Below are 54,416 nucleotides of genomic sequence, written 5' to 3' on the forward strand. Positions count from 1 at the left end.
ACCGTATCCGTTCCATGCAGTTTGCACGATTCCCTCATTCAATTGCTAAAATTGAAAAATATACTTTACGCCAAAAGATTTAAAAAACATCTGGTGGAGAAATTGTATTTAAAACGGCAGAAATTTCCAGAATTAATATCCGTAGAAGAAATAAACAACATCAGGAACCTAAAAGATTTTGATGATATTTATACCAGTAAGGCTCATGGGTTCAAAGATGCTTTGGATTATTATGCACAATGCAGCAGTCTTCAGTTTTTACCCCGGATAAAAATTCCAACCTTGATTATCAATGCCCTGGACGACTCATTTTTAGGTCGGGATTGCTATCCGATAGAAGAGGCAAAGAATAACCCACTTCTTTTTCTAGATATGCCGAAGCATGGCGGACATGTAGGCTTCTTTGGTCCACAAAACATATCTTATTCTGAAAAAATTGGTTTAAAATTTATAAAGGAATTCTTTTGATCCGTGCTATTTCATATATTAGCGCCTCTAATCTAAACAACATGCGAAAAATATTTGCCATAATTGGAATTTGCGCCCTGCTAGTGAGCTGCGGCGAAAAAAAAGAAGAGAAAAAAGAAGGGGGTTTTGAAATGAACCGTGCCAAAAAGGAGGTGAAAGTAGAAACTGAATCTGAAACTGTCCCTGTTGATTTGAATAACAAAGGGGTTGGACCTATAACCTCCGTAGAATTTGCAGAAGAAATAGATTCCGAATTAGCTGCTGCGGGGGAAGCAAAATACAACACTATTTGTACAGCTTGCCATATGGCCAACCAACGTATGATAGGACCTGCTTTAGCAGGTGTTTATGACCGCAGAAGTCCGGAATGGGTGATGAATATGATACTAAATCCGGATGTTATGATTAAAGAAGATCCTATTGCTCAAGCCTTATTAAAAGAGTACAATAATGCCATCATGCTCAATCAAAACTTAAGCGAAGAAGATGCCCGGGCCGTTGCAGAGTACTTACGCACCCTTTAAAACAGGATTAAGAAAAGTATTAAGTGCTGTTTTCACGTAATAAATTGACGTGTACGGCACTTTTTCTTTTTAAAGAATTAAATCATTGGAGTAGTATTTACTTTCTTATTGGTAATGAACACTCACGGAGGAAAGGCTTTCCCTCATTATATCTTTTAAAAGCAATAATAAAATTTTAGTTTCGTAAGACAAATTGGAAATATGAAATATTTAGTTCGACAAAAAATAGCTCTGAAATTATTGATTACACTTCTTTTGATAACAAGTCTCACAGGTTACGGGCAAAGTAAAAACTTTATTGATCAACCTTATTTAGAGACTACGGCAAGAGTAGATACCTTAGTTATACCAGACCGTATTTATTTGTCAATTCTAATTACAGAAGCAGATACTAAAGGAAAGACTTCGGTTGAAAAATTAGAAAATAAAATGGCCGACAAACTAAAAACACTGGGCATTGATATTGAGAAACAACTTACCCTTACTGATTTGGGGAGTAATTTTAAAAAGTATTTTCTAAGGAAGGTTGATGTCCAAAAAGATAAAGAATATTCATTAGTAGTGTATGACGCTATAACGGCTGGTAGAGTAATACAGGGTCTTGAAACTATTGGGGTCTCAAATGTAAGTTTGACAAAAACCGAATACTCAAGTCTGGAAAAGCTCAAAATTGACCTAAGACAAAGAGCTGTAAGGGCAGCAAAAATCCAGGCAGAAGCAATGCTTATCCCTCTAGATCAAAAGCTTGGACAGGCTCTTTTTATATCTGATCTAAACACAGGGGTCCAAAATAGGATGGCAGAAAGAATGGTTAGGGTACAAATGTCTAAAGAAGCAGATATAGATCAACCCATTGAAATTGAATTTGAAAAAATAAAAATAGAAAGTACTGTGAATGTAAAATTCGCAATTCAGTAAGTGTCAGACCTTATCTATTGCCAGCTTATAAGTAGGGTCCTCCAGGACATTTACATCAATTATGGCATCTGCATTCGTTAGCAAGCGCCTGCAATCTTCACTTAAATGCCTTAAATGTACCTTCTTCCCAACTTTGTGATAGCGTTCCGTTATTTTGTTTAACGCTTCAATGGCAGACATATCTACTACCCTGCTTTCCTTAAAGTCTATGATAACCTCATCCGGGTCCTCAAGTACATCGAACTTTTCATTAAACAAAGTCACAGATCCAAAAAATAGCGGTCCATAGATCTCATAGTGCTTAATTCCATTCTCGTCAATAGATTTTCTTGCGCGTATCCTCTTAGCATTGTCCCAGGCAAATACAAGGGCAGAGATAATTACACCAACCAAAACAGCCAGCGCCAGATTATGAAGAAAAACGGTAACCAGGGTAACTAATATCATTACAAGGACATCAGATTTTGGCATTCTTCTAAAAGTGCGCAAACTAGCCCACTCAAATGTTCCAAGTGCTACCATAATCATTAATCCTGTAAGTGCAGCCATAGGCACTTTTTCAATCAAATCAGCACCAAACATAATAAAGACAAGGAGCATCACCGAAGCCACAATACCTGATAATCTAGCCCTTGCACCATTGGAAGTGTTGATTAAACTTTGTCCTATCATGGCACAACCACCCATCCCGGAAAAGAGTCCGGAAAGTATGTTTGCTGTTCCCTGGGCAACTGCTTCTTTATTACCGCGCCCGCGTGTTTCTGTAATTTCGTCAATAATATTCAGGGTCAATAAACTCTCTATTAGACCAACCCCTGCAACTATAGCTGCATAAGGAAAAATGATCTGCAGGGTTTCTAAAGTAAAAGGCAGTTCCGGGATATGAAAGGGCGGAAAACCTCCCTGAATAGAAGCAATATCGCCAATTGTTTTTGTATCAATATCAAATGCAAGAACGAGCCCAAAAACAGCCAGGATAGCAATCAAGGAAGCAGGAACTGCTTTACTCAGTTTAGGTAATCCCCAAATTACCAGCATGGTGATTAGAACTAATCCTAAAAAAATAAACAAGGTGCTACCAGATAACCAAAAGCCATCTGACGTTTTGAACTGGTCTAACTGTGACATAAAAATAATGATAGCCAGACCGTTTACAAATCCAAATATAACAGGATGGGGCACAAGGCGCATCAATTTGCCTAAACGAAGAAATCCAGCTGCCAACTGCAGTATTCCGGCCAATATCACCGCGGCAAACACGTATTCCACACCATAATCCATGGCAAGTGAAACTATGACCACTGCTACGGCCCCTGTTGCTCCGGAAATCATTCCAGGTCTACCTCCCAGAATAGAAGTAACCAGCCCCATAACAAAAGCCGCATATAATCCAGTTAAAGGGGATAAGCCCGCTATAAGAGCGAATGCTATGGCCTCTGGAACCAAAGCTAACGCAACAGTTAATCCAGATAGGACTTCAGTTTTGTAATTTACTTTTTGTGAAAAATCAAATAGATTTAAGTACTTCTTCAAACCCTGTGTATTTTAAGGGGGCAAAAATAGGACTTATTAACTGTTAAAAGCCTTATTTGGCAAGAATTATGGATTTCATAAATTACCAGTGATTCAGCCCTAATAATTTCTTTCCAAGATCAGATAATTTAGCAGTGTCGTACCTGATCTGCTCCCAATTTCTTGGATCACCAGGAAATGCATAACCCTCAGGAGCTATTCTGTTCTTCCAGGAATTAATGCGCCATTGTCTTAATTCTTCATTTTCTTCCTCTGCAGGCATCATAGAAATGTATTGAGCAATCCTAACTTTATCCGCAGATTTGTTAGGTCTGATCCCATGTGGCTGTGTACTATTAAAAATTAGAAGATCACCAATTTCTAATTTCACTTTTACAATTTTATCCTCTAATTCTGAAATGTCTGGTTGAAAGTGATCTCTATCCTCAGGTTGAGTAAGCTTCCAACTATCATAATTCCGGTACAACCATGGAATGCATTGAAAACCTCCCATATTCTCATCCGTTTGATCTGCAAGTGCCAATACTCCCTGCACATTCTGCGGTTTAGTTTCAGGGTCATAATCCCAGTGAATAAATCCCTTCCTTTCAAATCCCGGCCTTTGAGGAAAGTTAAGGTTTGCCCTATCAATTGTAACCCATAATTTTTCGGTACCCCAAACGTCAACAAAAGCATCATACACACGTTGCATTTGCCTGTTATTCCATAGGTGCTGGTTATTGTAAACCTCAACCATCCCTGTTCCTGTTAGTTCTTTCATTTGCATTTCAGCCCTTGGTGGAGCATACCATGTTTTACTATCCTTAGGATCCTTTTCATCAAATTCCCACAAAAAATCTGCTGTTGTCTTTGCCTGGGCTACAGGGACCGCATTTTTAATTACTATATAGCCATTATGCTTCCAAAATTCCCAGTCCTTTTCGCTAAGAACCCTTAAAGGAACATTATTAGACCGATCATTTAATTCTATTTTGCTACTTGTTGCTGTTGAGGGGTTTCCAGGAATATCCTTATGGGCCTTATTGGCCATTTCCAGTTTGGATGCTGCTTTTTCCATAATAATTCAGTATTGTGATTAAAAGATAGTCAAATCTAAATAGATCAAATGGTGATATCCACCTTGATTTTGATCAAAATTTGAATTATATTGATATTTTTTGTCATTATTACTGCCTATAATAACAATTTTGTTAAATTTTTGATTTGAAAATTCAATTAGAACAAATAAATCCGGATGCTAAAAGCTCCTTCCGATTACTACACAATCCCAGGTTGAATGATTTATTCTATTGGCATTTTCATCCGGAATATGAACTGGTGTATATAGAAGGTGCTAATGGAACGAGGCATGTAGGAGACCATATCTCTCAATATGAGCATAGTGATCTGGTGTTAATAGGGTCAAATATACCTCATTTAAATTTCGATTATGGTATACAGACCGATTACAAAAAAGAGGTTTTACATGTTAGTTCAGCATTCAAGAACAAAATATTTAATGAAATCCCGGAGCTATCAGATGTATTTGAACTTTTTGAAAAATCACAACATGGAATAGCCTTCACGGGAAATACCAAAGTAACTATTGGCTCGAGGCTGAAAAAACTTCATGTTTTGAGTCCTTTTACACAGTTTCTGGAAGTATTGCATATATTCTCAATTTTAGCTGCCACTAAAGAATATGTGTTGTTGCATGAATATCCGGTAATAAACAAATACAGTCAAAAACAACAGGACCGTTTAAAAAACATCTATGCCTTTATAGATGAAAACTACCAAAGAAAAATAGAGCTTAAAGAAATGGCTGCGCTTTGCAATTTGAGTAAAGAGGCTTTTTGCAGATATTTTAAGGGTGCCACGGGTAGTCCTTTTACCTCCTTTTTAAACCAATATCGCATAAGCCAGGCAAAGCGTTTGCTTTTGAAAGGAAAAAATATCAGTGAGACTTGTTACGACTGTGGTTATGAAAGTCTTTCCTATTTCAATCGTGCATTTAAAAAAATTACAGCAGAAAATCCTTCTGATTTTAAAAAAAGATACCTCAAAAGATAACTATAATCAGTACCCAAATTCCGGGAAATTTACTTTTACACTTAACCTCCTAAATAGCTTTTCTTTACTAGTAGTAACCAACATTATTGATAACACAAAAAAACCGCCCTGAATTTTAATCCGGGGCGGTTTCTAACTAAATAACCAACCAAAAATAATTTTTCATTAGCATACCTTTCTCTACTATCATAAATAACGCATAATCCAAAGTTTTCATTGTACAGAAACAGGTAAACCAGTGTTAAAGTTTTGAGCATTTCATCGTTTTCTAAATTGAACGTTTGATAGTCTCTGTTAAAATATATTTACATGCAAATTGTTATAAACTCATGATTATCAATTAAGTAAGCCGTTACTTTTTTTAGTTACATTTGATGGTCTAATTTAATTTGATGGAAAAAGAATTAAAAATTGCAGTTCTGGGTGGTGGAAGCTGGGCAACAGCCATTGTAAAAATGCTCACAGAAAACCAGGATAAAGTAATCTGGTATATGCGCAATGAGGATGCTTTAGAGTATATAAAAGCCAATAAACACAACCCAAATTATCTTACTTCTGTTGAGTTTCAACTGAAACAGTTAGTCCTTACGAATAATATGGACGAGGCGGTTTCTATGGCCAATCTGTTGATTTTTGCAATTCCATCTGCTTTTTTAGAGAGTGAACTCAAAAAACTTACTATCCCTTTAAGGGATAAAATTATATTCTCAGCTATCAAAGGAATTGTTCCGGAAACAGGCTTAATTGTTGGTGAGCATTTTCATAAAAAATATGATATTCCAATTGAAAATATTGGGGTGATTACTGGTCCCTGTCATGCTGAGGAAGTAGCTTTAGAGCGCCTGTCCTATTTAACAATTGCCTGCGCAGATACTGCAAAGGCCAGGATGCTCGCTGAACATTTGAACAGCCATTATATTAAAACCAAGATTTCTGATGATATCATAGGAACCGAATATGCTGCAATGCTTAAAAATATTTACGCGTTAGCAGCAGGAATAGCTCACGGATTAGGATATGGCGATAATTTCCAAGCTGTTTTAATGAGCAATGCCATCCGCGAAATGAAGCGTTATATTTTCAGGGTTCACAAGATGAAACGGAATATTAACAATTCTGCCTATTTAGGAGATTTACTTGTCACAGGTTATTCAACTTTTAGCCGCAACAGGATGTTCGGAAATATGATTGGCAAAGGGTATAGAGTAAAAAGTGCTATGATGGAAATGAAAATGATAGCAGAAGGTTATTATGCAACCGAAAGTGCTTATAAATTAAAATCAACATTTAAAAAGAAAGTTAAGACGCCAATTATTGATGCAGTATATGATATACTTTATAACCAGAAGAGCGCCAAAGTAACTTTCAACGCACTTACAGATAAATTAGATTGAGCCTGAAATTTTTTTATTAGCTTCTAAATGAATATTTTAGAAATATTTTGGCGCCATGTTATTTCTAAATATTTTGAAATGAATCTAAAATATATCATTCTTTTAATAGCGGTATCTGTCATTTTTTTAACCATGGCTTTCACTTCTGATGGAAGCTCTCAATCTCCGGAAATAACAAAAAAAATAAATTCCTTCATTGCTTATTCGCAAGAAATTCCAGGAAGTGAAATTACGGTTAAAATGAACCCTATTAAAGGAGGTGAATTTTTCATGGGGAGCAATAGCCATAAAGAAGATGAAAAACCTCGGCATAAGGTTTTGGTAAATGATTTCTGGATGAGTGTATTTGAAATAACATGGGATCAATATGAACTTTTTTTAGAGAGACAAATCGATACTTTTGGATTGAGTGATTTAGGTACTGAAGTTACCATAGATATTGATGCCATATCTTCCGCAACAACCCCCTATGTAGATATGAGTCACGGCATGGGTAAAAAAGGATATCCCGTTGTAAATATCACCCAATATGCGGCAATAACATTTTGCAAATGGCTTAGCGCAAAAACAGGAAATTTCTATAGACTGCCTACAGAAGCAGAATGGGAATATGCGGCCAGGGCGGGTAGTACTTCCTCCTATTATTTTGGTGATGACCCCCTAGAATTAAATATTTATGCCTGGTACGAATACAATAGTGAAGGCAAATATCAGCAAGTAGGTGCTAAGCAACCTAATAAATATGGCCTTTATGATATGCACGGAAATGTTGCTGAATGGACCATGGACCAATACGCTGCTGATACATATGCCAATAGATCAGGAAAAACCACAGACAATCCATGGGTGAAACCTACAAAACTATATCCAAGATCTGTTCGAGGGGGCTCCTGGATGGATTCCGCTACAGAGCTCAGATCATCTGCCCGGAAAGGCTCCTCAGCAGAATGGAAAAGAATTGACCCTCAGATTCCCAAAAGCCGCTGGTGGTTTACCAATGCCCCAAATATTGGCTTTAGAGTTATTCGCCCGAAAGAAACCCCTCCAAAGGAAGAAATTGAGGCTTATTGGCTTACCGCAATTGATGATTATTAAAAACTTTAAAAATGGAAAATAAAAAGCAAGTCCTTACCCGTAGAAATTTTTGCAAAAACACTGCCCTGGCAGCAGGTGGAATATTAGCTGTTCCTTTAGAGGTCGCAGCTTCAGCACATGTCCTTGGGGACGATGCCATTAAAATTGCACTGGTTGGGTGCGGTGGCAGAGGTACCGGCGCCGCAGCGCAAGCCTTGAGTACTAAAGAAAATGTAAAATTGGTCGCGATGGCCGATGCATTTCAGGATCGATTGGATAACTGTTATGAAATTTTATCCAAAAAATTTATTGATACAGATAAAATTGCGGTTAAAGATGAAGATAAACACCAGGGTTTTGATGCCTATAAAGCAGCTATTGATAAAGCAGACGTGGTAATACTAACTACTACACCTGGTTTCAGGCCTATTCATTTTGAGTATGCAATAAGTAAAAATAAGCATGTTTTTATGGAGAAACCAGTAGCTACGGATGCACCAGGAATACGCAGCGTTTTGGAAACTGCCAAAATTGCTAAAATGAAAAAACTGAATGTTGTGGTTGGACTGCAACGACATTATCAAAGGAATTATTTAGCATGCCTTGAGGAGATAAGAGCGGATAAAATTGGCCAGATCGTTTCAGGACAGGTGTATTGGAATAGTTCCGGGGTATGGGTGAAAGAGCGTCAGGAAAACCAAACAGAAATGGAATATCAAATGCGGAATTGGTATTATTTTAACTGGTTATGTGGTGATCATATCGTAGAACAACACATTCACAATATAGATGTTGCTAATTGGTTTATTGGGGAGTTCCCCATACATGCGCAGGGGATGGGTGGCAGAGAAGTGAGAAAAGGAAAAGAATTCGGCCAGATATTTGACCACCATTTTGTGGAATTCACTTATCCCTCCGGTGCGGTCATTTCCAGTCAGTGCAGACATCAAAAAGGTTGTTTAGACAATGTATCCGAAAGTTTTATGGGTACTAAGGGAAAAATTTACACCGATTCACAGAATAAAGGCATTATTACCGGCTATGATGGTAGTACCATTTATGAACATCAGGGGAATAATGATCCGAATCCCTATCAGACAGAACATGATGCCTTGTTCGCTTCTATTAAAGCTGGAGGAGTTATAAGTGATGCGGAACATGCTGCAAAAACAACTATGACAGCAATTCTTGGGAGAATGGCCACCTATTCAGGGCAGTTAATCACTTTTGAAGATGCTTTGAACAAAGGAAGGAGTCTAATGCCTGAAACATATAGTTGGGATACTGTGCCTCCCGTAATACCCGATGAGAATGGCTTTTATCCAATTCCAGTACCCGGAGTGACTGAAGTATTAGAAAAAGGTTCCGGAGTAATGGAAAAATAGCATTAACCCCTGTCCAAAGAAAAAACAGAATGCTCGTGTAGTTCTTGCATCATTTTTTCTTTCCAGGCCTGGATTTGTGAATCATCCAATTTAAAAATTGACTTGAATTCACCCAGAATCGGATCCAATAGAAATGGTATGCTCTCAATATCGAAATATAAGCGACCCGTCCTGCGGATAAAAAAGTCCATGGGAGTAGTTATCATCTCATAATTAATTCCGTAATGAAGTTCGGCTTTGGCCATTTTTATGTAGGGATCTTTATCTTTCTGAATTGAATAATCCTCCAAAATTACCTCGGTTTGCTTGCCATAAGTAGTTACCAGATACCAGGCATCATATTCTGTAAAACCATCTGCTCCGATTCGTTGAAATATTTCTGAAATGTACTTTTTGACGTGTTTGGATTTTTTGAAATCATTGCCACACAGAGGAATCTGAACCGTTGTACATTCCGCCAGCTCAATTCCTTCTTCCTCTTCCATTTTTTTGGATAAGAGGTTTACAACTCTTTCTGCCATCTTTCGATACCCGGTAAGTTTGCCTCCAGCCATACTTATTAGACCAGTATCTGAAATAAATATCTCATCCTTACGGGATAATTCAGAAGTAGATTTTCCCTCTTCATGGATTAAGGGGCGCAAACCAGCCCAGGAAGAGATAATATCGTCCAATTCCAATTGAATTTTAGGAAACATATTATTAACTGCGGAAATTAAATAAAGAGCGTCTGCCAAATCCAGTTTAACATTGTCTTTATCCTGATCATAGTTAGTATCTGTTGTACCCACATAAGTTATTTTACCCCGGGGGATTGCAAAAATCATCCGTCCGTCAGGAACGTCAAAATAAACAGATTGTTTTACGGGTAATTTTGTATGTGGAAATACCAAATGAACTCCTTTTGTAAGATGAAGGCGTTTTCCCTTTTTTGAGTTATTTAAACTTCGCAATTCATCTACCCAAGGGCCGGCAGCACTTATCACATATTTTGATTTAATAGTAAATTCATGACCGGATATAAAGTCCTTAAAATGTAACCCTGAAATAATATTGTCAGTATAATCAAAAGCCGAGACCTCTGCATAATTCAATGCAATCGCACCGTATGAAAGACTAGTCTTTATATTTTCAATTGTAAGCCTTGAGTCGTCTGTGCGATATTCAGCATAATAACCCGCGCCTTTTAATTTTTTCTTTGGCAATAAGGGCTCCAGTTCTAATGCTTCTTTTTTTTCAAGCATTTTACGCTTGTCATCGCCTGATACCTGTGCCAAAATATCATAGACCTTTAACCCAATAGATGTAAGCCATTTTCCATAAGACCCGCCATCAATTAAAGGAAGTAACATTTTTTCGGGAAGTACCAGGTGTGGCGCGAGTTTGTGTACTATGGCCCGTTCAGATCCAACCTCTTTAACTAACCAAAAATCAAATTGCTTAAGATATCGAAGGCCTCCATGAATTAACTTAGTAGATTTACTACTAGTCCCTGATGCAAAATCCCCCTTTTCTAGCAGAGCCACTTTTAGTCCCCTTGCAGCTGCGTCAAGGGCAATACCCCCTCCTGTAATTCCACCTCCAATTATTACAAGATCGAATTTGGTTTTGGTTAGGTTTTGAATGATTTTATTACGGTCCAGGTTTGAAAATGGTACGTTCTCCTTCATGTTTTGCAATTAAAGGTATCTAATTATTTATGCCCAATTACAAATGTAAAGGTTTATACCCCCAATACAAATGCAAAGTTTTTAAGCAAATGTTATCTTTAATTTACCGTTGAAATATTGAGCAAAAACATGATAGCTTGTTTTAAGATGAGGCAGTAAATTCATATTCCCTTTCAACAAGGCAGATTCTTATTTTGTACCATTTATACCATTCTTTTTTTCCAAATTCCTGTGCAGCCAGGTGTTTGAGATTTGATTTCCATCCTGAAATAGATTCCAGGCTTTCCCAATAGCTTACAGATATCCCAAGGTCCCCTGTTGCACTATCAAATCCCAAATAACCAGATTGCTTTTTGGCCAGTTCTTCCATTTGTTTGGACATTAAGCCATATCCTTTATCCCCGGAAGTCCTGGTGCTGGTAAAGATTACGGCATAATAAGGTTTTATCATGACGGTTTATAAAATAAAAGCTCGTTCTACAAAATAATTCACTATTGCCTCTTTCATTAATACAGATTGCTCTCCAGCTTTTAAAGGCGGAAGTGTCTCCTTGACACTATAATGTGGCCAACCTTCCTCATCAAAAAACTCAAACTCATAGTAGCCATAGGGTTCCAATAGTCTGCAAATGGCAATATGCATCAGATTAACTTTCTCGTCCTTTTTATACTCCCTGTGATATTGACCCAACTCCTGGATGCCAATAAGGTATATTATCCCATCTAAATCCATTGGATCTCCATCGGAAAACCTGGCAGATAATTTCTTAATGAGTTCTTCCCACCTATCTTTTAATTGACTATCTCTACTCATTTTTAGTATCAAAAAAGATTTAAAATTTAAAATTAAACCTGAACCCTTCTTTTGAAAAATCAAAGGTACAAATCAATATTCTATATTTGTGCAAACGAATTTTCGTGAATCTTCTGGATATTATTTTGGGTTTATTACTGGCATATGGCCTTTATAAAGGTCTGAAAAATGGCCTCTTTGTTGAAATCGCCTCACTCGCCGCTGTTATTATTGGGCTTTATGGTGCAATTCAATTTTCTTACTTAACGGGGAGCTACCTTTCTCAAAACATGGACTGGGATGAAAATTACATTAAATTGACGGCGTTCATTATTACTTTTCTGGCTATTGTCATTTTGGTGAATATGGCTGGAAAAATACTTACTAAAATTGCAGATTTTGCTATGCTTGGGTTACTCAATAAACTTGCAGGTGGTTTATTTGGTGTATTAAAAACTGCTGTTATCCTTGGTACGCTTTTGTATTTTTTTGAAAGTGCAAGTTGGTCATTTAATTTAATTGAAAATACTACGGTTGCAGAATCTATTCTTTATAAACCCGTCAGAGATATTGGTGCTCTGGTTTTTGGAAACGTAATTGAAGTATTTAATGACTGATAATTGGTGAAAAGTGCAGTTCATCGAAAAAAAAGGGTTTTTCATACGCCTTTTTCATAATTTCTTTAATATTACCAAGGTGATCTTTTTAATAAGATCCCAGAGAACACCCCACTCTTCCTTTACCCTACTTTCAAATAGAACACTATATGAAAATGAGATTGCCAATAGCTGTCTCGGTTTTATTTGTATTGTTGGCTGGATCTTGTAGCAATGAGTCCATTGAAAATACAAATATTCCGAGTTCTGAAAATGCCGTTGTGGTGGAACAGGAACTTTTGGGTATAGTGAATGACCATAGAATCAGCTTAGGTTATTCATCATTACTTTATAGCAAAGTTGCCTATGATTATGCCAATACCCATACCGATTATATGATTGCCAAAGGCAGTTTAAGTCATGACAACTTTAGCTCAAGAGCCTCCAGAATTTCCAGTGAAGTTAATGCTGAATATGTAGCCGAAAATGTTGCCAAAGATTATCCAGATGCTGCCGCAGCTTTAGAGAATTGGCTTGAAAGTCCTAATCATCGTAAAACAATTGAAGGCGAATTTACACACACAGCCGTAAGCGTAAAAAAAGACTCCAGTGGTAAATTCTATTTTACTCAGTTGTTCTACCGATAATCTACTCCGGAAAATTTTCTTTTCTTACATTTGATAGGGAATATTACTTTTAGTATTTCCCTATAACATTCCTTAATAATTAGAAAACAATGGCAATAATACCACCATTTAATCTTTACAAGTGGATTGAAGAAAACAGAGACTCACTAAAACCTCCGGTTGGAAATAAGAATTTATATAAAGATGCCGGTGACTATATAGTCATGATCGTTGCTGGCCCAAATGCACGAAAAGACTATCACTACAATGAAACAGAGGAACTTTTTTTTCAATTAGAAGGGCATATAGAAATACATGTACAGGAAGACAGACAAAAAAAAACTATGATACTGGGGCCTGGCGATATGTATCTACATCCTGCAAAAGTCCCACATTCTCCTGTTAGGCATGCAGACTCCATTGGCCTGGTAATAGAGCGAAAAAGGGACCATATGCAAATAAAGGACGGCCTTCTTTGGTTTTGCGATAATTGCAACCATAAACTTTACGAAACTTATTTTACACTTCACGATATTGAAAAGGACTTTTTCCCACATTTTTCCTATTTCTACGGTTCTGAAGAGTTAAGGACCTGTGATAATTGCGGAACAGTGATGCCTGTTGATGCCAGGTTTACTGCTATAGAAGAAAGATAAACAATGAAACTTACGATTACTATTTTTATCGGAATTGTCGCAGCACTACACCTTTATTTTCTTTGGTTCGAAATGTTTGCCTGGACTACCAGGGGTAAAAAGATCTTTAAAAAATTTCCTAAGGACATGTTTGAACCAACAAAATCTCTGGCAGCAAACCAGGGCCTGTATAACGGATTTTTAGCTGCTGGCCTTATTTGGACTTTTTTTATTCAGGATATCTTTTGGAATATAAATATTTCTATATTTTTTCTGAGCTGTGTGGCAATTGCGGGCATTTATGGGGCCCTAACTGCAGATAAAAAAATATTCATTGTACAAGCACTACCTGCCTTAATTGCACTGCTTCTAATCTTTATTAATCAGGCCTAAGATTCCATAACTTTCGGATTACATAATCACTATTATTCGTAGCTTTGTCAGAATCTAACAAATTACCTTTTAAAAGTTATAAAATGACACTAGTAGCCGTGGATTTTGGAATTGACCAAGCATTAGAAAAATTAGGAATAAAGGAAATCAATAATGGCACTTCAACCGGTTCCGACTATTTTTCCTCAGGGGAAATTATCGCATCATATTCCCCGGTAGATGGTGCTTTAATTGGTAAAGTTAAAAGCACGTCCCAAAACGATTATGAAAAAGTTATAGATACTGCCTCTAAAGCCTTTCATCTTTGGCGATTAAAACCCGCTCCTCAAAGAGGCGAAATTGTCCGCCAGTTTGGAGATAAACTACGCCAATTAAAGGAGCCCTTAGGTAAGTTAGTTTCATATGAAATGGGGAAGTCTTATCAGGAGGGTTTAGGCGAAGTACAGGAAATGATAGATATATGTGATTTTGCTGTAGGGCTCTCTCGGCAATTACATGGACTGACCATGCATTCAGAAAGACCAGGACATAGAATGTACGAACAATACCATTCTTTGGGAATTGTAGGAATAATTTCGGCTTTTAATTTCCCTGTCGCTGTCTGGGCGTGGAATACAGCACTTGCATGGATTTGCGGCGATGTTTGTGTTTGGAAGCCTTCAGAAAAAACGCCACTTTGCGGTATAGCTTGTCAAAATATAGCCGCTGAGGTGTTCAAAGCAAATGGACTTCCCGAAGGTATTTCCTGTTTGATAAATGGGGATTATAGAGTTGGTGAAATGATGACAAATGACACTAGAGTTCCTTTAATTTCCGCAACAGGTTCTATTCGCATGGGTAAAATTGTTGCCCAGGCGGTTGCCGCCAGATTAGGGAAATCTCTCCTTGAATTAGGTGGTAATAATGCGATTATTGTTACCCCGGATGCAGATATAAAAATGACAGTTATCGGAGCCGTATTCGGAGCGGTTGGTACAGCAGGACAACGGTGCACCTCTACAAGAAGACTTATCATACATGAATCTATTTACAACCAGGTAAAAGATTCATTAGTTACTGCCTATAAGCAATTGCGTATTGGAAACCCGCTGGATGAGAATAATCATGTAGGTCCCTTAATAGATAAAGATGCCGTAGCAATGTATAAAAAGGCCCTTGAGCAAGTAGTAGCCGAAGGTGGAAACCTGATCGTGGAAGGCGGTGTTTTAGAGGGGGAAGGTTACGAAAGTGGTTGTTATGTATATCCGGCAATTGCCGAGGCGAATAACAACTATGAAATAGTACAACATGAAACTTTTGCACCTATTCTTTATTTGGTAAAATATTCAGGTGATGTAGAAAATGCGATAAAAATTCAAAATGGCGTTGTTCAGGGACTTTCCTCGGCCATTATGACCAATAATTTAAGGGAAGCTGAGAATTTTCTTTCAGTCGCCGGCAGTGATTGTGGTATAGCCAATGTAAATATTGGTACCTCGGGCGCCGAGATTGGTGGCGCTTTTGGAGGAGAAAAGGAGACAGGAGGTGGACGTGAAAGTGGTTCTGATGCGTGGAAAGTTTATATGCGAAGACAGACAAATACGATTAACTATACTACTGAATTACCTTTGGCCCAGGGGATAAAATTCGATCTTTAAACCTAATACCTGCAGAAACTTTGAGACAGCGGCATTTCTTGTGAAATGAAAAAGCTAAAGTTTCTGCAGGTATTTTTAATAAAACACCGAACTTTTTGTGTTTAATATCGCGGGGTGTAATTAAAAGAATTATATTCCGATCTTATTGAATTTGGCTACTTAATCTTTCGGCTATCCTGGAACATAGTTTGAATTCGAGGTAATTGTATCATGCAGCAGAAAGTGAAACCTTCCTTAATTTGTTTTTTTAAGTTTCTCATTTCCATCGGATACGATAATTTATCTTTAAAAAACAAATTCTTAGTAAGGGACCATCAAAATCATGTTTCGCTTGCAGTTAAAAATATACAATTGGAAGATGGAGTTGTATGTTTTCAATAATTTAAAAAAACCGCTGTTATTTATGGAAGAAATAACAACGGGATTCTTTAACTAACTCAAAGTATTAAGAAGCAGTAGACCCTATTTCAATACCGGATCTTTGTCGGGAGAAATAGCAGTGCAGCTTAATTTTTAACAAATGTCCTAAATGGTGGTTTATTTCAGTTAGAGAAAGTTATAAATGGATCAAAAAAATGTGTAATTGGTAGTTATTAAGGTATGTCATGTATTTATTCCTGTCCATTAGGAGCATCTTAATCATTATTAGAGGGTTAACCAGGTCACTCAAGGTATAAAGCCTTTCAATTTTAACAAAATTTAAGATTTTTTTAATACATTGTATACAGAATAACAAATAGTCAATTACTGATGACGAAAAAGACTGCGAACCTCCTTGGGATTATAATTACCATATTAGCAGGGATTTATTTTTTTATTATGTACTGCAGTGAATGTGGATTATAGGATGACCTTGCCGCCTTAAAAAGTGTCTATTCTTTTATTGCTTTAAAAGGCAATAGATTTTGAAAAGCCAATGATACTAGCAGGGAAGACTTATTGTATAAGAACTAATTAAATAATATCAACTTATGAATTTTGAAAGTATAAACATTTGGTGTTGGCTCATCCCTCTTCTTGTAGGGGTTCTTTGTACTATTTTTGGATATTTATTGGGTAAAGGTAGTAATACAGGCATTGACCATTCTTCAGAACTAAATTCACTCAAAGATTTAAATGCAAAATTAGAAGCAGATCTTGCTGCCTGTAATAAAAAAATGACTGCTGAAAGTTCAGCAGTCATTTCTTCTGAAATTGCGTTTAATAAAAGTGCCGCTAAGGCGGCTTTTGGTAAAAATATAAAACCAGATGATCTGAAGGTGGTGGAAGGAATAGGTCCCAAAATTGAAGGCCTTTTTCACAATTATGATATTAAGACCTGGAAGGACTTGTCTAAAACTTCTGTTTCCAAGTGTCAGGAAGTATTGGATTCAGGAGGTGATCGTTACAAAGTTCACGATCCGGCATCCTGGCCAATGCAAGCAAAAATGTGTTATGAAGGTAAATGGAAAGAATTATACAAATGGCAGGTAGAACATAAACGTGGTAAACTATAATAAAAGAGACCGGATTAAATCCGGTCTCTTTTATTATAGCATTCCGTTGGCCTCAACCCATTTAAATCGGAATTGATCCTCACTTAATTTCATTCTTTCGGCGATTCGCTCTAAACGATCTGGCATTCCCAAAAGGTAGTCCCTGGCTTTTTGGGCCTCATCTGAAAGGCTTCTAAGTGTCTCCAGATCCCAATACTGGTTCAATTTATTAAAGATGTCAATATAATCCTGCGAAGTATAAACCCCCAACCTTTGTGCGCAGTTGGAAAAATTTTCAAATGCAAGTCCGATACCCTCTCCGGATTCCCTTAAAAAATGAGCCGGCATTACAATTTTTCTCTTCATCATATCTGCATATGCAAGCATCATACCATTGGGATCTTGTCCAAATATGGTCTTTACGAATTCTCTATAGGCCAAATGATGACGCATTTCATCGCCCGCAATTATGCTGCACATTTTACTTAGAAGTATATTTCCTTTTTTCTTGGCCATCTGACCTACCCTTTTATGCGAAATATTGGTAGCTAATTCCTGAAACGAAGTGTATACAAAATTCTTATACGGGTCTCTGTCTGTCCCTATGTCAAACCCATCATTAAGCAAGTACTGAGTTGAGATCTCCACTTCTCTCATATTTACTCTTCCTGAGAGGTAAAGAAATTTGTTAAGTACATCACCATGCCTGTTTTCTTCTGCTGTCCATGCTCTCACCCATTTGGACCATCCACTGGGTTCTTCAGTGTGTTGATTAATTCCCTCAACATCCATTAACCAGGATTCATAAGTTGGCAAGGCTTCTTCCGTAATTGTATCGGCAACCATGGTTACCCAAAAATCATATCCCAATTCTTTAGATTCCTCTCGGATCTGTTCAACCTCATCAAAAAACTTTTCGCTACGTGAATCCGGAAGAAAATCTGACGGCTGCCATATCTCATCAATAGGAATCAAAAAAGAATCCATAAACCCGGCAACCTTAGGTTCTATTGCCTGCATCACCTCCAGCCTTATATTTTTAGTGGACATATATTATTTTCTTGCAAAGTTACGATAATAAAATCATGAAATTATTGCAGTTATAATTCAAATATTAATTTCTTCCGCTTTCTTCAGGGTAAAAAAGATGGACCGGATCACTTTGCCAAACTTGTTTTGAATTTACATCCATAATTGACAAAGGTCCTTTAAAAGCAGCTCCTGTATCCATATTCCAGACATTTGCTGCCCTTTGAGGTATGGTTTTTCCAATTCTGGTTACAGGTGTATGACCAATGAAAATTTCCTGGTAATTGGCAAGTCGTTCCGGATAAAATAAATCAGTTTGGGCCAGTTCCGGATCCAGAGATAGTGCCAATTCCCATAAAGTTCTGTCCCAGTAAAATATTTTGGGAAAATATTCAAATTTTACGCCTTTTAAGTTGGTAAAACCTGCATGTACAAACAGACGGTTTTTATCATCCAGGTAGTAATTATCCAGATTATTATAAAAATCCATATGAACTCTCTGCGAACCATCCTCCAGTACCTGATACGAAGTCTTGCTCGCCATACCCCCATGTTGCAACCACATAGGTTTATCCTGTCCCGTTCTCAACCATTCATAACAAAGCTCATCATGGTTGCCCCTTAAAAAAATACATTGATGCGTTACTCTTAGTTCAATCAAAAAATTAACGGTTTCAACAGCCTGGCTCCATCCGTCAACATAATCTCCTAAAAAAATAAGTAGATCATCTTCACTAACCCTGGCCCTTTCCAAAACTTGTTGTAAAGCTTTCAACCCTGAATGTATATCACCGATTACCAAAGTTCTCATTTGGCAAAATTCGCAATAATTCCGATGATGGCAATAACAAAAAGTATGAGAAAAAATATTTTCCAGAAGGAATAGGGTCGAATACCATGGATATTCCCGGTTTGTCCGTTAATATAAAAATGATATTCTTTCCCTTTGTATTTGTAGAAACTTATATAAACAGGTAAGAGTACATGCTTAAAAGTTTCTTTTGAAAGTTTTATGTCAGAATGATGTATCCTTTGCGTATCGCCTCCAATGTCTTGTCGTATCCATGAATGAGCTATCTCCTTGGCTTTTTGGAATGATTTGCGATGCCCTTCTCTCAAAGGAATTGTGTATTTTTCAGTTACAAAACCCGAAAGATATTTTGAATTAAATGCGCTAAGCTCTTTCAAATTCCAATGTGAAATATTTGACGGAACTTCTCTTTGTTTTTTTTTCGAAGCATTGATCAGGATATCATCCACAAAACCATCTACCGTTCCATAAGCAGGTGTCCAACGTGTTTTTCTTACCTGCCTGGTTTGAGTTCCATTTTTAGTTTTGTAGGTTTGAGTTTCGTAATAATAATCGCCCCTTTGACCTTCGTAAGATGCAAAGAGCTCTGCATCAAAAGTCCAAAAAGGGAGATAAAGACCGTGAATAGCTTCCGGATCTAATGCCGCACGTTTAAGCTTATTTGGAGCAAACCACAATCTTTCCACCCAATTTGTGAATATCCTTCCCGCATTTTTGTTATCAAATTGAAATGGAACCAGCGCCCCTGGCAGTATCCAACCTTCTCTTTCTATATCTTCTCTAATAAGGGGTTCTCCACAATAAACACAATGAAGCGACTTGTAATTTTCTTCAACATGTTGGTTTGCACCACAATTCTTACAATGCAGAAGATCTATTGTTTCGGTATACGCATTGTCCCCTACTGCCTTAATATAATGTTCAAGTTCAAGTTCTTCAAAACTTCGCTTTGTCTTTTCAATAAATTCTTCATATCCACAATACTCACATTTAACCTGATGTGAACCTGGTTTGTATTTTAGTTCTGCGCCACAATTGGCACAGGATTTTTTCTGTTCAGAATACTGGGTTTCTTCCATTTGTAATTATTACCAAAATCAGTAAAATTGGAAAAGTGTTTTTTTAATCTTAGGGTTGCTACATTTTAGGTAATGGCGGTGGTGTACTACCCCCCAAAAAAGCCTTTAACTCCTCTATTTCTTTAAGTGCTGTCCACCCCATAAGACCTTGTTTCCATACCAGAGAATCCCGGTTAATAGTCCTATTTGCAAAAAGTTCCTTTAATTTATCAAATGAAACAGGGCCAAGTTGTTGACCGTTTGCAGCATAGTAATACATTACCTGAACAGGAATTGGAGGTGGCAGAGCAGTTCCTTGCGGCTGTTGTGAAGTAAAGGGTTGTTGTGCTGGCTGACCCATTAAAGTTCCCATTTGTTGTGCCAGTACAAAACCCATGCCCATACCCATTCCTGCTCCGGCAGTACCGCCTTCATTTTTTGCAGCGGCTTCCATGGCTTTGGCTGCCTTAAATTGAGTGAGTTTGGATAAGTCTAGTTTGTCTAATCTGCTGTAATCAAAAATCTCCTTCTTGAGTTCCTCGGGCATGGAAACGTTTTCTATATAGAATTTTTCCAACTCTATCCCCACACGCTCAAATTCTGGTTTCATAACTTCCTGACACGTTTCGGAAAGTTCACTTGTATTTGCGGCGTATAATTCCAGAGGTAGGTTTGCCTCCCCCACAGTATCTGTAAAACGCGTCACAATTAAACTCTTGAGGTGTTCGTTAACCTCGTAATTTGTAAAATTACCATCGGTGCCAACTACGTCTACAACGAATTTTCCGGCATCGCTAATTCTAAAGCTATAGGTCCCAAAAGCCCTTATCTCAGTTAAACCAAAGCGTTCATCACTCAACATAACCGGGTTTTTTGTTCCCCACTTTTCGTCTGTAAACAATCTGGTATTAACAAAATATACCTCTGCCTTAAAAGGGCTGTCAAATCCATATTTCCATCCCTTTAAAGTAGTCAGAATAGGAAGGTTCTTGGTATTCAGAGTATGTGTCCCCGGTTTAAAAACATCCGCTAATTGACCTTCATTTACAAATACGGCTTTCTGACCTTCTCTAACCACCAATTTGGCATTATTTTTAATTTCATTCTGATAGCGCTCAAATCTGTGTACTATGGTGTCATTAGTGGTGTCAATCCATTCTACTATATCAATAAATTCCTGACTTAGTTTCTTTTTAATCTCATCAAATAGATTCATTTTGTTAGATTTTTAATTCCAGAAAAAGGTAATCAATTCTTTAAAACGGACCAAGTGTCTTTTCTGAATATAACGGGTTTAGGACAATGGTGAGAATCGATTTAATAAATAGTTCTGATTTTTTTGGAGTAACACCTTATTTCTCATTACTTTGGGAATTGCTTTAAGTATAGATTTATGAAAGAAGTGTTTTGTATAGGTGAATTGCTCATAGACTTTGTTGCCGAAAAACAAGGTAGTAATTTATCTTTAGCCAGTGAATTCACAAAAAAAGCAGGTGGTGCTCCGGCTAATGTAGCGTGTGCTATAGCCAAACTGGGAGGGAAAAGTGCTTTTATTGGTTGTGTTGGTGATGATCCGTTTGGTACATTTTTATTAAAGGTGTTGGAAAATGAAGGCGTGGACATTTCTTTAGCTCAACGTTCAGAAATTTTTACCACCCTTGCCTTTGTTTCTATTGATGAAGATGGAGAACGTGATTTTGTCTTTAGCAGGGGTGCCGATAAGGAACTTAAATACAGTCCGGCAATTAAGAAAAATTTTAATAAAAATATTGTCCATTTTGGAGCTGCAACGGCACTTTTGGGGGGAAGTTTAGAAGAAGCTTATGGCCGATATTTATTTGATGCCATAACTCAAGAAGCCTTTATCAGTTTTGATCCTAATTACAGAGCAGACCTATGGAAAAACAAAACGGATATCTTTATAAAAAAATGTATGCCATTTATTCAAAAATCTACACTATGTAAATTTAGTTTGGAAGAAGCAAAATTACTTTCAGGAAAGGAAAATATTTTGGATGCATGTGAATTTTTCCATGAAGCCGGCTCCCCCATCATTACCATTACTCTTGGTTCTGAAGGCACATTTGTAAGTGCTCAAGGGCATTCACAAAAAATCCCTAGTGTCATGGTAAAGCCAGTTGATACCACAGGTGCCGGAGATGCCTTTATTGGCTGTTTGTTAAAACAAATTTCTACACTGGATAAAATAGAGAGCGCTATAGGCAATACGGATTTACTTTTTAAAATGATCGCCAAAGCAAATAAAGCCGGGGCAATAACAACAATGAATTACGGAGCAATAAAGTCATTGCCAACCCAAATTCAACTTGACAATTAGAATGAACCAAACCTCATTACACAGGTTGTTGGCTTCAAATGAGCTCGATAACCCGGAGAAAACCAATCTAAAAGAATTATTTGATTTAAGGTTATCCACTAACCTTTCTATTATACAAAACCTATTCTTATCGCTATACCCTGAGGCAATCTTACCAAATTCATTTCCTTTAATGGATCTTTTACCAGAACTTTTTAAGAAAAGACCTGTAAACCTTCAAATTCAAGACTTGAAAAGGCTTAAAAATGCTAATTGGTATCAGTCAGAAAAAATGGTTGGTATGCAATTGTATGTCGATCACTTCAATAAGGATCTGAAAGGTCTTGAAACTAAAATTCCATATTTTGAAAAATTAGGTGTCAATCTTTTACATATCATGCCTGTCACTACAAGGCCCAAAGGAGAAAATGATGGAGGATATGCCGTCAATAGTTATACCCAAGTAGACAAAAAGTATGGTTCTAAAACAGACTTGTTGAATCTAACCAAAAAATTGCGTTCCAAAAATATGTATCTGATGATGGATTTTGTGGTAAACCATACTTCAGATGAGTTTCCCTGGGCAAAAAAAGCAATGGCCGGAGATAAAAAATACCAGGACTATTATTATACCTACCCAGACAGGAATTTGCCCGATGAATTTGAACATTCCTTGCCGGAAGTGTTTCCTCAAACTTCCCCGGGAAACTTTACTTTTAATACAAAGATGAATAGGTGGGTTATGACTGTATTTAATGACTATCAATGGGATCTCAATTATACAAACCCAATGGTATTTATGGATATGCTTACTAATCTGGTGGAATTGGCCAACTTAGGGGTAGATGTTATTCGCTTTGACGCCCTGGCGTTCCTATGGAAAAAATTGGGTACAAATTCTCAAAATCTTCCAGAAGCACATAGTCTAATTACTCTCTTTCGCATGTGTTTACAGGTCGTTGCACCGGGGGTTGTTCTGTTAGCTGAAGCTATAGTTTCTCCTCAGGAAATTATCAAGTATTTTGGTGAAGGCATTAAAAAAGGTAATGAATGTGAAATTGCTTACAATGCCACGTTGATGGCGCTACTATGGAATTCAGTAGCTACAAAAAAAACTCATCTTTTGTACAAAAACCTGATGAATTTGCCAAGGAAACCCATAGAGGGGACCTGGATAAATTATATCAGATGTCACGACGACATTGGACTTAGTTTTGATGACCGCTATATATACGAAGTAGGCTGGGACGCGTCTTCACATAGAAAGTTTTTATTGGATTACTATTGTCAAAAACTGGATTGGTCGCCCGCCATGGGAGAAATTTTTATGTATAATCCAAAAAATGGTGATGGGAGGATTACCGGTAGTGCCGCCTCTTTACTAGGATTGGAAAAAGGATTAGAGCAGACCAATCAGAAATTGATAAAATTAGCAGTAAATAAAATTCTAATGCTACATGCCATTATTTTATCCTATGGAGGAATTCCTATGATCTATGCCGGTGATGAAATAGGGACATTAAACGATTATTCGTATCTTAAAAATAAAGCTTTAATAGAAGATAGCAGATGGGCTAACAGACCTAAACAAGATTGGAAAATTGTGTCTGAATTAGATAAAATTGATACCCCTCAAACACAAATATTCCACTCCCTTAAAAAACTAATTAGGATTAGAAGAAATACTCCGGTATTTGCTGACAAGAACAATTTAGTGCTACATCAAACCTCAAACCCACATATTTTTATGTTTGAAAGAACAAGTAATTCTGATAAAGATGTGCTTGTAATTTGCAATTTTGATGAAAGTATTCATGTGATTGATGCCGCCGTTGTTGCCTCCAAGGGTTATGCAACAAAAGGTAAATTGAAAGACTTGGTATTAGGTGAAAGTATCACTTTAAAAAGTGGCTTATTAGAAATAAATCCCTTTCAAATTCTTTGGCTCAGTAAGTCTTAGCTATATTTTACTTTTCTTAAAATTCGAAAAGACTCCTTTAAGGATTCATAAATGTTTACATCGTATTTCTTTAATAGTGGACGAGCAGTTTCCATTAAATCTTTTGCCTCTTCAAAACCATTAAAATAGCAAATAAGATACGTTGCCGGTAATAGTTTCAAATCTAATTCTTCTGAACGTTTAAGTAATACGTCCTTTTCAATTTTTTGAAGTAGAGCCTTGTTTGAATTAAAAATATGATATAAGGTCTTTTTGTCATATTGTGGTGGTTCAAAAATTAAATCACTTTGAATTTGATAGGTTCCGTTATCTGAGAAATATATATCCACTTTTTCCAAGGGATAGTATTTTTGTTGATTCCCCAAGCCCAACTTCACATACTCCATGATAGTAAAAGATTCATCATTATAGCTTATTGAGATTTCATCCAGTGCAGAAAAGAAAAGTTTAACCTGTTCATTAATAAGTTCTATATCAACTCTTGAATAAAAAACTTCATTTTTAACTTTTTTTTGATTCCCCGCCCAGCAGAGTACAAATTGTTCTTTAAAAACTTTATAGCTGCTAATCAGATCCCTATGTCTGTTATTTATAAAATCTATTACGCCATCAAGGGTAAGTTCTATATTATTTCGGGCATGTTGTTCTATAGTAGCAACGGTTTCTGAGTTGATATCTTTTAATTCAATATCAAAAGCCTTTGGCATGCTTATACTCCCATCTCTGAAAAAAACTGCGCCTCCGTAATACTTCCATATATTGCGCCGCAATGCACAAACTTTGCCAGTAGAGCTTATAGTAACCAACCCTACAACCTTGCCTTCAGGTAAGTGCGGAAACGGAATATTTTCATATGAGATCAAAGGAGGGTTGTCAAGATAGGCATTTACCAGGTTTTGAATTTTACTGTCATCAAAGAAATCTACCCCAACAATTTTATTGTCTTCATCCTCAACTCCAACTACAATAAATGAATTATTATTTGGATTGCTATTTGCCAGTGCACAAACATGCTTTAGGAATTTAGCTTTACCTTCTCGCTTACCTATATTGATAAACCTTTTTTTATCATAAAAACTATTCTCGTCATTATGAGCTAAAAGGTTTTTTACCAGTAGGCGCTTATTAATCATATTGTTTTCTTCACTATAGTACTACTTGCCTGTGCAGTGGGCATTACTACAAGATCTGCAATATTTACATGGGGAGGGCGTGATATTACAAAGTAAATTATATCTGCTATATCTTCAGGCTTTAACGGTTGAAAACCCTGGTAAACACTATCGGCTCGTTCAACATCCCCTTTAAACCTGACATTGCTAAACTCTGTCTCTACCAAGCCCGGGTTAACAGCACCAACGCGTATTCCATAAGTGTTTAAATCTATTCGCATTCCCTGATTAATAGCATCAACCGCATGTTTGCTTGCACAATAAACATTCCCTTTGGGATAAACCTCTTTGCCGGCGGTTGAACCTATATTTATTATATGTCCGGAACGGCGCTCCACCATTTGTGGTAAAATTGCCCTGGATACATATAAAAGTCCTTTAACATTAATATCCAACATCGCATCCCAATCTTCAAGGCTGCCTTTTTCTATAGGATCCATTCCATGAGCGTTACCCGCATTATTTATCAAAATATCTATATGAGAAAATTTCTCGGGCAATGAGTTAATGGCATTTGAAACGGCATTTTTGTCCCTGACATCAAAATTCAAGATAAAGACATCAGTAAGTGGTTCTAATTGCTTCTGCAATTTTATTAAAAGTTCTTTTCTTCGCCCACAAATTACCAATCGGATATCTTTTGATGCGAAAAGTAGCGCCGTAGCCTTTCCTATGCCACTGGTTGCGCCCGTAATAAATGCTGTTTTTTTCATTAATTTTATTTGGAATGATTACTGATTAGGGAACCTTATGTCCCTGAGATGCAACTAATAACAAAAACCAATCTTCCAACTCCAGATCAATTTCAGTGGCTCTTACAGAAGCCATTAATCGTTCTTTGTTGGTGGTGCCAACAACTGGGTGAACATGGCAAGGGTGTTTTAAGATCCATGCCAGAAGAATTTGACTACTATCTGCTTTATATTTCTTTTTAAGGCGTTTTAGCTCCTTTTTTATTCGCTTCCTTCTTTTGTTATCTTCCCTAAAATAGCTACCCAAGGGACTCCACGCCATGGCAGTCCGATTATGAATAATACAATCATCAAAAGTACCGTCATACATTAACTTTTCCGATGTTAAGGAAAATTCAACCTGGTTAGCGGTTACTGGTAATGCCGACTCTAATAGATTAATCTGTGAAGGTGAAAAATTGGACACTCCAAACTCTCGTATTTTACCTTCTTTTTGCAGATAAAGAATGGCTTCTGCAATTTCATCGGGTTGCATTAACGGGCTGGGTCTGTGAAGTAAAAAAAGGTCTAAATAGTCTGTTTTAAGTTTGGACAGAGAACGCTCTGCAGACCATACAATGTAATCTTTTGAATAATCATAATGTTTTACATTATTATCTCTGGCCTTGCACACATATTGTATTCCACATTTAGTAATAAGTTGTACCTGCTCCCTGGGGATTGAACTTTGAAAAAAAGCGTTTCCAAACGCTTCTTCATTTTCATAACCTCCGTAAATATCTGCATGGTCGAAAGTTGTTATTCCATTTTCGAAACAGTAGCCAAAAAGGTCAGTCATTTCCTTTTTTGTAAGATTCTTTCCCCAACTTCCCCATGTCATGGTTCCAGCAATAATTTTTGAATAAGATATCTTGTTTTTCATAAGTATGTGAAAATATAAAATAAATCCCTTAAATACTTCATAAAACTTGGGGTTCTAGACATTTTTTAACCAATCATTAACAGCACTTATATAAATAAATTTTCAATTTGCGCCCTACTGTAAGACCAGCAGATTAAAAACCAAAAAATAAAAATATTAATGGAGGAAAATACTACTATAGATATTAGTGCTGTTAATGAGAAGATTGCACAGGAAAGTGCTTTTATAGACCTGCTTATTCTGGAAATGAATAAAGCTATTGTAGGTCAAAAGCATATGATAGAACGATTGTTGATCGGACTTTTGGGACAGGGTCATATTTTGCTGGAAGGAGTCCCCGGACTTGCAAAAACACTTGCTATAACCACTCTGTCAAAGGCGGTTAAAGGTAGTTTTAGCAGAATTCAGTTTACTCCGGATCTTCTGCCGGCAGATGTCGTGGGAACAATGATATACAATATGAAAGAAAATGATTTCTCCATTAAAAGAGGTCCAATATTCGCCAATTTTGTGTTAGCTGATGAAATTAACCGTGCTCCTGCCAAAGTGCAGTCAGCGCTGCTGGAAGCCATGCAGGAAAAACAAGTTACCATAGGTGATGAAACTTTTATACTTGATAAACCGTTCCTGGTTATGGCTACTCAAAACCCGGTGGAACAGGAAGGAACATATCCGCTCCCTGAGGCGCAGGTGGATCGTTTTATGTTAAAAACGGTTATTGATTATCCAAAGATGAATGAAGAACAACTTATTATAAGACAAAATCTTCAGGGCATACTTCAGGAAGTTAAACCTGTTATATCACTTAAACAAATTCTCAGCGCTCAACAGGCAGTTCGGGAAGTCTACATGGATGAAAAAATTGAAAAATATATCCTCGATATAGTATTTGCCACAAGATATCCGGAAAAATATGATTTGGCAGATCTTAAGCCACTCATAAGTTTTGGAGCATCACCACGTGGGAGTATTAATCTGGCAAATGCCGCTAAATGTTATGCTTTCATAAAAAGACGTGGGTATGTGGTACCCGAAGATGTGCGTGCAGTTGTGCATGATGTACTTAGGCATCGAATTGGAATTACCTATGAAGCAGAGGCCGAAAATATTACTTCAGAAGAAATAATCAACCGGATTGTTAACGAAATTGAAGTGCCATAATAGTTCAACCTATGTAGTTCAATGCCGTAATGGGCATTTGCTTATAAACTAAAAAGCTTGAACCCGAATGGATACCAAGGAGTTATTAAAAAAAGTTCGTAAGATTGAAATTAAGACCCGTCGTCTTTCAGATCACATATTTGGAGGGGAATACCATTCTACTTTTAAAGGTCGTGGAATGACTTTTAGCGAGGTCCGCCAATATCAGTTTGGCGATGATGTAAGAAGCATTGATTGGAATGTCACAGCCAGATATAACGAACCTTTTGTAAAAGTTTTTGAGGAGGAAAGGGAGCTAACCATGATGCTTATGGTAGATGTCAGTGGCTCTGAACTTTTTGGTACAACGAATAGTTTTAAAAAAGATATAATTACAGAAATATCGGCCACACTTGCATTTTCCGCTCTCCAAAACAACGACAAAATTGGTCTACTCCTTTTTACTGATGAAATTGAACTCTTTATACCTCCTAAAAAAGGTAAAAGCCATGTCTTGAGAATAATACGAGAATTGCTGGAATTTTCACCGAAAAGCAATAAGACGAATATCGGGGAAGCTCTAAAATATTTAACTAACGTCATGAAGAAAAAAGCAATTGTATTTGTGCTTTCAGATTTTATGGCTGCAGATTATAAACAAACGCTCAGAATTACAGGTAAAAAACACGATGTTACCGGTATTCGTATTTACGACGAAAAAGAAGAACATATTCCAAATTTAGGAGTAGTACAAATGCTGGATTCGGAAACCGGTTCAGTGAAACTTGTAAATACACAATCTAAAAACGTTCGGAAAACTTACGGGGAATACTACAGAAATCGGGTAGACTATTTTAAAGATACTTTCAATAAATCGGGATGTGGTGTTTTGGATTGTCGAGTAGATGAGAGTTATGTTAAAAAGTTATTGGGTTATTTTAAGCGAAGAGGATAAATGGATATGATTTCAATGAATTTAAGACGTATTATCAGTTCCTGGTCTGGACCGGTGTTCCTGTTATATCTTTTATTTTTTGGGAGTCCTATTATTGCTCAATTACAACCCGTAATAAGCTCAAAAGTAGACACGACGAACATTAAAATTGGTGAACAAATTCATTTTACGGTTACTGTTGAAGTAGATTCAACTGCCCGGGTATTCTTCCCTGAAGGGCAAACCTTTTCACCCTTGGAAACTGTTGAAGCTTTTAAAACAGATACAACCCGAAAAAAAGATAGGATTACTCTCCAGAAAATATACGCGCTAACACAATTTGATTCCGGATCATACATGCTGCCAGCTCAGCGCATTGAAATTAACGGGGCCGGATTTTTTACAGACTCCCTAAAAGTTGATGTTGCCACGATACCGGTTGATACGGTCAACCAAAAAATGTATGATATAAAACCTTTAATAAGCGTACAAAAAAGCAATAGTGAATTTTGGAAAATCCTCCTGATTGTTTTACTTATTGCCGGAATTGCGGGCGGCCTTATTTATTGGTTCATACTTCGGAAAAAACCATTGACAGAAGAGGAAAAGGTAGCATTGCTCCCTCCTTATGAGAGGGCACTTTTGGAATTGAAACGATTAGAAAATTCTAAATATTTAATTCAGGATAAGTACAAAGTGTATTATTCAGAATTAACCGCAATAGTACGATCCTATCTTGAAGAAGAGGTGCATATTTCAGCTCTGGAAAGTACCACAGGTGAATTGATTCAAAAATTAGAATTACTGCAGGATGCAGGTGAATTAAAGCTTCAGGATAATACAATCAAACAATTTGAAAAAATACTTCAAACAGCAGATCTTGTAAAATTTGCAAGGTCCAAACCCCCTACAGCAGTGGCTGAGCAGGATAGAAAATCAATTGAAGAGATCCTTGTTAAAACAAAAGAAGCCCTGCCCGAACCTACCGAAGAAGATTTATTGGAACAGGAAGAGTATCAGGAAATTATTGCTCAGAAAAAACGGAAAAAGAAAATAATATCAATTGTGTCTGCTGCGGCAATTGTATTACTAGTCTCCCTTGGCGGACTTATAACCTATTTGGGTCCTTCTTATGTTTGGGATACCATTACGGGACATCCTACAAAATCACTTTTAGAAGGAGAATGGGTTTCCAGTTCGTACGGATATCCACCAATTATTGTTGAAACTCCAGAAGTATTAGTACGACAAGACGTTAAGCTCCCCCCGGATGCAAAGGCAAATATCAAAGAGCTGCAGGCTTTTATGTTCAGGAGTGAAAAAGGTTTACTCACTATTGGCACTACTTCGACTACATTAAATAAACCTGAAGCACCCGATTTCAATCAGGTTGTTGAACAAATATTGAAAAATTTTGAAGACCAGGGAGCAAAAAATATAATTACTAAACAAGAAGAATTCGTCACAGTATCCGGTGTAAAAGGAATTAAAGTTTTTGGTCGTGGAAAATTTGTAGTCCCAGACTCAAAAGATTTAGTTAGCGGGCAATACACAATAATTCTTTTTGGCGGAAATGGTTTTCAACAGCAGTTAATCTTATCATGGTTAGATAAAGATACTTACGCCGAAGAAATTGTAAACAGGATATTAGGTTCATTAGAAGTAAAAACAGAGGCATAAATGTTAGACAATATAGAATTTGCAAATCCTCAGCTTTTTTGGTTGCTTTTATTGCTCCCTTTGGTTTTGATATGGCATATATTCAAGCGCAAAGAGGAAACTGCAACTCTGAAAATTTCAAGTGTTGATGGGTTTACTTCGAATGATCTTTTGCCAAAATTAAAACCTTTATTATTTGTGTTCCGTTTGTTAGCATTGACAGCAATTATAGTTGCAATGGCTCGTCCTCAAACTGAGGATATTTCCACTCGAACAAAAACCACAAAAGGCATTGATATTGTAATGGCCATAGATGTTTCTTCAAGTATGTTGGCAAGGGATTTAAAACCAAACCGGCTATCGGCGCTTAAAGAAGTGGCAGCAGATTTTATTAGACAAAGACCTAATGATAGAATTGGTTTAGTGGTTTATGCAGGTGAAAGTTATACTAAAACACCAATAACAAGTGACAAATCTATTGTATTAAACGCGCTTAAAGAAATTACATATGGTCAATTGAACGACGGAACAGCCATAGGTATGGGATTAGCAACTTCCGTCAATAGGTTGAAAGAAAGTAAATCTATAAGTAAGGTAATTATTTTGCTTACTGATGGAGTTAACAATTCAGGATTTATTGAGCCCCAAACGGCCGCTGATCTTGCTGTGGAATTTGACATCAAGACATATACCATCGGCTTGGGCACAAATGGAAATGCGCTCTCACCAGTTGCTTACAATGAAGACGGTTCCTACAGGTATGGGATGAGACAGGTTGAAATAGACGAAAAATTACTTAAAGCTATTGCGGACGCAACCGGCGGGCAATACTTTAGAGCAACAGATAATGAAAAATTAGAGGCAATTTATGATGAAATAAATAAATTGGAGAAAACAGAAGTAGAAGAATTTAAGTATTATAAATATGAGGAGAAATTCAGACCATGGATTCTATTGGCAGGGGCATTGCTAATTGTTGAATGGTTGATGAGAAATACCCTCTTCAGGAGTTTTATTTAAAATATGATTCAGTTAGACGAGAAAATATATTTCTATCTTTTAGCCATTATTCCGGTAATGGTCGTAATATACATATTGCTTCATATCTGGAAAAAAAGAACCCAGAAGAAATTTGCAACTCCCGATCTGTTAAAAAGACTATCCCCCAACAAGTCTAATTTTAAATCCGTATTAAAATTAATTTTCCTGATTTTAGGGCTTTCATTTTTGGTTTTGGGTCTGGTTAACCCAAAAATTGGAACAAAATTAGAAACAGTAAAACGAGAAGGTGTTGATATTGTATTTGCTATTGATGTCTCAAAAAGTATGTTAGCTGAGGATATTGCTCCAAACAGACTAGAGAAAGCCAAACGCCTGGTTTCTGAAATTATAAATCAATTGGCAAGTGATCGAATAGGTATAATAGCATACGCTGGTCAGGCTTTTCCCCAGTTACCAATAACCACAGATTACGGTGCGGCCAAAATGTTCCTCCAAAGCATGAATACAGATATGCTCTCATCACAAGGGACTGCTATCAATGAAGCTATTGAGTTGGCCTCTACTTATTTTGATGATGAGGAGCAAACCAACAGGGTTTTGTTTATTGTTTCAGATGGCGAGGATCATTCAGAGGGCTCAACCATAGATGCCGTTGAATTGGCTGTTGAGGAAGGAATAAGGATTTTTACCATTGGTGTTGGAAAAACAAAAGGAAGTCCAATTCCCATTAAAAGAAATGGTATTGTAGAAAGTTTAAAAAAAGATTCACAGGGTGAAGTGGTTATCACTAAACTAAATGAGGATATATTAGAGGAAATCGCAGACGAAGGTAATGGGGAATACGTAAACGGATCAAATACAGAAGATGCTGTGGACTTTATTAAGGAGCAATTAAATCAAATGGACAAAAAAGAATTCGAAGCCAAACAATTTGCCGAATATAAAGACCAATTTCAATGGTTCCTGGGAATTGGTCTTTTGTTTCTATTTTTGGAAGTTTTCCTACTAGACCGAAAAACCCAATGGCTTAAAAAAATGAATTTGTTTAACGAGAAGGAAATTCACTAAAATGAAAAAGATTGTTTTATTTACTTTTATAATTAGCACTGTCGTTTTTCCGCAAGACGATTTGAAAGAGAAGGAAAAAGCACTTAAAGCCTCAACAGATATAACCTTTGAAGCAAATAAGGAATTAGCTGACAACGACTTTATTGATGCAGAAGTGAACTACAGAAGAGCCATTTCTAAAAGTAATGAGAACACGGCAGCCCCATATAATTTAGGAAATGCCTATTATAACAAAGAGAGTTTTTCTGAGGCTTTTGGCCGATTCAAGGAGGCGGGAGAATTGACATCCGAAAAACCTGTTAAGCATAAGGCATTTCATAATATGGGTAATGTATTTATGAAAAACAAAGAATACGCCAAAGCAGTTGAAGCTTATAAGGAAGCCTTGCGTAATGATCCTTCCGATGAAGAAACCCGCTATAATCTGGCACTGGCTAAAGAGCTCCTAAAAAAAGATAAGGAGAATCAGGATAAAAACGAGAATAAGGAGAATCAGGATCAGGAGGAGCAAAAAGACAAAAACCAGGATCAACAGGACCAGGGAGATAACAAAGATGAGAACAAAGGCGATCCCAAAAACGAAGAAAACGACCAAGAGAGCAATGAAGGAGATAATGGTGAGCAGGAAAAAGAAGAAAATAAAAAAGGGGATGGGGATGAAAAAAAAGAAGAAAAAAAGCAACCCGAGCAGGGAGATCAGCAACAGCAGAAACAACCCAGACCAAACCAATTGTCTCAACAACAAATAAAAAATTTACTTGAGGCAATGCAAAATGAAGAGAAAAAAGTTAAGGAAAAAATGGATGCCCAGAAAGTAAAAGGTGTCAAAACAAAAAATGAGAAAGACTGGTGATATTTAATAAACTTAAATATTATATCATTTGTATATCTTTTCTATTACTGGCCAATAACCATGTAATGGCACAAGATAAAGAAGCTGTTACTTTTGAAGTAAAGCTCAGTAAAAGCAAGTTGGGAATAAACGAGCGTTTGCGGGTAGATTTTGCCATGAACAAAGATGGAGACAATTTCACCCCTCCAGATTTTCAAGGCTTTAGAGTACTCATGGGGCCTTCTCAATCTATTAGTTCTTCATGGATAAACGGTGTCAGAAGCTATTCCAAAACATATTCTTATACCCTTGCACCTACCGCCCAGGGTAATTTTACTATTAAGCAGGCAACAATTACCATAGATGGAAAGGTATACAAATCCTTAGCAAAAAATGTGGAGGTTACGTCGGCGGTTGATAAACCAAATGATCAGATGTCTGTAGATGATATTGCTGATGATAATTTACATTTAGTGGCAGAAGTTTCTAAAACTTCGCCCTATCTCAATGAGGCTATAAGTGTTGTTTACAAATTATACGTAAGTCCTTCAATTAATGTTTCAAATTTTCGGCCGTTGGACAATCCTAAATACAATAACTTCTGGAGCCAGGATATGCCTTTTACAAGATACGATGTTCAAAATGGCACTTATGAGGGCAAGTCTTATCGTTTCGTAGTTCTTAAAAGAGTGGTGCTCTATCCCCAAAAGAGTGGTCAATTGACCATTGAGCCACTTTCTTTAGATGTAACATTGGAAGTGCCTTCCAACAAGCGTGATTTTTTTGGTGGCAGAATATATTCTCAAACAAATAAAACGGTCTCCGCCGGAAAGCGCGTGATAAATGTAAAACCCTTACCATCTGAAGGAAGACCGGCAGATTTTGGGGGTGCAGTTGGCAGTTTTGAGTTTTCTGTTTCAACGAGCAAAACAACATTAAATGCCTCAGAGTCCTTACAAGCCACAATTACGGTAAAAGGGAATGGCAATTTAAAACTGTTTCAATTACCCGAACCTTCGCTTCCCGGAGCTTTAGAAGTTTATGAACCCGAATTTAATGAAGACGTGAGAACCACTCTATCGGGTATGAAGGGTAAGGTGAGCAATAATTATACGATAGTACCTTCATTCAGAGGTAAATATCCTATCTCTGGTATTACATTCAGTTATTTTGATCCGGAATTAGAGAGCTACAAATCAGTAACTTCAGATGAAATTATGATCAATGTGCTGGAAGGGCCATTAGGATCAGGGGCAGTGGCAAGTGGCCCCACCTCAACAAACAAGCAGGCTGTTATTGGCTCAAATGATCAATTCAATTTTATTAAACTTAAGCCAAACTTAACTGTTATTGGTAAAAATTATTTTTTTGGTTCTACAAGGTTTTATTTTTGGTTGTTTTCACCCTTTTTGCTTATCCCAATTGCCGTGCTTTTTGGTAAAAGGCGGGAAGCTATTGCCAGCGATGTAGCTGGCAATAAAATTAAGAAAGCTAACAAACTTGCAAGGAAATATCTCTCTGAGGCCAAAAAGGCATTAGGTAACAAGGTTGCATTTTATATTGCACTTGAAAAAGCTTTACACAATTATCTGAAAGCCAAATTAAAAATAGAAACCTCGGAGTTCAGCAAGGACAAAATAGCTTCCCTATTATCTAAAAAACAAATAGACGAGACAACAATTCACGCTTTTGTAGATCTGCTTAAGAATTGTGAAATGGCTCGCTATAGCCCTTTTTCTGATGTGCAAATGCAGCAGGATTACAATAAAGCCAGTGAAACAATTTCATCAATAGACAAAAAGCTTTAGCCATGAAGAAATTAATCATCTTATTATTGATGTTGCTTTCATTTACTGCTAATGCACAAAATGAAGCTCTTTTTAACAGGGCAACAACCTATTACAATGAAGGTGAATATGAAAAAGCATCTGAGAACTATTTTAAAATAATAGAGAACGGCGAGCATTCGGCAGCTGTTTACTATAATATAGGCAACTGTTACTACAAATTAAACCAGATAGCACCCAGCATTTACTATTATGAAAAGGCTTTGTTGCTCAAACCCAATGATAAGGAAATAAAGAATAATCTCGCTTATGCTCAAAACATGACCTTAGATGCTTTTGAGCCACTTCCGGAAACAAGTCTATCAAGGTTATACAAAAACATCACCGGATTCCTCTCTTTCGATCAATGGTCCTATGCGGCCGTTTTTTTTGTATTCCTATTTGTTCTGGCCTATATTTTATTTTATTACTTAAGATACTCTACCCATAAGCGAATAGCTTTTATCGCCAGTATTACTTCCTTCTTTATTGCGGTTTTCTGCATAGTATTTGCATTAATTCAATTTCAGGATTTTGAAGCAGACATACCAGCCATTGTTTTTTCCGAAGAGCTAATAGTTAAATCTGAACCTAATAATAGAAGTTCACAAGCATTTATTTTACACGAAGGAACCAAGGTATATGTTCTGGATCAGTTAGATGATTGGAAAAAAATAAAACTGAAAGATGGGAAAACAGGTTGGGTACCTTCAAATGAAATTAAATTGTTAAAAGATTTTTAATTTTTTTTAACAAATATATGATGTAGTTCCAAGTATATTTGTCTTCTAACCAATTTCAAATGATAAAACCTACCGTTTTAGCTTTACTTATTTCCATTTGGCTTTTCGCGGTATTTGCACCCTCTGTGATATCATTGGTGAATAACGAGGATAATATTTTTATTTCTTTAAATTTAAATGAAGAGGAACAACAAGAACAGGTAAAGAAAGACGACAGCGAAGAAAAAATACTACTCGAAAATTGGCTGGCACAAATCCACTTATTGCAAAATGAAAGAATACTTTTTTCACACACATTGCAGATAAATTTTTCTTCTCATGCAATTGAAATTCCATTACCCCCACCGGAATTTTTAATCAAACAAGCATAAATCTATTTACAAATTAATTTCTAACCAACCTTTAATAATCTATTAAAGGCTATATATTTTTAGTTATGTTAAGATATTTGAAAAACGACATCCCCGCCAGTATTGTGGTTTTCTTTGTTGCACTTCCATTGTGTTTAGGAATTGCACTAGCCAGCGGCGCACCCTTATTTTCAGGATTAATAGCAGGTATTGTAGGAGGCATTATCGTAGGAGCTCTTAGTGGATCCCAGATAGGTGTGAGCGGACCTGCAGCCGGACTTGCGGCCATAGTTTTGACCGCAATTGGTGCATTAGGAGGATATGAAAACTTTTTAGTGGCTGTCGTATTGGGTGGTGCCATTCAAATCATATTCGGTATCCTTAAGGCCGGTATTATCGGCTATTATTTTCCATCTTCTGTTATTAAAGGAATGCTTACTGGTATTGGAATCATTATAATTCTAAAGCAAATTCCTCACTTTTTTGGATACGATGCAGACCCCGAAGGTGATTTTGCGTTTTTTCAAATAGATGGAGAAAATACCTTTTCGGAGATATTTAATATTGTGAATTTTATAAGCCCGGGAGCCACAATGGTAGCTTTTCTTGCCCTTGGAATATTGGTTCTATGGGATAGTTTTCTTACCAAGAAAGCTAAAATTTTTCAACTAATTCAAGGGCCTTTGGTTGCCGTAGCCGTAGGGATACTATTTTATTATTTTTCAAAAGATAATGCCATATGGAACATCTCTTCGGATCATCTGGTTAGCGTACCCATCCCGGATACGGTTGAATCATTTTTGGGTCAGTTTAGTTTTCCTAATTTTCAGGTAATAGCTCGTCCGGAAATATGGATTACGGCCTTTACCATTGCTTTGGTTGCAAGCCTTGAAACTCTTTTATGTGTTGAAGCTACAGACAAACTGGACCCGCAAAAAAGAGTAACTCCTACCAACAAAGAACTTTTGGCCCAAGGGACCGGAAATATTATTTCAGGGCTTATTGGAGGTTTACCTATTACCCAGGTAATAGTGAGGAGTTCTGCCAATATACAATCTGGGGGAAGATCAAAAATGTCTGCAATCATTCATGGTTTCCTTCTATTGATCTCCGTAATTCTCATCCCTAGACTATTGAATATGATACCTCTCTCAGTTCTGGCAGCCATTTTATTCATTGTGGGCTATAAATTGGCAAAACCTGCTCTCTTTAAAAAAATGTATCAGCTGGGCTGGAAACAATTTGCCCCTTTTGTAGTTACGGTCCTAGGAATCATTTTTACCGACTTGCTTATTGGTATTGGTTTGGGTTTAGGCGTTGGAATAGCGGTCATTCTGCTTAAAAGTTATCAAAACTCCCATTTCCTACATATTGAAGATAAAAGCAATGGCAAGCACAAAATAAAAATGACTTTAGCCGAAGAGGTCACTTTCTTTAATAAAGGAGCAATTCTTAAAGAACTTGATTCGCTTCCCAGCAATTCCTATCTTGAATTAGACGTTACCAAGACCAGATATCTAGATAATGATATTATTGAAATTCTTGAAGAATTTACTGTAAAGGCTTTAAACAGAAACATCGATATTAAGCTAATTTCCGAAAGGGGAGTTGTTGAAAACCCAGATAGTTATATTGAATTTTTTAAGTTAAGACCAAAGTTCACATAATTGTAATAACTTAAACAAAATTTTAAACAAAGAAAAAATGAACCTAGATAAAGTTTTTGAAAACAATAAAAAGTGGATTACCGATAAGCTAACTGGCGACAAAGAATATTTTGAAGAATTAGGTAAGGGTCAAAGCCCGGAATTATTATATATAGGTTGTTCGGACAGCCGGGTTACAGCAGAAGATTTAATGGGCCTGGGACCAGGAGAAGTTTTTGTTCACAGAAATATCGCTAATATGGTAATCAGCATTGATTTAAATGCAATGTCTGTTATAAACTATGCGGTGGAGCACCTCAAAGTGAATCATGTTGTGGTCTGTGGCCATTATGCATGTGGAGGAGTGAAAGCAGCAATGCAATCTGCAGATTTGGGTATTTTGAATCCCTGGCTAAGAAATATAAGAGATGTATATCGTATCCATAAAAAGGAACTCAATGCTATTGAAGATGAGGACAAAAAATATGATCGTTTAGTAGAACTAAATGTCCAGGAGCAATGTGTTAACCTGATAAAAACCGCTGCAGTACAGAAAGCCTATCGCGATCGAAATCTAAAAGTACATGGTTGGGTATTTGATGTCCATACAGGTAGACTAGTTGACCTAAAAATAGATTTCGAAGGTATTTTAAAGAATATTATGGAAATTTATCATTTGGATTAAATCATAATTACAGATAGAAAAAGGGCCGGTTTAGTACACCGGCCCTTTTTCTTCATAAAATATTCTATCTTGTTCTCCTGTTCATATTCATAATTATGAAAACCCTGTTCTCAAATTTTAAAGGAGATCTTTTTGGCGGATTAACCGCAGGAATTGTAGCGCTCCCCTTGGCGCTGGCTTTTGGAGTTTCATCAGGATTGGGACCTAGCGCAGGATTGTACGGTGCTATATTTATAAGTTTTTTTGCCGCTCTTTTTGGCGGTACAAGTACTCAGATTTCTGGGCCAACAGCACCCATGACGGCTGTAAGTATGGTTGTAATTGCCGGGATTATTGCAATCTACGATGGCAGCGTTGATAAGGCCTTGCCGGCTATTTTAGCTGTTTTCCTCCTGGCAGGACTCTTTCAAATTGGTTTGGGAATCCTTGGAATAGGCAGATATATAAGATATATACCTTATCCTGTTGTATCGGGTTTTATGACTGCTATTGGAGCAATAATTATCATTACCCAAATTCTTCCGGCTATTGGTTATTACCCCAAAGAAGATTCAGAATTTGTAGATCAGTTTAAGCCAGAAGCGGAAGAGTTAATTCTTGAGAATATTTTACGTGAGGAAGCGGGAGAGGGGATCCTCGTTCTTGAAGATTTTGAAGAAACTATCAACCGGTCTGGAGAAATTACCGAAAATGCGATTCTAGATGAAGCAAGGACGCTTGCTTCATCCGAAGCATCAGGGGTTTTAGGATCAATGAAAGTACTTTCCAAAGCAATAAATAATATTAATTGGCTTGAATTTATTCTGGCAGTGAGCACCATTTTTATTATATACGGATTTAAAAAAATTACCACAATCATTCCCAGTACACTTGTGGCCCTGATAGTTGTGTCTGGAATTGCTTACGGATTTGATTTAGAATATAGGACCATAGAAAAAATACCGGAGGGATTTCCGATGCCTAAATTGGAGATTTTTACCAAATTTAAACTTAACGCTATCACTCCCTACATTTTTACGGCTCTTACACTAGCCTTATTAGGTGCCATTGATTCGCTTTTAACTTCTGTTGTTGCTGATAATATGACTAAAACCAAACATAACCCTAACAAAGAACTGGTAGGACAGGGCATTGGTAATAGTATAGCCGCTATTTTTGGAGGTCTGCCAGGTGCTGGCGCAACAATCCGAACCGTAGTAAATATAAATTCCGGAGGGAAAACTAAATTGTCCGGAATGCTTGCGGGCATAATTTTGTTAACGATTTTATTGGTAATTGGCCCTGTTGCTTCACAAATACCTGCAGCCGTTCTTGCAGGGATTCTTATCACCGTAGGAATAAGTGTAATGGATTATAAAGGCTTACGGGCAATTCCAAGCTTGCCAAAAGATATAAAATTGGGGCCCTTACGGCTTAGTTCTGAAGTTATGGTAATGTTGGTTGTTTTGGTACTTTCCACATTCTGGAATCTGGTTTATGCTGTTGGTATAGGTCTTATCATTGCTTCTTTAATGTTTATGAAGAAAATGGGCGATCTTACCGCTCAACGGTCGGATGTTAAACCTTTACTTAAGGAAAAATCCTGGGCAGATGAGAAGAACTTTCCTGAAAACCTAAAACAGGATGTTTTTATTAAACATCTTAAGGGTCCACTTTTTTTCGGAACTACGAGTGATTTTCAGCAGTTATCGGAGCAAATTCCCAAAACAGCAAGGATAGTTATCTTGCGACTTGGCCGGATGCAATATATGGATCAATCGGGACTTTATGCAATGGAAGATGTACTACAAGAATTGAGAAAGAATGATATCATGCCTCTTTTTGTAAATATTTTGGACCAGCCAAAATATATGATGGAGCGGATAGATATTATTCCAGACCTTGTTCCTAAGGAACACATTTTTAAAAAGTTTGATGAATGTGTTGAATGGATAGAGCAATTGGATATGCAGGAAAAGGTTTGATTCATAGGTAGTTTTATCATAAATTTGCCTTTTCTATTGCCTTTTCTATTGCCTTTTGTTATGATTAGAAGGCTATTTATTAAAAATGATGATGATAGACCAGCTAAAAAAGCACCTTACCGATGTAAATGATTTCTTTTCAGATAATGTTCAGGAAATTGAGGCCTTCCGAATTCAATACCTCGGTAAAAAAGGTCTGTTGAATCATTTCTTTTCCGAATTCAAAAATATTCCTGCGGAAGAAAAAAAAGAATTTGGTCAAACAATAAACGAACTTAAAAGTAAGGCTAGTGAAAAGGTAAATACCCTTAAAAAAGCCATTGAACTTGGAAGTCAGGAAAAAAGGATATATAATGATCTTACAAGACCTTCCGAGCCTATGGAACTTGGAGTACGCCACCCTATTTCCATAGTAAAAAATCAAATCATAGATATTTTTTCCAGAATAGGTTTTAATGTTTCCGAGGGTCCTGAAATTGAAGATGACTGGCATAACTTCACTGCTTTAAACTTGCCGGAACACCATCCTGCCCGAGATATGCAGGACACCTTTTTTATTCAAACTAATCCAGACGTGCTCTTGCGTACTCATACGTCTTCTGTTCAAGTGCGGTATATGGAAAACAACAAGCCACCAATTCGAACTATCTCTCCAGGCAGAGTATATAGAAATGAGGCAATTTCTGCCAGGTCGCATTGTTTTTTTCATCAGGTAGAAGGACTCTATATCGATAAGAAAGTATCCTTTGCAGATCTAAAGCAAACACTGCAGTTTTTTACCACAGAGCTTTTTGGGAAGTCCAAAATCAGGCTTCGTCCATCTTATTTTCCATTTACAGAGCCTAGTGCTGAGGTAGATGTCTATTGGGGTCTGGAAACAGAAACAGACTACAAGATGACTAAAGGAACTGGCTGGTTGGAAATAATGGGATGCGGTATGGTAGATCCGAATGTATTGGATAATTGTGGGATTGATAGTAAAACCTATTCTGGTTTTGCTTTTGGAATGGGTATAGATCGCATCGCTTTGCTGCTTCATCAAATTTCAGATATCCGCTTACTCAGTGAAAATGACGTAAGATTCCTAGAACAGTTTAAAAGTGCTTTTTAGATTGAGTCCTGTTTAATAATTTTCATTTCACACTTTCCATTCTTTAAAAGGGCTTTTGCTTAACTGAGAGTTGTAATATTTGATATCCCCTGTTACCTCTAATCCAACCCAAGAAGGCACTTCTATAATGTCATCTTCTTTTTCAATTTCAATTTCTGCTATCACCAACCCCTGGTTTGAACCAAGAAATTCATCTACTTCAATTATATGGGTTCCTGTTCTCACAAAATAGCGGATTTTCTCCAAAATTTCTTTTTCACATAGCTTTAAAAGTAGCTTAGCCTCCGGGGTTGGTATCTCTTTTTCCCATTCAAATCTGGTAGTGCCGGCAGAATTTGATCTGCCTTTCACAGTCAAAAAGGCCTTATCATCTGCTATTCTTATTCGCACTACTCTATCCGGATGTGAATTTAAAAACCCCTGAACAATATGTGACTTGGAAAAGGCTAAAGATCTATAATCCTTTGAATTCACCAGATACTTTCTTTCTATTTCTATCATATTTGTTCAAACTTAAGCCTTAGATGTGGATAACTCTTAGGTTTCAATTTCTCCCAACTTTACTATCTCATCAGAAGGAATTTTAACTCTTTCATAAGAATTATTTGCCAGCCATACCATACATCGGGCTATTGTTTGAGGATATATAGATCTGTATTTCCTAAATGGTCCTACTAAAATAGCATTCAAAATAAGAAAGACTTTCTTTGCAAGCCATTCCCCAGGCCTTTTCTCCACCCTATAACCTCCAATAAGTGATGGTTGTAAAATATGAATTTTTGAAATTTCCTTAGAAACCACAGCATTTTCCATTTGCCCCTTTAGTTTATTATAAAAAACATTGCTTTCAGCGTTTGCTCCTAATGCAGAAATTACAATCAATGTTCTTATTTTGTTTTTTTTACACAATTCTGCAGCGCTGACAGGAATGCCGTAGTCAATTTTTTTGTAAAGGTCTTTATCCGGGGTTTTAGCCTTGGTAGTTCCTATACAGCAAAAAACTTCATCTGCCAGGAAATCACTCTCGTAATCGGATAATTCTAGCAGGTCTATCAAGTGCTCCTGCAGCTTTTCATCCTTTATTCCAACTGTTTTCCTCGAAAATAATTTTATTTTCTTATACCGCTCGTCATTTAGAAGCATATGCAATAGAATGCTTCCGCATAAGCCGGTAGCCCCTAATATAATTGCTGTTTTTTGTCCCATTTCAATTAGACTAAATATACCTTAAATTTGAATATGCACAATGAATTCTCTTTGCGAAAAATAATACATGTAGACATGGATGCATTTTATGCCTCGGTTGAGCAATTGGATAATAGTGAGCTTAGGGGTAAGCCAGTTGCAGTGGGTGGGAGTGAAAAAAGAGGGGTAGTATCTGCAGCAAGCTACGAGGCTCGAAAATATGGGGTGAAAAGTGCTATGAGCGGTTATATGGCAAGGCAAAATTGTCCGCATATTATATTTGTAAAACCACGATTTTACAGATACAAAGAGGTATCGCAACAAATTCGTAAAATCTTCCTGGAATATACCGATTTGGTGGAACCACTTTCATTGGATGAAGCTTATCTGGATGTTACGATGAATAAAAAGGGAAACCCTTCCGCCGGCCTAATTGCCCAGGAAATAAGGCAGAGAATATTTAATGAATTAGGCTTAACCGCTTCGGCAGGAATATCTATTAACAAATTTGTAGCCAAAATTGCCAGCGACTATAACAAACCCAATGGACAAAAAACAGTGAATCCGGAGGAAGTATTTCAATTCCTTGAGGATCTAGAAATAAGAAAGTTTTACGGTGTTGGTAAAGTCACTGCTGATAAAATGTATAAACTGGGTATTTTCACTGGTAAAGATTTGAAAAACAAATCTCTGGAATTTTTGGAAGAACATTTCGGAAAGAGCGGGGCTCATTATTACCATGTAGTAAGAGGTATTCATAATAGTGCCGTTAAGGCGGAACGAATTCCTAAATCTGTAGGTGCCGAACGAACTTTTAGCGAAAATCTTAGTAGTGAGATTTTTATGTTAGAACGATTAGATCATATTGCCAAGGAACTGGAAGACAGGTTAAAGAAATCGGAAATAGCAGGTAAAACAATAACCTTAAAGATAAAATATAGTGATTTTAGTCTCCAAACACGAAGCAAAACTTTACCCTATTTCATAGCGGGTAAAGATCTAATATTAGAAACCGCCAAAGAATTATTATATCAGGAAAAAATGGAAAACTCAGTTCGCTTATTGGGTATTTCGCTTGCTAATTTGAATACGGACATCAGGGAAACGGATAAGATGAAAGATGTAGTAACAGTTCAACTCAGGTTTGATTTCTAATTTACCACCTGACTTCTTATTATTTATCTTGTAAAAAATTTCCCTTTTAAAGAACATTCTTTATTATTAATTAGCGGTCTAACCGATAGAAAATAATTTTTTTTGTTTATAGTTAAGAAATAAAAACTGCCCTGTCTGCTTCAATTATTAAACAAAACTGTTAATAAGCCATGTAAATTTTACCACTCAAATATCTTTTAGTAGTATTGATTAAAATTGCTATGAGAAAGAAAGTTTTTAAGTCCATTTTTGGATTAAAATATTTTCTCTCCCATTCAAAACTTTATTATTGTTTTAAGGAATTAGAATCAATGAAAGAATTTAAAAATTACGATAAGGCGGCGTCCAATTTCTATATGAACAATGGACCAAGAATTTTGCCCATTTTATCCTGGGATCTTTCAGGATCTTATTTTGATAAAACCTGTAAAGATTTTGATGATCTTAGATTTCTTAAAAACCTTGCCCGAAGTAACCACTGGTCATACAGGAACTCTTTTAATGAGGAACTCTTAGATAAAGAAGAGGTTATCCTTGTAACCGATCCTGAATTAAAAATTGTCTATGCCACGAATAATGTTTTTAATATGAACGGTTATACCCTAAATGAGATTAAGGGTAAAACTCCGAGAATTTTTCAGGGCGAAGAGACCAGCAGTGAAGTTAGCGCAACCATAGGAAAAGCTGTTAAAAACAAGAAGCCTTTTGAAGCAATAGTAGTTAATTACAGAAAAGATGGCTCAACATACAACTGTTGGGTTAAAGGCGAACCCATTTTCAACAAAAAGGGTAAGATTGTAAACTTTATTGCTTTCGAGCGAGAAGTGGCTTAAAATATTCTGAAAATAGGTCTAGAAGCTACATGTTTCAATTTCTGTAACCCTTAAAGTGTTTACCATACCCTTGCTCTTTATTGGCATTGCAGCCAAACTTATAAGCATATCACCAACGTCTAAAAAACCCTTTTTACAAGCAATGCTGTTTACATCTTCAATGGTCTCGTCTGTTGAAACAAATTTATCATAATAAAATGTTTTAACTCCCCAAAGCAGGTTTAGTTGGGTTAATATTCGTTTGTTAGAGGTAAATACCAATATATGAGCACTTGGTCGCCATGCTGAAATTTGGAAAGCTGTATAACCACTATTGGTAAGTGTAGATATGGCTTTTGCTTTAATTTCATTCGCCATAATGGCCGCATGATAACAAACAGATTTGGTAATATACCTTTTTGTGCGAATATGTGGTGGTTCCTGAGGAACTTGAATTAAATCAGATCCTTCAACACTATGCAGGATACTGGCCATTTTTTGTATAACTTCAACCGGATAATTTCCTACAGAAGTCTCACCCGAAAGCATTACCGCATCTGCCCCATCCATTACAGAGTTTGCCACATCATTAACCTCAGCCCTTGTAGGCGTAAGGGAGGTAATCATAGTTTCCATCATTTGAGTGGCGATAATTACAGGAATCCTTGCTCTTTTCGCTCTCAGCACCAATTTCTTCTGGATAAGTGGCACTTCCTGAGCGGGAACTTCCACTCCTAAGTCTCCTCGTGCAACCATAATCCCATCACAATAGGAAACAATTTTGTCAATATTTTTAACTGCTTCTGGTTTTTCAATCTTTGCAATAATTGGAATCTTGTATTTAGAGTGTTCTCTGATTAAATTTTGAAGGTCAATAAGATCCTGACTAAATCTTACAAAAGACAAGGCAATCCAATCCACATCGAGAGATATTGCGAAAATAGCATCTTCAATATCCTTTTCAGTAAGAGCAGGTAAGCTAATGTTGGTGTTTGGCAGGTTTACTCCTTTTTTCGATTTCAATGGACCTCCCTGAATTACTTTCGCCTTAACTTCATTCTCCCTATTCGTGGTAAGGACTTCAAACATTAGTTTTCCGTCGTCGAGCAAAATACGCTCCCCTGGGTTTACATCTTTTGGAAAGCTCGAATAATTCATATAAACTTTTTCGGCATTTCCTTCAAATGGTTCACCAGTTACAAAAGTAATTTCGTCTCCTGGTACGACAATAACTTCACCCCCCATAACCCCAACTCTTAATTTCGGGCCTTGTAAGTCGGCAAGAATGGCCGTATACATTCCCAATTCCTCGTTAAGTGAACGAATCATTTCAACGCGCTGGGAAACATCTTCATAATCTGCATGGGAAAAATTAATTCTAAAGACATCCACTCCGGATACTATCATTTCCTTAAGGACCTCTCTTTTACTCGTTGCCGGCCCCAAGGTGGCTACAATTTTTGTCTTTTTTGTATTAGGCATACTGCTATATAATTAAGTTTTGCTTGGATTTTAGATTTTTGGTTTCAATTTGGTATGCAGTAATTATCTTGGGTATTTCAAGAATAGTATCCAGCATATCACTATCTATTTCATCTTCTTCCTGCTCAATTTTTAATAAATAATCAACATCCTTGTATTCCGGTATTAAGTGATAAACGGTAGAGGATGTTTCATTGCTAAAAAGATCATGAAATTCCAAATATTCCTCCTTAATACTGGTATTAACAATTAAAGTCCAATACCTTTCATTTAGTTTATCTTTCCATTCATAAATAGGAAAGGAGGTTTCATTCGATATATCAAGATCTGTCTTCGATCTTATTAAACTTATTTTAAGTGCCCTATTTAATGTATAGGCTAAAGCATAATCTTCCAAATCACTATGTAATGCAATGAGTACATAATTTTCTTCACAAAAATCATCAGAAAATTTATGCAATGTGATCATTTCTTCGCGTAAACTGTAAATATAAGATTATTATATCTGTATCTTCCCCATTTTATCCTGCAGCGCAAAAAATGCTCTTTTAGATGCTTTTTCCTCGGCTTTCTTTTTTGAAGTAGCCCTTGCCTTAGCCATTACTCTTTCATCTATTGAAAGTTTAACCGCAAAATGCTTTAGAGGGTCTTTACCGGTATCTTCATATACCTTGTAATTGAATTCCTTTTTTTGCTTTTGGCACCATTCAATAACCAGGCTTTTATAACTAATTACTTGTCCTTCCAGCTGTTCAATATCTACATACGGCTCTATTACACGATCGTTAATGAACTTTTCGCAATATTTATATCCCCTGTCTAAATAAATTGCCCCTACCAGAGCTTCAAAAACATTTCCATGTATATTATCGCCAAAATGTGATTTGGGGATTCTACTTTCTACATATGATATGAGATTTAAATCCTTCCCCAATTCATTTAAATGTTTTCTGCTCACTATTTTAGAACGCATTTTGGTTAAGTACCCTTCATCCCCATTGGGAACTTCATTATATAAGTATCGGGAAATAATAGTCCCTAACATAGAATCGCCAAGAAATTCAAGTCTTTCATAATTCAATGGAAGGCCATTCTTATCTTTTATATTAGCAGATCTATGAAGAAAAGCTTTTTTGTAAACACTTAGCTTTTTGGGCTTAAACCCTAATATTTTTGAAATCCCTAAAAAAAAATCCCCATCCTCTTTAGAATGGGAATTAAATATATTTGAAGGAAAGTTCATCTTGCTTTTTAGCTAAATTTCTTGAATACCACACACGCATTGTGTCCGCCAAAACCAAAAGTGTTACTCATTGCCACATTAACCTCCCTTTTCTGGGCTTTGTTTAGCGTTAAATTTAGCTTTGGGTCTATATTTTCGTCTACCACAGAATGATTTATAGTCGGTGGCACCAAGCTATACTTCATTGCTAAAATTGAAGCTATTGCTTCAATCGCACCAGCAGCACCCAATAAATGTCCTGTCATTGATTTTGTAGAATTAATATTTATATTCGGAGCATGATCACCAAAAACCTGACTAATTGCTTTTAATTCAGCAACATCACCCAAAGGGGTAGCTGTTCCGTGTGTATTTATAGCATCAACATCTTCAGGTCTAAGATTCGCATCGCGTAAACAATTTTCCATTACCCTTACAACGCCAATACCTTCAGGATGTGGTGCGGTCATATGATAGGCGTCACTGGATAGCCCTCCTCCAACTAATTCTGCATATATTTTGGCTCCTCTCGCTTGTGCATGTTCCAATTCTTCCAGAATTAATGCACCAGCTCCTTCACCAAGTACAAATCCATCTCTGGTTGCATCGAAGGGTCTAGAAGCTGTTCCTGGGCTATCGTTGCGAGTTGACAAAGCATGCATGGCATTAAAACCTCCCATCCCTGCAATAGCCACTGCTGCCTCGCTGCCTCCTGAGACAACAATATCACAATAACCTAATCTTATATAATTTAATGCATCAATCATAGCATTGGCAGAAGATGCACATGCAGATACTGTGGTGTAGTTAGGCCCCATAAAACCATGCTTAATTGAGATATTGCCCGGGGCAATGTCTGCAATCATTTTAGGAATAAAAAAAGGATTGAACCTTGGTGTTCCGTCGCCGGCAGCGAAATTCAGAACCTCATTTTGAAAGGTTTCCAAGCCACCAATTCCAGCGCCCCAGATAACCCCAACTCTAAATTTATCTATTTTTTCTAAATCTAATCCTGAATCTATAATAGCTTCATCTGAAGAAATTAAGGCATATTGAGCAAACTTATCTAATTTCCGCGCCTCTTTTCTATCGAAGTAGTTTTGTGCATCAAAATTTTTTAACTCGCAGGCAAATTTAGTTTTGAATTTTTCAGTATCGAAATAGGTAATAGGTGCTGATCCACTTTTGCCTTCCTTTAAGCCTTTCCAGTATTGTTCAATGTTATTGCCAATAGGTGTTAAGGCACCAAGTCCAGTAACCACAACTCTTTTTAATTGCATTCAACCAAATTTTAAATTGATGTCTAACCCAAGCGTAAATTAAAAAAAATTATCCATGCAGCACGATTACCGCATGGATAATTATAAATCTTTATCAAGAAATCATAAATTTATTTGGCTTCTTCTATATAACTAATAGCTTGGCCAACTGTTGCGATATTTTCTGCTTGATCGTCAGGGATTTGAATATCAAATTCCTTTTCAAATTCCATTATCAACTCAACAGTATCCAATGAATCTGCCCCTAAGTCGTTGGTAAAGCTAGCTTCGGCTACAACTTCGTTCTCATCAACTCCTAATTTATCAACGATGATAGCTTTTACTCTTGATGCAATGTCTGACATAATAATTTTGGTTTTAAAAATTTAAATCGTTGGCAAAAATAAAAAACTTATGGTGTAATAACACTATTTGATGTAAAAATGTATCGTAATTTAAGAAATTTAAACTCAAGAATATTAGTTTGAACACAAATTTTCTGTCCACCAAATGCCTAAAATCAATAAAATGTTTGATTTTTTCTATTCAATAAGTCGCCAATCCCGGGCAGGGATGCATCTTATCATTGATAAACTTAGGACTTAATTTCAAAAAGAATAATTTTGTCTAAATGAAACGAATAGTTCTTTTTGCTTCAGGCTCGGGTTCAAATGTTGAAAACATTATTCAATATTTTTCTGAAAATACACAAGTTGAAATAGTCGCTGTGTTAACAAACAGAAAAGACGCCAAAGTTTTAGACAGGTGCTCGCGACTTAAGATTAGTGCTTTATATTTTAACAGGCACGCCTTTTTGGAATCTAACTTAATTTCAGATTTTTTAAATAATCTCAATCTCGATTTAATTGTCCTAGCTGGTTTCCTATGGCGAATTCCAAAAAGGTTAATTGATTATTTTCCAGATAGAATTATAAATATTCATCCTGCGTTGCTACCTAAATACGGAGGAAAAGGAATGTATGGAATGAAGGTTCACGAGGCTGTAAAAGAGAATTCAGAACCCGAAACAGGAATTACTATTCATTATGTTAATGAGCATTATGATGAAGGGGCCATTATCATGCAGGTAAGAACATTTGTAGATGCCGGGGATACCCCAGAAATTATAGCACAAAAAGTTCATGAACTGGAATATGAGCATTTTCCAAGGGTAATCGAAGAACTGTTATTTAAGGGATAATGGCAAAAAAGGACAAATTTTATGTGGTTTGGAAAGGCAAAAGACCCGGGATATATGAAAGTTGGGATGATTGCAAAGCTGCAATATCTGGTGCAAAAGGAGCCCAATATATGTCATTCCCCAGTTTTGAAATAGCCAAAAAAGCCTATAACAGTAATTACGATGCTTATAAAGGAAAGAAAAAAAACAGCCCTCAGCTTTCCCCTCAGGATCTTCTTAAAATAGGAGAACCAAATTATCATTCTATTTCTGTGGATGCGGCATCCAGTGGAAATCCGGGAATAATGGAATACCAGGGTGTTGATACTAAGACAGGTAAAAGACTATTTAAACAAGGACCCTTCCAGGAAGGCACCAACAATATAGGTGAGTTTCTTGCGATAGTTCACGGATTGGCTTTTTTAAAGCAGAAAAATAGCGATCGTGTTATTTATACAGATTCCAGGACTGCTATGAGCTGGGTGAGGAAAAAAAGCTGTAATACCAAGCTTTTGGAAAACAAAAAAAACAAAGCCTTATTCAATCTGATCCGAAGGGCGGTTGAATGGTTGAAAAATAATTCATATAACACCCCGATTGTCAAATGGGAAACAAAGGCATGGGGAGAAATCCCTGCAGATTTTGGCCGAAAATAATTATGCCGTTTTTAGTTTTTAATTACGATTATTTGGGCTTTCAAAAGTGTATATTTGCAGCGTATTTCAAAAAAAATATCTATGGGAAAACTTTTAATTGTTGGTACTGTTGCCTTCGATGCTATTGAAACCCCTTTTGGCAAAACCGATAAAATTCTTGGAGGAGCTGCCACATTTATTGGCCTGGCGGCTTCGCAATTTGATGTAGATGCAGCTATTGTCTCTGTAGTAGGCGATGATTTGCCTTATGAATACCTACAATTTCTGGCAGATAAAAATATTGATATTTCAGCTATAGAAATTGTAAAAGGAGGCAAGACCTTTTTTTGGAGTGGTAAATATCGTAACGATCTCAACACCAGGGATACAATTAGTACAGAACTGAATGTACTGGCAGATTTTAATCCAGTTGTGCCCGAAAACTATAAAAATTCCGAAGTGGTTATGTTGGGGAATTTACATCCCAGCATCCAAATGAGCGTTATCAATCAAATGGAGAAAAGACCAAAGTTAATTGTCCTGGATACTATGAACTATTGGATGAATAATACTTCGGAAGAATTAAAAGAGGTCATAAAACATACAGATATTATTACCATAAATGATGAAGAAGCAAGACAACTAACTAATGAATATTCTTTAGTAAAAGCTGCAGCCCAAATTCATACTATGGGGCCGAAATATGTAGTCATAAAGAAAGGGGAGCACGGTGCTTTACTTTTCCATAATGATAATATATTCTTTGCCCCAGCCCTTCCTTTAGAAGAAGTTTTTGATCCTACCGGCGCAGGTGATACTTTTGCAGGAGGTTTTGTAGGTTATCTGTCAGAGACAGAAAACGAATCATTCAACAATTTAAAGAACGCTGTAATCCATGGATCCAATCTCGCTTCATTTTGCGTAGAACGTTTTGGAACAGAAAGAATGGCAAATTTAAAAAAAGAAGAAGTGGAGAGAAGGTTACATCAATTCAGGGAATTGACACAATTTGATATTCAATTACAATAATAAAACACGCCTCGAATTAACGGGGCTTTTTTAATTCATTTAAATAATGAGTGACGCCATTAAACACGAATGTGGAATATCTTTAATAAGGCTATTAAAACCTTTGGATTATTATAAGGAAAAGTATGGCACTATTTTTTATGGTGTAAACAAAATGTATTTAATGATGGAAAAACAGCACAATCGCGGTCAGGACGGTGCAGGTTTTGCCAGTATTAAATTAGACATGGCTGCCGGAGAGCGCTATATGAGCAGAGTGCGTTCTGTAGAAACACAACCAATACAAGATATTTTTGCGCAGATTAATGACCGTATTAATACTGCTTTAAAAGAAAACCCTGAATATATAGACAATACAGATTTACAAAAAAAGAATATCCCATATATTGGTGAAGTACTCCTGGGGCATGTTCGATATGGGACCTTTGGAAAGAACAGTATTGAAAATGTACATCCTTTCCTTAGGCAAAATAACTGGATGCATAGAAATCTTATTGTTGCCGGTAATTTTAATATGACCAATGTTGATGAACTCTTTGATAATTTGATACAACTGGGCCAGCATCCAAAGGAAATGGCAGATACCGTTACGGTCATGGAAAAAATAGGGCATTTTCTTGATGATGCCGTTGCAAAACTATACCGGCAAATTAAAAAGGAGGGCTATAATAAGATGGAGGCATCACCTTTGATTGCCGAAAGATTAAAAGTTTCCAAAATACTCAAAAAAGCTTCAAAGAATTGGGATGGTGGTTATGCAATGGCCGGGATGTTCGGGCATGGAGATGCCTTTGTGCTAAGAGACCCTTCAGGAATAAGACCTGCCTATTACTTTAAAAATGACGAGGTGGTTGTAGTAGCTTCCGAAAGACCTGCTATTCAAACAGTTTTTAATGTCGGGTATGACGATATCAAAGAACTTGACCCCGGCAACGCATTAATTATTAAGAAAAATGGAACGGTAAGCGCTACTGAAATTTTAGAGCCAAAAGAAAGAAAAGCCTGCTCATTCGAACGAATATATTTTTCCAGGGGCAGCGATAAGGAAATATATCAGGAGCGCAAAGAATTGGGTAAGTTAATTTTCCCGCAAATATTGACTGCTATTGATGAAGATATTAGAAATACGGTTTTTTCTTATATCCCCAATACCGCAGAGACTTCTTATTTAGGAATGATCAAAGAAGCGCAGAATTATTTGAATAAGAAAAAAGAAGAACAGATCCTTAAATTAGGACCCGGCATAACAAGAGCGCAACTAAATGAAATTTTAGATGTTCGCCCCAGAATTGAAAAGGTAGCCATAAAGGATGCAAAATTAAGAACGTTTATTACACAGGATAGCAGCAGAGATGATCTCGTTGCACACGTTTATGATATTTCTTATGGCTCTGTAAACAAAAATGACAACCTTGTTATTATAGATGATAGTATTGTTAGGGGTACTACATTAAAGAAAAGTATTTTACGGATTTTGGACAGGCTATCACCTAAGAAAATAATAGTTGTTTCCTCCGCACCGCAAATTCGTTATCCCGATTGTTATGGCATAGATATGGCTAAACTGGAAGATTTTATAGCTTTCAAAGCTGCGCTTGAACTGCATAAGGAGCAGAATTCAATGCAGAAAGTAGAAGAGATATATCATAAATGTGTTCAACAAATTCGCACCGCTGATAAAGATGTCGTTAATTATGTAAAAGACTTCTATCAACCGTTTACCGCTGATCAGATCTCGAAGAAAATCGGCGAGCTTCTGAGCCCGGCAGATATTAAGGCTGAAGTTCAGATCATATATCAAACTATTGAAAGTTTACATCAGGCCTGCCCAAAAAACCTGGGCGATTGGTATTTTACAGGTGATTATCCCACTCCAGGTGGAAACAGGGTTGTAAACAGGGCCTTTATAAACTTTTATGAGGGTAAAAATGAAAGGGCATATTGACATTTTTATCGATGAAATGCACAAATTTGTGCATTTCATCGATAATATGTGCTATTTATCGGCTTTTTAGCTGCAGCGAACTAAAGGCGGTTACTTTAGACCTGCCATAGCATAAGTAGGTTAAGTTCATGGTAAGATTTGGGGCAAAAAAGGTGGAGACTTCTCCACCTTTTTTATTTATAATTAATTTTGATTTTATTTTTCCACACATTTAATACGACTTTTCTTCACCTATTATAGTATTATGGCCAGTCAAAGGTATTTCAACCAATTAAAAAGAAGTTTAGCCAAAATTTTAAAGGGCTCCAATGCATTAGTATACATTTGGAGGACCATAGCATAAGTAGGTTAAGTTCATGGTAAGATTTGGGGAAAAAGGCAGGTGCAAACCTGCCTTTTTATTTTATATGCCCTCTCC

The 54,416-nt window shown here is 36.7% G+C and carries 53 protein-coding genes; 34 read left to right on the forward strand and 19 right to left on the reverse strand.

Features of this window, described 5'->3' with window-relative positions:
- The 3 genes from WBM60_RS02400 to WBM60_RS02410 form a co-directional block, all read left to right on the forward strand.
- Window positions 1–468 (forward strand): YheT family hydrolase (locus WBM60_RS02400; protein WP_424282730.1); only part of this gene is annotated, 468 nt, incomplete at its 5' end.
- 41 nt (window positions 469–509) lie between these two features.
- Window positions 510–992 carry a c-type cytochrome gene (locus WBM60_RS02405; protein ID WP_424259745.1) on the forward strand — a complete coding sequence of 161 codons (483 nt, stop codon included), beginning with the start codon at window positions 510–512 and terminating at the stop codon, window positions 990–992.
- Between the two features lie 201 nt (window positions 993–1,193).
- Entirely contained in the window at window positions 1,194–1,910 is a 717-nt protein-coding gene (locus tag WBM60_RS02410; protein WP_424259746.1) for an SIMPL domain-containing protein, read from the forward strand.
- A gap of 3 nt (window positions 1,911–1,913) precedes the next feature.
- Here the strand turns inward: WBM60_RS02410 and WBM60_RS02415 are convergent, their stop codons facing one another.
- Window positions 1,914–3,443, reverse strand: coding sequence for a SulP family inorganic anion transporter (locus WBM60_RS02415; protein WP_424259747.1), 1,530 nt, complete (start codon window positions 3,441–3,443; stop codon window positions 1,914–1,916).
- Window positions 3,444–3,525: 82 nt separating this feature from the next.
- Window positions 3,526–4,500: a phytanoyl-CoA dioxygenase family protein gene (locus WBM60_RS02420; RefSeq protein WP_424282731.1), complete on the reverse strand. Its 975-nt coding sequence runs from the start codon at window positions 4,498–4,500 to the stop codon at window positions 3,526–3,528.
- A 146-nt stretch (window positions 4,501–4,646) separates the two neighbouring features.
- Between WBM60_RS02420 and WBM60_RS02425 the strand changes: the two genes are divergently transcribed.
- The 4 genes from WBM60_RS02425 (at window position 4,647) to WBM60_RS02440 (ending at window position 9,348) form a co-directional block, all read left to right on the forward strand.
- Window positions 4,647–5,495 carry a helix-turn-helix domain-containing protein gene (locus WBM60_RS02425; protein WP_424260158.1) on the forward strand — a complete coding sequence of 283 codons (849 nt, stop codon included), beginning with the start codon at window positions 4,647–4,649 and terminating at the stop codon, window positions 5,493–5,495.
- A gap of 392 nt (window positions 5,496–5,887) precedes the next feature.
- Window positions 5,888–6,889 (forward strand): NAD(P)H-dependent glycerol-3-phosphate dehydrogenase, encoded by a 1,002-nt coding sequence (locus tag WBM60_RS02430; protein WP_424260160.1) that lies wholly within the window; start codon window positions 5,888–5,890, stop codon window positions 6,887–6,889.
- Between the two features lie 78 nt (window positions 6,890–6,967).
- Entirely contained in the window at window positions 6,968–7,984 is a 1,017-nt protein-coding gene (locus WBM60_RS02435; protein WP_424279403.1) for a formylglycine-generating enzyme family protein, read from the forward strand.
- 11 nt (window positions 7,985–7,995) lie between these two features.
- On the forward strand, window positions 7,996–9,348 hold the full coding sequence (locus tag WBM60_RS02440) for a Gfo/Idh/MocA family protein (RefSeq protein WP_424263934.1): 1,353 nt from the start codon (window positions 7,996–7,998) through the stop codon (window positions 9,346–9,348).
- A 2-nt stretch (window positions 9,349–9,350) separates the two neighbouring features.
- Here the strand turns inward: WBM60_RS02440 and WBM60_RS02445 are convergent, their stop codons facing one another.
- From WBM60_RS02445 to WBM60_RS02455, 3 genes are all read right to left on the reverse strand, one after another.
- A complete protein-coding gene (locus tag WBM60_RS02445) occupies window positions 9,351–11,018 on the reverse strand; it encodes a glycerol-3-phosphate dehydrogenase/oxidase (RefSeq protein WP_424282732.1) in 1,668 nt (555 codons plus the stop codon).
- Window positions 11,019–11,160: 142 nt separating this feature from the next.
- Complete coding sequence (locus WBM60_RS02450) at window positions 11,161–11,469, reverse strand: antibiotic biosynthesis monooxygenase family protein (protein ID WP_424263938.1); 309 nt, start codon at window positions 11,467–11,469, stop codon at window positions 11,161–11,163.
- A gap of 6 nt (window positions 11,470–11,475) precedes the next feature.
- Window positions 11,476–11,832 (reverse strand): hypothetical protein, encoded by a 357-nt coding sequence (locus WBM60_RS02455; RefSeq protein WP_424263940.1) that lies wholly within the window; start codon window positions 11,830–11,832, stop codon window positions 11,476–11,478.
- A 104-nt stretch (window positions 11,833–11,936) separates the two neighbouring features.
- Here WBM60_RS02455 and WBM60_RS02460 point away from each other — a divergent pair, with 104 nt between their 5' ends.
- From WBM60_RS02460 to WBM60_RS02485, 6 genes are all read left to right on the forward strand, one after another.
- Window positions 11,937–12,428, forward strand: coding sequence for a CvpA family protein (locus WBM60_RS02460; RefSeq protein WP_424263942.1), 492 nt, complete (start codon window positions 11,937–11,939; stop codon window positions 12,426–12,428).
- A gap of 149 nt (window positions 12,429–12,577) precedes the next feature.
- Window positions 12,578–13,054, forward strand: a complete 477-nt coding sequence (locus WBM60_RS02465; protein WP_424282733.1) for a CAP domain-containing protein — start codon at window positions 12,578–12,580, stop codon at window positions 13,052–13,054.
- Window positions 13,055–13,143: 89 nt separating this feature from the next.
- Window positions 13,144–13,689 carry a 3-hydroxyanthranilate 3,4-dioxygenase gene (locus tag WBM60_RS02470; RefSeq protein ID WP_424276881.1) on the forward strand — a complete coding sequence of 182 codons (546 nt, stop codon included), beginning with the start codon at window positions 13,144–13,146 and terminating at the stop codon, window positions 13,687–13,689.
- A 3-nt stretch (window positions 13,690–13,692) separates the two neighbouring features.
- On the forward strand, window positions 13,693–14,061 hold the full coding sequence (locus tag WBM60_RS02475) for a DUF1304 domain-containing protein (protein ID WP_424259297.1): 369 nt from the start codon (window positions 13,693–13,695) through the stop codon (window positions 14,059–14,061).
- An 83-nt stretch (window positions 14,062–14,144) separates the two neighbouring features.
- A complete protein-coding gene (locus WBM60_RS02480; protein ID WP_424259296.1) occupies window positions 14,145–15,698 on the forward strand; it encodes an aldehyde dehydrogenase family protein in 1,554 nt (517 codons plus the stop codon).
- Window positions 15,699–16,669: 971 nt separating this feature from the next.
- A complete protein-coding gene (locus tag WBM60_RS02485; protein WP_424259295.1) occupies window positions 16,670–17,194 on the forward strand; it encodes a hypothetical protein in 525 nt (174 codons plus the stop codon).
- Between the two features lie 33 nt (window positions 17,195–17,227).
- Here WBM60_RS02485 and WBM60_RS02490 read toward each other — a convergent pair whose 3' ends face one another.
- The 4 genes from WBM60_RS02490 to WBM60_RS02505 form a co-directional block, all read right to left on the reverse strand.
- Complete coding sequence (locus tag WBM60_RS02490; RefSeq protein WP_424259294.1) at window positions 17,228–18,223, reverse strand: acyl-ACP desaturase; 996 nt, start codon at window positions 18,221–18,223, stop codon at window positions 17,228–17,230.
- A 64-nt stretch (window positions 18,224–18,287) separates the two neighbouring features.
- Window positions 18,288–19,013: a metallophosphoesterase family protein gene (locus tag WBM60_RS02495; protein ID WP_424259293.1), complete on the reverse strand. Its 726-nt coding sequence runs from the start codon at window positions 19,011–19,013 to the stop codon at window positions 18,288–18,290.
- The gene (locus WBM60_RS02500; protein ID WP_424259292.1) at window positions 19,010–20,092 is read right to left on the reverse strand and encodes a DNA helicase PriA; all 1,083 of its coding nucleotides are present in this window, start codon (window positions 20,090–20,092) and stop codon (window positions 19,010–19,012) included. Before WBM60_RS02500 ends, WBM60_RS02495 begins: the two co-directional genes overlap by 4 nt.
- Before the next feature lie 58 nt (window positions 20,093–20,150).
- Window positions 20,151–21,287: an SPFH domain-containing protein gene (locus WBM60_RS02505; RefSeq protein ID WP_424259291.1), complete on the reverse strand. Its 1,137-nt coding sequence runs from the start codon at window positions 21,285–21,287 to the stop codon at window positions 20,151–20,153.
- Between the two features lie 177 nt (window positions 21,288–21,464).
- Between WBM60_RS02505 and WBM60_RS02510 the strand changes: the two genes are divergently transcribed.
- On the forward strand, window positions 21,465–22,409 hold the full coding sequence (locus WBM60_RS02510) for a carbohydrate kinase family protein (protein WP_424259290.1): 945 nt from the start codon (window positions 21,465–21,467) through the stop codon (window positions 22,407–22,409).
- A gap of 1 nt (window position 22,410) precedes the next feature.
- The gene (locus WBM60_RS02515; protein ID WP_424259289.1) at window positions 22,411–24,348 is read left to right on the forward strand and encodes an alpha-amylase family protein; all 1,938 of its coding nucleotides are present in this window, start codon (window positions 22,411–22,413) and stop codon (window positions 24,346–24,348) included.
- Here the strand turns inward: WBM60_RS02515 and WBM60_RS02520 are convergent.
- The 3 genes from WBM60_RS02520 to WBM60_RS02530 are packed head-to-tail and all read right to left on the reverse strand — an operon-like array spanning window position 24,345 to window position 27,134.
- Window positions 24,345–25,481: an ATP-binding protein gene (locus WBM60_RS02520; protein ID WP_424259288.1), complete on the reverse strand. Its 1,137-nt coding sequence runs from the start codon at window positions 25,479–25,481 to the stop codon at window positions 24,345–24,347. The genes WBM60_RS02515 and WBM60_RS02520 overlap by 4 nt on opposite strands.
- The gene (locus WBM60_RS02525) at window positions 25,478–26,233 is read right to left on the reverse strand and encodes an SDR family NAD(P)-dependent oxidoreductase (protein WP_424259287.1); all 756 of its coding nucleotides are present in this window, start codon (window positions 26,231–26,233) and stop codon (window positions 25,478–25,480) included. The genes WBM60_RS02520 and WBM60_RS02525 overlap by 4 nt, the downstream gene beginning before the upstream one ends.
- Before the next feature lie 25 nt (window positions 26,234–26,258).
- Entirely contained in the window at window positions 26,259–27,134 is an 876-nt protein-coding gene (locus tag WBM60_RS02530) for an aldo/keto reductase (protein ID WP_424259286.1), read from the reverse strand.
- Window positions 27,135–27,293: 159 nt separating this feature from the next.
- On the opposite strand from WBM60_RS02530, the gene WBM60_RS02535 reads away from it, so the two are divergent.
- From WBM60_RS02535 to pheS, 13 genes are all read left to right on the forward strand, one after another.
- Window positions 27,294–28,295: an AAA family ATPase gene (locus WBM60_RS02535; protein WP_299158772.1), complete on the forward strand. Its 1,002-nt coding sequence runs from the start codon at window positions 27,294–27,296 to the stop codon at window positions 28,293–28,295.
- A gap of 67 nt (window positions 28,296–28,362) precedes the next feature.
- Window positions 28,363–29,229, forward strand: coding sequence for a DUF58 domain-containing protein (locus tag WBM60_RS02540; protein WP_424282734.1), 867 nt, complete (start codon window positions 28,363–28,365; stop codon window positions 29,227–29,229).
- Window positions 29,230–30,888, forward strand: a complete 1,659-nt coding sequence (locus WBM60_RS02545) for a hypothetical protein (RefSeq protein WP_424282735.1) — start codon at window positions 29,230–29,232, stop codon at window positions 30,886–30,888.
- The gene (locus WBM60_RS02550; RefSeq protein ID WP_424259283.1) at window positions 30,889–31,887 is read left to right on the forward strand and encodes a vWA domain-containing protein; all 999 of its coding nucleotides are present in this window, start codon (window positions 30,889–30,891) and stop codon (window positions 31,885–31,887) included. It abuts the gene before it with no gap.
- A gap of 3 nt (window positions 31,888–31,890) precedes the next feature.
- A complete protein-coding gene (locus WBM60_RS02555; protein ID WP_424259282.1) occupies window positions 31,891–32,937 on the forward strand; it encodes a VWA domain-containing protein in 1,047 nt (348 codons plus the stop codon).
- A gap of 1 nt (window position 32,938) precedes the next feature.
- Complete coding sequence (locus WBM60_RS02560; protein WP_424278154.1) at window positions 32,939–33,790, forward strand: tetratricopeptide repeat protein; 852 nt, start codon at window positions 32,939–32,941, stop codon at window positions 33,788–33,790.
- Window positions 33,791–33,855: 65 nt separating this feature from the next.
- The gene (locus WBM60_RS02565; protein WP_424260094.1) at window positions 33,856–35,577 is read left to right on the forward strand and encodes a BatD family protein; all 1,722 of its coding nucleotides are present in this window, start codon (window positions 33,856–33,858) and stop codon (window positions 35,575–35,577) included.
- 2 nt (window positions 35,578–35,579) lie between these two features.
- On the forward strand, window positions 35,580–36,338 hold the full coding sequence (locus WBM60_RS02570) for a tetratricopeptide repeat protein (protein WP_424260096.1): 759 nt from the start codon (window positions 35,580–35,582) through the stop codon (window positions 36,336–36,338).
- A 59-nt stretch (window positions 36,339–36,397) separates the two neighbouring features.
- Entirely contained in the window at window positions 36,398–36,709 is a 312-nt protein-coding gene (locus tag WBM60_RS02575; protein WP_424260098.1) for a hypothetical protein, read from the forward strand.
- 65 nt (window positions 36,710–36,774) lie between these two features.
- Entirely contained in the window at window positions 36,775–38,355 is a 1,581-nt protein-coding gene (locus tag WBM60_RS02580; RefSeq protein WP_424260100.1) for a SulP family inorganic anion transporter, read from the forward strand.
- Window positions 38,356–38,392: 37 nt separating this feature from the next.
- On the forward strand, window positions 38,393–39,019 hold the full coding sequence (locus WBM60_RS02585; RefSeq protein ID WP_424282736.1) for a carbonic anhydrase: 627 nt from the start codon (window positions 38,393–38,395) through the stop codon (window positions 39,017–39,019).
- 95 nt (window positions 39,020–39,114) lie between these two features.
- Window positions 39,115–40,983 carry a SulP family inorganic anion transporter gene (locus WBM60_RS02590; RefSeq protein WP_424276927.1) on the forward strand — a complete coding sequence of 623 codons (1,869 nt, stop codon included), beginning with the start codon at window positions 39,115–39,117 and terminating at the stop codon, window positions 40,981–40,983.
- Between the two features lie 91 nt (window positions 40,984–41,074).
- A complete protein-coding gene (pheS, locus tag WBM60_RS02595; RefSeq protein WP_424260114.1) occupies window positions 41,075–42,094 on the forward strand; it encodes a phenylalanine--tRNA ligase subunit alpha in 1,020 nt (339 codons plus the stop codon).
- Window positions 42,095–42,121: 27 nt separating this feature from the next.
- Here pheS and WBM60_RS02600 read toward each other — a convergent pair whose 3' ends face one another.
- The gene (locus WBM60_RS02600; protein WP_424260106.1) at window positions 42,122–42,595 is read right to left on the reverse strand and encodes a CYTH domain-containing protein; all 474 of its coding nucleotides are present in this window, start codon (window positions 42,593–42,595) and stop codon (window positions 42,122–42,124) included.
- Between the two features lie 36 nt (window positions 42,596–42,631).
- Window positions 42,632–43,300, reverse strand: coding sequence for an NAD-dependent epimerase/dehydratase family protein (locus WBM60_RS02605; protein WP_424260108.1), 669 nt, complete (start codon window positions 43,298–43,300; stop codon window positions 42,632–42,634).
- A 33-nt stretch (window positions 43,301–43,333) separates the two neighbouring features.
- Between WBM60_RS02605 and dinB the strand changes: the two genes are divergently transcribed.
- Both dinB and WBM60_RS02615 read left to right on the forward strand, forming a co-directional pair.
- Window positions 43,334–44,434, forward strand: a complete 1,101-nt coding sequence (gene dinB / locus WBM60_RS02610) for a DNA polymerase IV (RefSeq protein ID WP_424282737.1) — start codon at window positions 43,334–43,336, stop codon at window positions 44,432–44,434.
- Between the two features lie 311 nt (window positions 44,435–44,745).
- On the forward strand, window positions 44,746–45,267 hold the full coding sequence (locus WBM60_RS02615) for a PAS domain-containing protein (RefSeq protein WP_424276928.1): 522 nt from the start codon (window positions 44,746–44,748) through the stop codon (window positions 45,265–45,267).
- A gap of 18 nt (window positions 45,268–45,285) precedes the next feature.
- Here the strand turns inward: WBM60_RS02615 and pyk are convergent, their stop codons facing one another.
- The 5 genes from pyk to WBM60_RS02640 form a co-directional block, all read right to left on the reverse strand.
- A complete protein-coding gene (gene pyk / locus WBM60_RS02620) occupies window positions 45,286–46,728 on the reverse strand; it encodes a pyruvate kinase (protein WP_424276929.1) in 1,443 nt (480 codons plus the stop codon).
- A 4-nt stretch (window positions 46,729–46,732) separates the two neighbouring features.
- Window positions 46,733–47,197 carry an IPExxxVDY family protein gene (locus WBM60_RS02625; protein WP_424262806.1) on the reverse strand — a complete coding sequence of 155 codons (465 nt, stop codon included), beginning with the start codon at window positions 47,195–47,197 and terminating at the stop codon, window positions 46,733–46,735.
- Between the two features lie 30 nt (window positions 47,198–47,227).
- Window positions 47,228–47,971, reverse strand: a complete 744-nt coding sequence (rnc, locus tag WBM60_RS02630; RefSeq protein ID WP_424262804.1) for a ribonuclease III — start codon at window positions 47,969–47,971, stop codon at window positions 47,228–47,230.
- A gap of 8 nt (window positions 47,972–47,979) precedes the next feature.
- On the reverse strand, window positions 47,980–49,230 hold the full coding sequence (gene fabF / locus WBM60_RS02635; RefSeq protein WP_424278232.1) for a beta-ketoacyl-ACP synthase II: 1,251 nt from the start codon (window positions 49,228–49,230) through the stop codon (window positions 47,980–47,982).
- A gap of 110 nt (window positions 49,231–49,340) precedes the next feature.
- Window positions 49,341–49,574, reverse strand: coding sequence for an acyl carrier protein (locus tag WBM60_RS02640; protein WP_009778413.1), 234 nt, complete (start codon window positions 49,572–49,574; stop codon window positions 49,341–49,343).
- Window positions 49,575–49,840: 266 nt separating this feature from the next.
- On the opposite strand from WBM60_RS02640, the gene WBM60_RS02645 reads away from it, so the two are divergent.
- The 4 genes from WBM60_RS02645 to WBM60_RS02660 all read left to right on the forward strand — a co-directional run bounded on the left by WBM60_RS02645 (window position 49,841) and on the right by WBM60_RS02660 (window position 53,998).
- Window positions 49,841–50,410, forward strand: coding sequence for a phosphoribosylglycinamide formyltransferase (locus WBM60_RS02645; RefSeq protein WP_424263231.1), 570 nt, complete (start codon window positions 49,841–49,843; stop codon window positions 50,408–50,410).
- Entirely contained in the window at window positions 50,410–51,045 is a 636-nt protein-coding gene (locus WBM60_RS02650; protein WP_424263229.1) for a viroplasmin family protein, read from the forward strand. The genes WBM60_RS02645 and WBM60_RS02650 overlap by 1 nt, the downstream gene beginning before the upstream one ends.
- A gap of 81 nt (window positions 51,046–51,126) precedes the next feature.
- Entirely contained in the window at window positions 51,127–52,053 is a 927-nt protein-coding gene (locus WBM60_RS02655) for a PfkB family carbohydrate kinase (protein ID WP_424263227.1), read from the forward strand.
- 46 nt (window positions 52,054–52,099) lie between these two features.
- Window positions 52,100–53,998: an amidophosphoribosyltransferase gene (locus tag WBM60_RS02660; RefSeq protein WP_424263225.1), complete on the forward strand. Its 1,899-nt coding sequence runs from the start codon at window positions 52,100–52,102 to the stop codon at window positions 53,996–53,998.
- Window positions 53,999–54,416: the final 418 nt, after the last annotated feature.

Source organism: Eudoraea sp. (genome assembly GCF_049669105.1).
Lineage (GTDB): Bacteria > Bacteroidota > Bacteroidia > Flavobacteriales > Flavobacteriaceae > Eudoraea.

Bases quoted from the DNA above. Each gene is read 5' to 3' on its own strand.
- WBM60_RS02450 (WP_424263938.1), bottom strand. From the start codon at position 11,469: ATGATAAAACCTTATTATGCCGTAATCTTTACCAGCACCAGGACTTCC.
- WBM60_RS02590 (WP_424276927.1), top strand. From the start codon at position 39,115: ATGAAAACCCTGTTCTCAAATTTTAAAGGAGATCTTTTTGGCGGATTA.
- WBM60_RS02420 (WP_424282731.1), bottom strand. From the start codon at position 4,500: ATGGAAAAAGCAGCATCCAAACTGGAAATGGCCAATAAGGCCCATAAG.
- WBM60_RS02615 (WP_424276928.1), top strand. From the start codon at position 44,746: ATGAAAGAATTTAAAAATTACGATAAGGCGGCGTCCAATTTCTATATG.
- WBM60_RS02410 (WP_424259746.1), top strand. From the start codon at position 1,194: ATGAAATATTTAGTTCGACAAAAAATAGCTCTGAAATTATTGATTACA.
- WBM60_RS02540 (WP_424282734.1), top strand. From the start codon at position 28,363: ATGGATACCAAGGAGTTATTAAAAAAAGTTCGTAAGATTGAAATTAAG.
- WBM60_RS02445 (WP_424282732.1), bottom strand. From the start codon at position 11,018: ATGAAGGAGAACGTACCATTTTCAAACCTGGACCGTAATAAAATCATT.
- fabF (WP_424278232.1), bottom strand. From the start codon at position 49,230: ATGCAATTAAAAAGAGTTGTGGTTACTGGACTTGGTGCCTTAACACCT.
- WBM60_RS02660 (WP_424263225.1), top strand. From the start codon at position 52,100: ATGAGTGACGCCATTAAACACGAATGTGGAATATCTTTAATAAGGCTA.
- WBM60_RS02570 (WP_424260096.1), top strand. From the start codon at position 35,580: ATGAAGAAATTAATCATCTTATTATTGATGTTGCTTTCATTTACTGCT.
- WBM60_RS02520 (WP_424259288.1), bottom strand. From the start codon at position 25,481: ATGATTAATAAGCGCCTACTGGTAAAAAACCTTTTAGCTCATAATGAC.
- WBM60_RS02405 (WP_424259745.1), top strand. From the start codon at position 510: ATGCGAAAAATATTTGCCATAATTGGAATTTGCGCCCTGCTAGTGAGC.
- WBM60_RS02535 (WP_299158772.1), top strand. From the start codon at position 27,294: ATGGAGGAAAATACTACTATAGATATTAGTGCTGTTAATGAGAAGATT.
- WBM60_RS02555 (WP_424259282.1), top strand. From the start codon at position 31,891: ATGATTCAGTTAGACGAGAAAATATATTTCTATCTTTTAGCCATTATT.
- WBM60_RS02480 (WP_424259296.1), top strand. From the start codon at position 14,145: ATGACACTAGTAGCCGTGGATTTTGGAATTGACCAAGCATTAGAAAAA.
- WBM60_RS02440 (WP_424263934.1), top strand. From the start codon at position 7,996: ATGGAAAATAAAAAGCAAGTCCTTACCCGTAGAAATTTTTGCAAAAAC.
- rnc (WP_424262804.1), bottom strand. From the start codon at position 47,971: ATGAACTTTCCTTCAAATATATTTAATTCCCATTCTAAAGAGGATGGG.
- WBM60_RS02485 (WP_424259295.1), top strand. From the start codon at position 16,670: ATGAATTTTGAAAGTATAAACATTTGGTGTTGGCTCATCCCTCTTCTT.
- WBM60_RS02655 (WP_424263227.1), top strand. From the start codon at position 51,127: ATGGGAAAACTTTTAATTGTTGGTACTGTTGCCTTCGATGCTATTGAA.
- WBM60_RS02650 (WP_424263229.1), top strand. From the start codon at position 50,410: ATGGCAAAAAAGGACAAATTTTATGTGGTTTGGAAAGGCAAAAGACCC.
- WBM60_RS02465 (WP_424282733.1), top strand. From the start codon at position 12,578: ATGAAAATGAGATTGCCAATAGCTGTCTCGGTTTTATTTGTATTGTTG.
- WBM60_RS02435 (WP_424279403.1), top strand. From the start codon at position 6,968: ATGAATCTAAAATATATCATTCTTTTAATAGCGGTATCTGTCATTTTT.
- WBM60_RS02510 (WP_424259290.1), top strand. From the start codon at position 21,465: ATGAAAGAAGTGTTTTGTATAGGTGAATTGCTCATAGACTTTGTTGCC.
- WBM60_RS02560 (WP_424278154.1), top strand. From the start codon at position 32,939: ATGAAAAAGATTGTTTTATTTACTTTTATAATTAGCACTGTCGTTTTT.
- WBM60_RS02475 (WP_424259297.1), top strand. From the start codon at position 13,693: ATGAAACTTACGATTACTATTTTTATCGGAATTGTCGCAGCACTACAC.
- pyk (WP_424276929.1), bottom strand. From the start codon at position 46,728: ATGCCTAATACAAAAAAGACAAAAATTGTAGCCACCTTGGGGCCGGCA.
- WBM60_RS02545 (WP_424282735.1), top strand. From the start codon at position 29,230: ATGGATATGATTTCAATGAATTTAAGACGTATTATCAGTTCCTGGTCT.
- WBM60_RS02500 (WP_424259292.1), bottom strand. From the start codon at position 20,092: ATGGAAGAAACCCAGTATTCTGAACAGAAAAAATCCTGTGCCAATTGT.
- WBM60_RS02515 (WP_424259289.1), top strand. From the start codon at position 22,411: ATGAACCAAACCTCATTACACAGGTTGTTGGCTTCAAATGAGCTCGAT.
- WBM60_RS02525 (WP_424259287.1), bottom strand. From the start codon at position 26,233: ATGAAAAAAACAGCATTTATTACGGGCGCAACCAGTGGCATAGGAAAG.
- WBM60_RS02530 (WP_424259286.1), bottom strand. From the start codon at position 27,134: ATGAAAAACAAGATATCTTATTCAAAAATTATTGCTGGAACCATGACA.
- WBM60_RS02455 (WP_424263940.1), bottom strand. From the start codon at position 11,832: ATGAGTAGAGATAGTCAATTAAAAGATAGGTGGGAAGAACTCATTAAG.
- WBM60_RS02495 (WP_424259293.1), bottom strand. From the start codon at position 19,013: ATGAGAACTTTGGTAATCGGTGATATACATTCAGGGTTGAAAGCTTTA.
- WBM60_RS02505 (WP_424259291.1), bottom strand. From the start codon at position 21,287: ATGAATCTATTTGATGAGATTAAAAAGAAACTAAGTCAGGAATTTATT.
- dinB (WP_424282737.1), top strand. From the start codon at position 43,334: ATGCACAATGAATTCTCTTTGCGAAAAATAATACATGTAGACATGGAT.
- WBM60_RS02430 (WP_424260160.1), top strand. From the start codon at position 5,888: ATGGAAAAAGAATTAAAAATTGCAGTTCTGGGTGGTGGAAGCTGGGCA.
- WBM60_RS02575 (WP_424260098.1), top strand. From the start codon at position 36,398: ATGATAAAACCTACCGTTTTAGCTTTACTTATTTCCATTTGGCTTTTC.
- pheS (WP_424260114.1), top strand. From the start codon at position 41,075: ATGATAGACCAGCTAAAAAAGCACCTTACCGATGTAAATGATTTCTTT.
- WBM60_RS02565 (WP_424260094.1), top strand. From the start codon at position 33,856: ATGGCACAAGATAAAGAAGCTGTTACTTTTGAAGTAAAGCTCAGTAAA.
- WBM60_RS02625 (WP_424262806.1), bottom strand. From the start codon at position 47,197: ATGATCACATTGCATAAATTTTCTGATGATTTTTGTGAAGAAAATTAT.
- WBM60_RS02580 (WP_424260100.1), top strand. From the start codon at position 36,775: ATGTTAAGATATTTGAAAAACGACATCCCCGCCAGTATTGTGGTTTTC.
- WBM60_RS02585 (WP_424282736.1), top strand. From the start codon at position 38,393: ATGAACCTAGATAAAGTTTTTGAAAACAATAAAAAGTGGATTACCGAT.
- WBM60_RS02645 (WP_424263231.1), top strand. From the start codon at position 49,841: ATGAAACGAATAGTTCTTTTTGCTTCAGGCTCGGGTTCAAATGTTGAA.
- WBM60_RS02470 (WP_424276881.1), top strand. From the start codon at position 13,144: ATGGCAATAATACCACCATTTAATCTTTACAAGTGGATTGAAGAAAAC.
- WBM60_RS02640 (WP_009778413.1), bottom strand. From the start codon at position 49,574: ATGTCAGACATTGCATCAAGAGTAAAAGCTATCATCGTTGATAAATTA.
- WBM60_RS02490 (WP_424259294.1), bottom strand. From the start codon at position 18,223: ATGTCCACTAAAAATATAAGGCTGGAGGTGATGCAGGCAATAGAACCT.
- WBM60_RS02605 (WP_424260108.1), bottom strand. From the start codon at position 43,300: ATGGGACAAAAAACAGCAATTATATTAGGGGCTACCGGCTTATGCGGA.
- WBM60_RS02600 (WP_424260106.1), bottom strand. From the start codon at position 42,595: ATGATAGAAATAGAAAGAAAGTATCTGGTGAATTCAAAGGATTATAGA.
- WBM60_RS02550 (WP_424259283.1), top strand. From the start codon at position 30,889: ATGTTAGACAATATAGAATTTGCAAATCCTCAGCTTTTTTGGTTGCTT.